Annotated in this window: 52 protein-coding genes (1 of these 52 running past the window's edge); 21 read left to right on the top strand and 31 right to left on the bottom strand. The window is 46.1% G+C overall.

The genetic code is table 11. From position 1 onward, the window contains the following. On the bottom strand, nucleotides 1–408 hold the 5' portion of the coding sequence (locus tag K1Y79_RS24575; RefSeq protein ID WP_220252866.1) for an EamA family transporter. Its footprint begins 537 nt before the window's first position; the window shows 408 of its 945 coding nt (coding positions 1–408); its start codon is at nucleotides 406–408; its stop codon lies beyond the left edge, outside the window. A gap of 116 nt (nucleotides 409–524) precedes the next feature. Between K1Y79_RS24575 and K1Y79_RS24570 the strand changes: the two genes are divergently transcribed. Then, complete coding sequence (locus K1Y79_RS24570; protein ID WP_220252865.1) at nucleotides 525–1,157, top strand: CGNR zinc finger domain-containing protein; 633 nt, start codon at nucleotides 525–527, stop codon at nucleotides 1,155–1,157. Between the two features lie 50 nt (nucleotides 1,158–1,207). Here the strand turns inward: K1Y79_RS24570 and K1Y79_RS24565 are convergent, their stop codons facing one another. The 5 genes from K1Y79_RS24565 to K1Y79_RS24545 form a co-directional block, all read right to left on the bottom strand. Next, nucleotides 1,208–2,074 carry an aldose 1-epimerase family protein gene (locus K1Y79_RS24565; protein WP_220252864.1) on the bottom strand — a complete coding sequence of 289 codons (867 nt, stop codon included), beginning with the start codon at nucleotides 2,072–2,074 and terminating at the stop codon, nucleotides 1,208–1,210. Nucleotides 2,075–2,120: 46 nt separating this feature from the next. Next, a complete protein-coding gene (locus K1Y79_RS24560) occupies nucleotides 2,121–2,330 on the bottom strand; it encodes a hypothetical protein (protein WP_220252863.1) in 210 nt (69 codons plus the stop codon). Between the two features lie 50 nt (nucleotides 2,331–2,380). Beyond that, nucleotides 2,381–3,796 carry an MBL fold metallo-hydrolase gene (locus tag K1Y79_RS24555; protein WP_220252862.1) on the bottom strand — a complete coding sequence of 472 codons (1,416 nt, stop codon included), beginning with the start codon at nucleotides 3,794–3,796 and terminating at the stop codon, nucleotides 2,381–2,383. 99 nt (nucleotides 3,797–3,895) lie between these two features. Next, nucleotides 3,896–4,303: a response regulator gene (locus K1Y79_RS24550; protein WP_220252861.1), complete on the bottom strand. Its 408-nt coding sequence runs from the start codon at nucleotides 4,301–4,303 to the stop codon at nucleotides 3,896–3,898. After that, the gene (locus K1Y79_RS24545) at nucleotides 4,296–5,447 is read right to left on the bottom strand and encodes a PAS domain-containing sensor histidine kinase (RefSeq protein WP_220252860.1); all 1,152 of its coding nucleotides are present in this window, start codon (nucleotides 5,445–5,447) and stop codon (nucleotides 4,296–4,298) included. Before K1Y79_RS24545 ends, K1Y79_RS24550 begins: the two co-directional genes overlap by 8 nt. A gap of 209 nt (nucleotides 5,448–5,656) precedes the next feature. Here K1Y79_RS24545 and K1Y79_RS24540 point away from each other — a divergent pair, with 209 nt between their 5' ends. The 3 genes from K1Y79_RS24540 to K1Y79_RS24530 all read left to right on the top strand — a co-directional run bounded on the left by K1Y79_RS24540 (nucleotide 5,657) and on the right by K1Y79_RS24530 (nucleotide 10,344). Beyond that, complete coding sequence (locus tag K1Y79_RS24540) at nucleotides 5,657–6,715, top strand: sensor histidine kinase (protein ID WP_220252859.1); 1,059 nt, start codon at nucleotides 5,657–5,659, stop codon at nucleotides 6,713–6,715. A gap of 179 nt (nucleotides 6,716–6,894) precedes the next feature. Beyond that, nucleotides 6,895–7,608, top strand: a complete 714-nt coding sequence (locus tag K1Y79_RS24535; protein ID WP_220252858.1) for a LytR/AlgR family response regulator transcription factor — start codon at nucleotides 6,895–6,897, stop codon at nucleotides 7,606–7,608. Between the two features lie 135 nt (nucleotides 7,609–7,743). Beyond that, complete coding sequence (locus K1Y79_RS24530) at nucleotides 7,744–10,344, top strand: TonB-dependent receptor (protein WP_220252857.1); 2,601 nt, start codon at nucleotides 7,744–7,746, stop codon at nucleotides 10,342–10,344. An 82-nt stretch (nucleotides 10,345–10,426) separates the two neighbouring features. On the opposite strand, the gene K1Y79_RS24525 is transcribed toward K1Y79_RS24530, so the two are convergent. After that, a complete protein-coding gene (locus K1Y79_RS24525) occupies nucleotides 10,427–10,828 on the bottom strand; it encodes a hypothetical protein (RefSeq protein ID WP_220252856.1) in 402 nt (133 codons plus the stop codon). 135 nt (nucleotides 10,829–10,963) lie between these two features. Continuing rightward, nucleotides 10,964–11,383 carry a Dabb family protein gene (locus K1Y79_RS24520; protein WP_220252855.1) on the bottom strand — a complete coding sequence of 140 codons (420 nt, stop codon included), beginning with the start codon at nucleotides 11,381–11,383 and terminating at the stop codon, nucleotides 10,964–10,966. A 192-nt stretch (nucleotides 11,384–11,575) separates the two neighbouring features. Between K1Y79_RS24520 and K1Y79_RS24515 the strand changes: the two genes are divergently transcribed. From K1Y79_RS24515 to K1Y79_RS24505, 3 genes are read left to right on the top strand one after another with little or no spacing between them, the layout of a single operon-like run. Continuing rightward, on the top strand, nucleotides 11,576–12,772 hold the full coding sequence (locus K1Y79_RS24515) for a glycosyltransferase (protein WP_220252854.1): 1,197 nt from the start codon (nucleotides 11,576–11,578) through the stop codon (nucleotides 12,770–12,772). 33 nt (nucleotides 12,773–12,805) lie between these two features. Beyond that, nucleotides 12,806–13,900 (top strand): glycosyltransferase, encoded by a 1,095-nt coding sequence (locus K1Y79_RS24510; protein ID WP_220252853.1) that lies wholly within the window; start codon nucleotides 12,806–12,808, stop codon nucleotides 13,898–13,900. Next, complete coding sequence (locus K1Y79_RS24505; protein ID WP_220252852.1) at nucleotides 13,901–14,908, top strand: glycosyltransferase family 4 protein; 1,008 nt, start codon at nucleotides 13,901–13,903, stop codon at nucleotides 14,906–14,908. A gap of 5 nt (nucleotides 14,909–14,913) precedes the next feature. Here the strand turns inward: K1Y79_RS24505 and K1Y79_RS24500 are convergent, their stop codons facing one another. Then, nucleotides 14,914–16,353 (bottom strand): glycoside hydrolase family 130 protein, encoded by a 1,440-nt coding sequence (locus tag K1Y79_RS24500; protein ID WP_220252851.1) that lies wholly within the window; start codon nucleotides 16,351–16,353, stop codon nucleotides 14,914–14,916. 68 nt (nucleotides 16,354–16,421) lie between these two features. Continuing rightward, nucleotides 16,422–16,646 carry a hypothetical protein gene (locus K1Y79_RS24495; RefSeq protein WP_220252850.1) on the bottom strand — a complete coding sequence of 75 codons (225 nt, stop codon included), beginning with the start codon at nucleotides 16,644–16,646 and terminating at the stop codon, nucleotides 16,422–16,424. A gap of 380 nt (nucleotides 16,647–17,026) precedes the next feature. On the opposite strand from K1Y79_RS24495, the gene K1Y79_RS24490 reads away from it, so the two are divergent. Beyond that, the gene (locus K1Y79_RS24490) at nucleotides 17,027–18,400 is read left to right on the top strand and encodes a glycoside hydrolase family 47 protein (protein WP_220252849.1); all 1,374 of its coding nucleotides are present in this window, start codon (nucleotides 17,027–17,029) and stop codon (nucleotides 18,398–18,400) included. Between the two features lie 59 nt (nucleotides 18,401–18,459). On the opposite strand, the gene K1Y79_RS24485 is transcribed toward K1Y79_RS24490, so the two are convergent. Further along, a complete protein-coding gene (locus K1Y79_RS24485; RefSeq protein WP_220252848.1) occupies nucleotides 18,460–20,328 on the bottom strand; it encodes a gliding motility-associated C-terminal domain-containing protein in 1,869 nt (622 codons plus the stop codon). Between the two features lie 287 nt (nucleotides 20,329–20,615). On the opposite strand from K1Y79_RS24485, the gene K1Y79_RS24480 reads away from it, so the two are divergent. Then, the gene (locus K1Y79_RS24480; protein ID WP_220252847.1) at nucleotides 20,616–21,089 is read left to right on the top strand and encodes a hypothetical protein; all 474 of its coding nucleotides are present in this window, start codon (nucleotides 20,616–20,618) and stop codon (nucleotides 21,087–21,089) included. A 103-nt stretch (nucleotides 21,090–21,192) separates the two neighbouring features. Here the strand turns inward: K1Y79_RS24480 and K1Y79_RS24475 are convergent, their stop codons facing one another. Then, nucleotides 21,193–21,987, bottom strand: a complete 795-nt coding sequence (locus K1Y79_RS24475; protein ID WP_220252846.1) for a prohibitin family protein — start codon at nucleotides 21,985–21,987, stop codon at nucleotides 21,193–21,195. A gap of 2 nt (nucleotides 21,988–21,989) precedes the next feature. Beyond that, nucleotides 21,990–22,169, bottom strand: coding sequence for a hypothetical protein (locus K1Y79_RS24470; RefSeq protein ID WP_220252845.1), 180 nt, complete (start codon nucleotides 22,167–22,169; stop codon nucleotides 21,990–21,992). A 134-nt stretch (nucleotides 22,170–22,303) separates the two neighbouring features. On the opposite strand from K1Y79_RS24470, the gene K1Y79_RS24465 reads away from it, so the two are divergent. Continuing rightward, nucleotides 22,304–23,218 (top strand): ADP-ribosylglycohydrolase family protein, encoded by a 915-nt coding sequence (locus K1Y79_RS24465; protein ID WP_220252844.1) that lies wholly within the window; start codon nucleotides 22,304–22,306, stop codon nucleotides 23,216–23,218. Between the two features lie 2 nt (nucleotides 23,219–23,220). Here K1Y79_RS24465 and K1Y79_RS24460 read toward each other — a convergent pair whose 3' ends face one another. Further along, entirely contained in the window at nucleotides 23,221–23,961 is a 741-nt protein-coding gene (locus tag K1Y79_RS24460) for a DUF434 domain-containing protein (RefSeq protein WP_220252843.1), read from the bottom strand. A 126-nt stretch (nucleotides 23,962–24,087) separates the two neighbouring features. Between K1Y79_RS24460 and K1Y79_RS24455 the strand changes: the two genes are divergently transcribed. Beyond that, a complete protein-coding gene (locus tag K1Y79_RS24455) occupies nucleotides 24,088–24,552 on the top strand; it encodes a DUF4268 domain-containing protein (protein ID WP_220252842.1) in 465 nt (154 codons plus the stop codon). Here K1Y79_RS24455 and K1Y79_RS24450 read toward each other — a convergent pair. Genes K1Y79_RS24450 through K1Y79_RS24435 form a run of 4 tightly spaced genes read right to left on the bottom strand, consistent with a single transcriptional unit; the run spans nucleotide 24,524 to nucleotide 28,074 of the window. Next, nucleotides 24,524–25,249: a lycopene cyclase domain-containing protein gene (locus tag K1Y79_RS24450; protein WP_220252841.1), complete on the bottom strand. Its 726-nt coding sequence runs from the start codon at nucleotides 25,247–25,249 to the stop codon at nucleotides 24,524–24,526. The genes K1Y79_RS24455 and K1Y79_RS24450 overlap by 29 nt on opposite strands. Next, nucleotides 25,250–25,726, bottom strand: a complete 477-nt coding sequence (locus K1Y79_RS24445) for a sterol desaturase family protein (RefSeq protein WP_220252840.1) — start codon at nucleotides 25,724–25,726, stop codon at nucleotides 25,250–25,252. Nucleotides 25,727–25,757: 31 nt separating this feature from the next. After that, the gene (locus tag K1Y79_RS24440) at nucleotides 25,758–26,585 is read right to left on the bottom strand and encodes a phytoene/squalene synthase family protein (RefSeq protein WP_220252839.1); all 828 of its coding nucleotides are present in this window, start codon (nucleotides 26,583–26,585) and stop codon (nucleotides 25,758–25,760) included. Further along, nucleotides 26,569–28,074 carry a phytoene desaturase family protein gene (locus tag K1Y79_RS24435; protein ID WP_220252838.1) on the bottom strand — a complete coding sequence of 502 codons (1,506 nt, stop codon included), beginning with the start codon at nucleotides 28,072–28,074 and terminating at the stop codon, nucleotides 26,569–26,571. The genes K1Y79_RS24440 and K1Y79_RS24435 overlap by 17 nt, the downstream gene beginning before the upstream one ends. A gap of 270 nt (nucleotides 28,075–28,344) precedes the next feature. Between K1Y79_RS24435 and K1Y79_RS24430 the strand changes: the two genes are divergently transcribed. Beyond that, nucleotides 28,345–29,232 carry a MerR family transcriptional regulator gene (locus K1Y79_RS24430; RefSeq protein ID WP_220252837.1) on the top strand — a complete coding sequence of 296 codons (888 nt, stop codon included), beginning with the start codon at nucleotides 28,345–28,347 and terminating at the stop codon, nucleotides 29,230–29,232. Nucleotides 29,233–29,488: 256 nt separating this feature from the next. Here K1Y79_RS24430 and K1Y79_RS24425 read toward each other — a convergent pair whose 3' ends face one another. Next, nucleotides 29,489–30,469 (bottom strand): NAD(P)H-quinone oxidoreductase, encoded by a 981-nt coding sequence (locus tag K1Y79_RS24425; RefSeq protein ID WP_220252836.1) that lies wholly within the window; start codon nucleotides 30,467–30,469, stop codon nucleotides 29,489–29,491. A 150-nt stretch (nucleotides 30,470–30,619) separates the two neighbouring features. Here K1Y79_RS24425 and K1Y79_RS24420 point away from each other — a divergent pair, with 150 nt between their 5' ends. Both K1Y79_RS24420 and K1Y79_RS24415 read left to right on the top strand, forming a co-directional pair. Then, nucleotides 30,620–31,630, top strand: coding sequence for an aldo/keto reductase (locus K1Y79_RS24420; RefSeq protein WP_220252835.1), 1,011 nt, complete (start codon nucleotides 30,620–30,622; stop codon nucleotides 31,628–31,630). A 57-nt stretch (nucleotides 31,631–31,687) separates the two neighbouring features. Further along, nucleotides 31,688–32,599 carry a helix-turn-helix domain-containing protein gene (locus K1Y79_RS24415; RefSeq protein WP_220252834.1) on the top strand — a complete coding sequence of 304 codons (912 nt, stop codon included), beginning with the start codon at nucleotides 31,688–31,690 and terminating at the stop codon, nucleotides 32,597–32,599. A 6-nt stretch (nucleotides 32,600–32,605) separates the two neighbouring features. On the opposite strand, the gene K1Y79_RS24410 is transcribed toward K1Y79_RS24415, so the two are convergent. Next, a complete protein-coding gene (locus K1Y79_RS24410; protein ID WP_220252833.1) occupies nucleotides 32,606–32,968 on the bottom strand; it encodes a winged helix-turn-helix transcriptional regulator in 363 nt (120 codons plus the stop codon). Between the two features lie 79 nt (nucleotides 32,969–33,047). On the opposite strand from K1Y79_RS24410, the gene K1Y79_RS24405 reads away from it, so the two are divergent. From K1Y79_RS24405 to K1Y79_RS24395, 3 genes are all read left to right on the top strand, one after another. After that, the gene (locus tag K1Y79_RS24405; protein ID WP_220252832.1) at nucleotides 33,048–33,926 is read left to right on the top strand and encodes an NmrA family NAD(P)-binding protein; all 879 of its coding nucleotides are present in this window, start codon (nucleotides 33,048–33,050) and stop codon (nucleotides 33,924–33,926) included. A gap of 24 nt (nucleotides 33,927–33,950) precedes the next feature. Further along, the gene (locus tag K1Y79_RS24400) at nucleotides 33,951–34,922 is read left to right on the top strand and encodes an AraC family transcriptional regulator (RefSeq protein ID WP_220252831.1); all 972 of its coding nucleotides are present in this window, start codon (nucleotides 33,951–33,953) and stop codon (nucleotides 34,920–34,922) included. A 112-nt stretch (nucleotides 34,923–35,034) separates the two neighbouring features. After that, the gene (locus tag K1Y79_RS24395) at nucleotides 35,035–35,631 is read left to right on the top strand and encodes a short chain dehydrogenase (RefSeq protein WP_220252830.1); all 597 of its coding nucleotides are present in this window, start codon (nucleotides 35,035–35,037) and stop codon (nucleotides 35,629–35,631) included. Nucleotides 35,632–35,947: 316 nt separating this feature from the next. On the opposite strand, the gene K1Y79_RS24390 is transcribed toward K1Y79_RS24395, so the two are convergent. Further along, entirely contained in the window at nucleotides 35,948–36,289 is a 342-nt protein-coding gene (locus K1Y79_RS24390; protein WP_220252829.1) for a hypothetical protein, read from the bottom strand. 464 nt (nucleotides 36,290–36,753) lie between these two features. After that, nucleotides 36,754–37,644 (bottom strand): SDR family oxidoreductase, encoded by an 891-nt coding sequence (locus K1Y79_RS24385; protein ID WP_220252828.1) that lies wholly within the window; start codon nucleotides 37,642–37,644, stop codon nucleotides 36,754–36,756. Nucleotides 37,645–37,791: 147 nt separating this feature from the next. Between K1Y79_RS24385 and K1Y79_RS24380 the strand changes: the two genes are divergently transcribed. Both K1Y79_RS24380 and K1Y79_RS24375 read left to right on the top strand, forming a co-directional pair. Beyond that, nucleotides 37,792–38,376, top strand: a complete 585-nt coding sequence (locus K1Y79_RS24380; RefSeq protein WP_220252827.1) for a Crp/Fnr family transcriptional regulator — start codon at nucleotides 37,792–37,794, stop codon at nucleotides 38,374–38,376. A gap of 152 nt (nucleotides 38,377–38,528) precedes the next feature. Continuing rightward, nucleotides 38,529–40,685 (top strand): GH92 family glycosyl hydrolase, encoded by a 2,157-nt coding sequence (locus K1Y79_RS24375; protein WP_236059827.1) that lies wholly within the window; start codon nucleotides 38,529–38,531, stop codon nucleotides 40,683–40,685. A 61-nt stretch (nucleotides 40,686–40,746) separates the two neighbouring features. Here the strand turns inward: K1Y79_RS24375 and K1Y79_RS24370 are convergent, their stop codons facing one another. Together K1Y79_RS24370 and K1Y79_RS24365 are read right to left on the bottom strand one after the other, a co-directional pair. Next, on the bottom strand, nucleotides 40,747–41,196 hold the full coding sequence (locus tag K1Y79_RS24370) for a YqgE/AlgH family protein (protein ID WP_220252826.1): 450 nt from the start codon (nucleotides 41,194–41,196) through the stop codon (nucleotides 40,747–40,749). Between the two features lie 19 nt (nucleotides 41,197–41,215). After that, complete coding sequence (locus tag K1Y79_RS24365) at nucleotides 41,216–41,575, bottom strand: winged helix-turn-helix transcriptional regulator (RefSeq protein WP_220252825.1); 360 nt, start codon at nucleotides 41,573–41,575, stop codon at nucleotides 41,216–41,218. A gap of 69 nt (nucleotides 41,576–41,644) precedes the next feature. Between K1Y79_RS24365 and K1Y79_RS24360 the strand changes: the two genes are divergently transcribed. Together K1Y79_RS24360 and K1Y79_RS24355 are read left to right on the top strand one after the other, a co-directional pair. Beyond that, entirely contained in the window at nucleotides 41,645–42,691 is a 1,047-nt protein-coding gene (locus tag K1Y79_RS24360; RefSeq protein ID WP_236059826.1) for an MBL fold metallo-hydrolase, read from the top strand. Nucleotides 42,692–42,924: 233 nt separating this feature from the next. Then, the gene (locus K1Y79_RS24355; RefSeq protein ID WP_220252824.1) at nucleotides 42,925–44,130 is read left to right on the top strand and encodes a DUF1624 domain-containing protein; all 1,206 of its coding nucleotides are present in this window, start codon (nucleotides 42,925–42,927) and stop codon (nucleotides 44,128–44,130) included. A gap of 12 nt (nucleotides 44,131–44,142) precedes the next feature. On the opposite strand, the gene K1Y79_RS24350 is transcribed toward K1Y79_RS24355, so the two are convergent. The 7 genes from K1Y79_RS24350 to K1Y79_RS24320 all read right to left on the bottom strand — a co-directional run bounded on the left by K1Y79_RS24350 (nucleotide 44,143) and on the right by K1Y79_RS24320 (nucleotide 57,480). Further along, a complete protein-coding gene (locus K1Y79_RS24350) occupies nucleotides 44,143–46,236 on the bottom strand; it encodes a rhamnogalacturonan lyase family protein (RefSeq protein WP_220252823.1) in 2,094 nt (697 codons plus the stop codon). Nucleotides 46,237–46,692: 456 nt separating this feature from the next. Beyond that, nucleotides 46,693–48,696 (bottom strand): GxGYxYP domain-containing protein, encoded by a 2,004-nt coding sequence (locus K1Y79_RS24345; RefSeq protein WP_220252822.1) that lies wholly within the window; start codon nucleotides 48,694–48,696, stop codon nucleotides 46,693–46,695. A 241-nt stretch (nucleotides 48,697–48,937) separates the two neighbouring features. Further along, the gene (locus K1Y79_RS24340) at nucleotides 48,938–50,557 is read right to left on the bottom strand and encodes an alpha-amylase family protein (RefSeq protein ID WP_220252821.1); all 1,620 of its coding nucleotides are present in this window, start codon (nucleotides 50,555–50,557) and stop codon (nucleotides 48,938–48,940) included. 57 nt (nucleotides 50,558–50,614) lie between these two features. Beyond that, complete coding sequence (locus tag K1Y79_RS24335) at nucleotides 50,615–52,213, bottom strand: solute:sodium symporter family transporter (protein WP_220252820.1); 1,599 nt, start codon at nucleotides 52,211–52,213, stop codon at nucleotides 50,615–50,617. 4 nt (nucleotides 52,214–52,217) lie between these two features. Next, nucleotides 52,218–53,237: a substrate-binding domain-containing protein gene (locus K1Y79_RS24330; protein WP_220252819.1), complete on the bottom strand. Its 1,020-nt coding sequence runs from the start codon at nucleotides 53,235–53,237 to the stop codon at nucleotides 52,218–52,220. A 34-nt stretch (nucleotides 53,238–53,271) separates the two neighbouring features. After that, nucleotides 53,272–55,455 carry an alpha-galactosidase gene (locus K1Y79_RS24325; protein ID WP_220252818.1) on the bottom strand — a complete coding sequence of 728 codons (2,184 nt, stop codon included), beginning with the start codon at nucleotides 55,453–55,455 and terminating at the stop codon, nucleotides 53,272–53,274. Between the two features lie 21 nt (nucleotides 55,456–55,476). Next, a complete protein-coding gene (locus K1Y79_RS24320; RefSeq protein WP_220252817.1) occupies nucleotides 55,477–57,480 on the bottom strand; it encodes an alpha-galactosidase in 2,004 nt (667 codons plus the stop codon). Between the last annotated feature and the right edge of the window lie 191 nt (nucleotides 57,481–57,671).

Here is a 57,671-nt window from a genome sequence, read left to right as displayed (position 1 = left end):
CCCCACCAGCAGGCCTGTAAGAATGAATGCATTACCGAAGTATTCCCGCCAGCGCTTCCTATCTGCCAACAGGAACACAAAAGGCTCTGCCGCAATCACTATGGCAGCTTGTCCGGAAGTCACATACTGTTCTGCCCAGGCTACAATACCACTACCGCCTACCAGCATCAGTATACCACTCACTATACACACCTTTATCACTGACCAGCCGGGCCAGGGCATTCTTTTATACAGGCACCAGGACAGGAGTAAAATAGCAGCCATGAGATAGCGCAGGGCTGACAGCATAAATGGAGGGAAACCCCTAAGACCATATATCACAGCAAGGTAAGTTGTACCCCAAACGATATACACTGCCATAAATGCCAGTATTATAAGCCATTGCGGAGCAGACCGTTCAGTTCCCATATGATTTGTTTTACCTGTTAAACCACTTTTACTGGTATAAATGTAAGGCATTTTTATTACCAGCAAAGCAGCTATTCATAGTAATATCCATAAAAGCCTTATTTTTGAGTAAGCCCATGAGTAAAGAAAGATCAATAGCAACCTTACCCCTGGATGGCGGCGCACTCTGTTTCCATTTTATCAATACGGTAAATGCATGGAGAGGCTATAATGCGCACGAGTATCTTGGTAGTTATACCGAGGTGATAGAATGGTGTGACAAAGTAGATATACTGGATCAGGCGCAACGCAGTGCATTATCGGAATATGCTGCGCAGGATGAAAAAGCTACTGGCATCGCCATGCAGAAGCTGCTAAAGGCCAGGGAGGTTTTGTATTACTTCTTCTCGGGCATAGCTGAAAATGACGGCGCAACCCTTGCCACAGGCGTATTGGAGAAATTCAATAAGGCACTCACTAGTGCTCTTGCACATTTGCAGTTTGAAAGTTCCCCCGCAGGTATGCGCGCTGTATTAAAGCAGGAGTATCATGATTTACTGGCTCCTTTGTGGGCAGTAATGAAATCCGCCTATGATGTATTGACAACAGAAGAACATAGTCGTATCAAGGAGTGTGAAACGTGTGGCTGGATCTTCCTGGATCATACGAAGAACAATAAGAAACGGTGGTGTAGTCCGCGAAGCTGTGGTACTGCTGACAAATCAAAGCGTTATTATCAGCGTAAAAAGCAGCAGACTGACGACATATAAAAACGGGGTACCGGTTACACCGATACCCCGTTCTGATTTATTAATACAGACTAATATAAAGTCACTGACCAGCTTCTTTCAAAGCGTTTGCCGGCATCCAGTATATGAATACCTTCTTTCCCGGTAATATCGCCAGTTGTATTGACACTATCTGCAATACCATTCCACGGTTCTATACAAACAAAGTCTGCATCTTTTGCCGCCCAGATACCCATATAAAGGAATCCATCGTACTGCATTTTAAGTCCGCGGGGAGACTTGTCACTTTTCAGCTCTATTACATTAGACGCGAGCGTTTTAAACACTAATGCATCCTGATAGAAAAGCGAATGTTGCAATGGCAGCTGATGCGTTTTGACCAGGAATGGCTCGGGAGTGAGTTCTATCAGCCCATCAGCAGACAATGGCCATACACCGTCGTTTTCCTCTTCATTGAAGTGCAGATAATAATCTTCGTAAGATGTATCTGCCGTCAGAGGTACTTTAAATGCCGGGTGAGCTCCTACTGAGAAGTAGAGGGTATCCTTGCCGGTATTTTCTACCACATAAGATACAGTCAGTGAAGTATCATGCAGCGTATACACCACATGAAAGCGAAAGTGGAACGGATATACCTTCAGTGTTTCTTCAGAATCGGTGAGCGTAAACATGAGTTTATCTGCCGTCTGTTCAGTCAGGGTAAAAACCTTATCGCGTGCAAAACCATGTCTGCCCAGCGTGTAATTTTTTCCTTTATAAGTGTAGGTATTATTCTTCAGTGTTCCCACTATCGGGAATAAAACGGGGCTTTTCTTCGCCCATTCTGGTCCGGCATGCCACAGATATTCCTGCTGAAGATCCTTGCGGAATATGCTTTGCAATTCTGCTCCTTTCTCTGCAACAACTACCTGTAGCTTATCGTTCATTAATTCAGGCATACGAAACTTTTTGCCTCAAAAATAACTATTCACGCCTTATCAGACCTTATTTTTTCCTTCCGCTGATAACGAGTACCAGTCCTACAACAGCTACAATACCGCCTGCATAAGTAGGCCAGCCGATCCAGCGGTTTTCTGTTTTATTAACTTCTACCGGACCAAGATCCACGACTTTCTTTTCTGTTTTGACAGCGAAGCCACGGATGATGATCATGGCAATACCAGCGATAATAAGAATGAGACCAAATGTTTTCATGTGTTGTAGATTTAATATTGAGGATTAAACAATACACATGCCAGCCCATCTTATAACTTTCCAGCGGGTATATAGTGGTCGGTCAGCTGAAAACGTCCGCTATCCTTCATACCTTTTACCCCTCCCCTTACATCAACCAGATTATGATAACCGCGTGTACGCATAATAGAAATGAAGATAACGGAGCGGTATCCACCGGCGCAGTGTACATAATAAAGTTGCTTTTTATCCAGCGTCGCCATATGCTCATTGATATATTCCAACGGCATACTTGCAGCTCCATATACATGCTCAGACGCATATTCACTTCTTCTGCGTACGTCTAAAAGGTTAACAGGTATCCATGCCTGGCGGTCGGCCAGTTCGTCAGGGCAGATGCTTACAATATCGTCCACAGATCGGCCGCTGCCTTTCCAGGCCGTAACCCCTCCTTTCAGGTAACCGATAGTATGATCAAATCCTATGCGGGCAAGGCGGGTAACTACTTCCTTCTCTCGGCCTTCGTCGGCAATAAAGAGAATAGGTTGTTGTCCGCCTGGTATCAAAGTCCCTGCCCAGGGTGCAAAATTACCATCTAACCCAATGTTGATAGCGCCAGGAACGAATGCCTGTATAAATACTTCAGGGCCACGGGTATCGAGTATGACTGCACCCGTTTTCGCTGCCAGGTCTTCAAAAGCCGCCGGCGATAAAGGACGCATACCACGAGAGATTACATCCTCCACGTTTTCATAGCCTTGTTTATTCATCCGGACATTTAGTGGGAAATAAGCAGGCGGCGGTGTAAGGCCAGCGGTAACAGCTTTGATAAACGCCTGCCTGGTCATATCAGGACGTAGGGCGTAGTTGGTCTGCAACTGACCTTCCAGGGTGTCAGTCCGCTGGTGGCTGATCATCTTCCCGCAGGCGCTTCCCGCACCGTGAGCCGGATAGATGGCAATGTCTAACGGAAGGGGCATAATTTTACTGCGGAGAGAGTCAAAGAGGATACCTGCCAGTTCTTCTTTTGTCTTTCCAGAGGCTTCCTGAGCAAGGTCGGGGCGGCCTACATCACCAATGAAGAGCGTATCGCCGGAGAACAGCGCTATTGCTTTCCCGGCTTCATCCAGTAATAGGTAGCAACAACTTTCCATCGTATGACCCGGAGTATGTAAGACTTTGATCTGTATGTCGCCGAGCGTCAGTAGCTCTCCGTCAGCTGCAATGTATGCAGGGAAAGCAGGTTGTGCCCCGGGACCATATACAATAGTAGCGCCGGTAGCGGCGGCAAGGTCCAGGTGCCCTGATACGAAATCAGCATGAAAATGTGTTTCCAGTACATATTTGATAGTAGCATTATCCTGTAGCGCCCTGTTTACATAAGCAGTTACATCCCTGAGCGGGTCAATAATAGCGGCAACGCCGTTACTTTCAATATAGTAAGCGCCATGTGCCAGGCAATCTGTGTATAGCTGTTCTATTTTCATGATTGACAGTACTTATACACCAAAGGTCAGCCTTAACAGGAAACGGGAGGATGACGGTCATCAGACAGGCTACTGATACTGGTACGGGACTTATTTGTATTAGTGTTGTTCTGCGCCGACGAGGAGCTCGCGAATCATATTTTTTCCAATAGGTTTGACAAGGTAGCCGGACAGAGATGGAAACTCCCTGGCCTTTTGTAAATCGCTTTCATGTGTTGAGCTGGTGAGGATGTATATTCTAATGTGTTTACCCGCAGGTATCGACAATCGTGCATACTCGGTCATAAACTGCCATCCATCCATATAGGGCATGTTTACGTCAAGAAGGATAAGGTCCGGTAATTCTTCCGGGTTTTCCAGGTGGGACTTAATGTGATTAAGCGCCTGCTCTCCATCTGTAAATTTGTGGACGCGTTCAACAAGGTCCAGCCGCTCGAAGTGCTGCCGCATTACAAACTGGAACAATTCATCGTCATCAACAATGCAAACATTCTTTACTTTACTCATCTTGCTGTAAGGTGTATACGCGGTTATTAAAATAAACGTAGAAGCTGCTTCCAATTCCTGCCTCACTCCTGACTTCTATATCCCCTCCTAACGTCCTTACCTGGTTTCTGATCTTAAATAGGCTTATGCCCTTGCTTTCGTAACCGCGGTGAAATTTTTGCTTATAGCGGAACAGTTGATCCTGATGCAATTTCAGGTCAATCCCTATGCCATTATCCTGTACCATCAATACCACCCGCTCATCTTCCTGCCAACTGGATACTGTTATCTCCGGGTCCACCCCCTGCCGGGTGTATGTTATCGCATTATGGATCAAATTAAATAAAATATTTTCTAAATATACTTTTACATAGTTTATAGTGCATACGGAAAGATTCAAGGATAAATGGGCATTTTTTTCAACAACTTGCGGACGTAGGAGATTCCACACTTGCCGGACCATGGTCTCCAGGTCGCATTCAACAACCCCGCTGTGCCTGCTGACCTGCAAATCGATCATTTCCTGCAGGTCATTCAGGGTACTTAATATGGCGGTTGCGCTCGTTTTCATATGATATAGCAGGGCGTCGCGATCTGCATCTTCCCGCACATCCTGCAACAGTTCAGTGGACCCCATCAGGGCGGTTGCCGGTCCTCTTAGATTGTGAGCGATAATCGAGTTAAATTCACGTAACTGCTTAATTTTTTGCTGTAGATCGATAGAGGTAGCATGTAAGATGATATTCTTCCGGTTGACCTCAGCAAGTAAATTTTTTAACTCTTCCGCAGTAATGTTAGGGGTATATGTCCCGGACTTATCTTCCTGGTAAGCTATTTCTGTAAATGTGATGCAGTAGCCCTTCACTAATGAGGTTATGATTGGCTTACCATTTACCCTCAGCCAGGTGTAGGTATCGTCTTCTCTTTCCAGTAATATCTCCTTACCGGAGAAGGCCTCCTTCTGACTGGCTATGGCAGCGAGCGCTTGCATGCCCTGTGAATGCCAGCAGGCAGGATCGTTCAATATAGCCGGTGAGAGATGAAGGATCTGAAGCGCCGGTTGATTGTAAGCAACAATCTTGTCATGCTCATCTATAACAAAGTATCCTTCTTCAATAGCATCGGCTATTGCTGGCCACCAATTATTAGCATGATCGATTTTCATCAACGCATAGTTATTTTGATTTACCGGCCGGATATTGTCGGATTTCTAAATAAGGGGTTCTGCTATAATTTCCTCTGCTAAGTCACTAACTTACAGCAATATAACAAAAACTAGCAGTTTGCCGCCAAAAAACCATTGTTCATCTCAATATTTGTCCTTCTTTCTTAAATTTTGCCTTCTTTTGAGGCGTTTAATTGTAATACACCCGAATGACTACAGTTGTTAACGATACCAGACATGCGTGGTATACCAGAAAATGGGCACAGGTCTTCCTGCATGCCGTGGCCTGGATCACGCTATTTTCATTGCCCTATCTTTTACGTCCCTCCCCCGATCTTCGCAGAGGTCCCGATTCTGACGAACAGCTATGGCACATACATTTTATTGTTAACGCTATTTTCCTGACCCTGTTCTTCTACCTGAATGCAGGCATTCTCATACCTAAACTCTTCTACCGTAAGAAATATCTGCAGTTCACAGGAGTATTACTGCTGTTATTCGCCTCACATGTATATTTCAGGTACCTATTTGTACAGGCATTCATTACACATAAGCAGTTTGAGCTGAAGCCGACTATTCTATTTACCTTCTTTACCGTATTGTTTATGCTGGCTTGTAGTACTGCCTGGACTATGATTAGGGATAAGATGAATGCTGACAAGCTGGCCAGTGCTAAAGAGAATGAGAACCTGAAAACGGAGCTTTCCCTGCTACGTTCTCAGGTTAGTCCTCACTTTATGTTCAATGTACTGAATAACATGGTGGCGCTGGCAAGAAAACATTCCGATCAGCTTGAACCTTCATTGATCAAATTGTCTTCGCTGATGCGATATATGTTATATGAAGCAGATGAGGATAAAGTTGCACTGGAAAAAGAGACAGACTATCTGCAAAGTTATATAGATCTTCAACAGCAACGTTTTGGTGCCAAAGTGCAGGTGAATGTCTTAATGCAACTACCTGAAGAGAGCTATGAAATAGAACCGATGCTGCTGATTCCTTTCGTTGAAAACGCCTTCAAACACGGAACAGGGTTAATACCTGATGCCCGCATCGACATCGAACTTAGAGCTAAACAAGGACTGCTACAATTTTCAGTTATGAACAAGTACAACCCGGAATATAATGAGATCAAAGACAAAACTTCGGGTATTGGACTGACAAATGTAAAACGCAGGCTGAATCTGCTATATAAGGATACCCATAAGCTGCTGATCAATAAGGAAAACGGATGGTTTGTAATGTCCTTGCAGCTGAAATTACACTAGAAAGAGTGCAGGATATAAGAATAAGGATTTAGCTTTACATCGATTAGCCTGTAGAGGCCGAATATTAACTATGAAGAAGACGATATCAGATACACCATTCAATAAGCACCTGCCCCCTTGCGGTTGGCAGTTGGATAATTATGTAGTCCTGATTCCTAATTCCTAATTATTACGTATACATGACCATGCGTTGTATTGCCGTTGACGATGAACCACTTGCACTTGAACTGCTGGAAGACAACATCCGGCAAGTGCCTTTTCTTGAACTGGTAGCTACATGTGCGGACGCATTTGAAGCAATAAAGGTCCTGCAGGAGAACACGGTAGACCTGATCTTTCTTGATATTCAGATGCCTGGATTGACAGGCCTTCAATTTATACAGAGTCTCTCACATAAACCCATGATTATCCTCATCACTGCCTATGAAAAGTATGCATTGGAAGGTTTTGAACTGGATGTGACTGATTATCTGGTCAAACCGGTCAGTTTGCCCCGATTTATCAAAGCATGTAATAAGGCAAGGGAGTTGTATCAATTAAGACACCAGACAGCTGCTGCCGCTCCCGGAATATTACCTGAATTTTTCTTTGTAAATTCCGACTATAGTCTGCTGAAAATCAATATCGCAGAAATTATCTGGATAGAGGCCTTAAAAGACTATATCAGGATACATCTGACTGGTTCAGCAAAACCCGTAGTAACACGTCTGCCACTAAAGCAGGTAGAAGAGCAGTTACCACAGGCCAGATTCATCCGTATTCATAAATCCTATATTATAGCTGTTGCCCACATCACTGCCATTCGTAAAAACAGCGTTTTTATCGGTACAATGGAGTTGCCTGTAGGCGACAATTACCGGGAAACTGTAGCAGCGCTGACTGGCACTAAATAGATCATTCCCAGCTTATCATGTAGCATTACAAATACCTTTTTTCCTGTTTTTTGTCGCGTTATTTCCGATCATTGTCTCATTTGCTATGTATAATGGAATTACGCTATTAGTTTTGTGTTTATAAGAAGAATACTTATGCAAAGAATTTTCTGGCTGTTTGCCATGTTGACCTTATCCATTTACGTATCCGCACAACAAAGACCTGGTGGTATGCCAGGTGTAATGCCAGGCGGTAAAGCACCCAGCATAGGCCGCATCTATGGTAAAGTGCTCGATAACGAGGGCAAACCAATGCCCTACACTTCTGTAATTGTCTTTCAGAACAAAGTTGATTCCGCTACCAATACCAGGAAAGATATCTTGGTAAAAGGAGCCATGACACAGAATAATGGTGAATTTAATCTGGAAGACCTGCCTATTATGGGTCCTTTAGTACTGAAGATATCTGCTACAGGCTTCAAGCAGTACACGCAGACTGTTTCTTTTATGACAAAGAAACCAGCTCCGGGTACAATGCCCTCCTTCGATAAGGATCTTGGCAATATCAGGCTGACCAGCGATATAAGCCAGCTGCAGGGTGTAACTGTAACTGCTACCAAACCACTGATGAAAGTGGATATGGATAAAAAGATATTTAACGTAGAGCAGAATATTTCCAGTGCAGGTGGAACTGCGCAGGATGTAATGAAAAACGTCCCTTCTGTAAATATTGATATTGATGGTAAGATGACCATGCGTAATGCAGCACCCCAATTGCTGATAGACGGCCGTCCTACTACACTTACGCTGGACCAGATCCCAGCTGATGCGATTGAAAGCGTAGAAGTAATGACTGCCCCAAGTGCAAAATATGATGCTTCAGGTGGTGCAGCAGGTATTGTAAACATAGTCCTTAAAAAGAACCGTAAGACTGGTTATAATGGTAATCTTCGCGCAGGTGTTGACAAAAGAGGCGGTTTTAATGGTGGCGCTGACTTCAACGTACGTCAGGGTAAACTGAATATTACTGCCAGCGGTATGATCAACCAGATGCGTGACCGTACAACCGGTTTCACCGACAGACGTGATATTGTATCAGATCCTAATATCAATACCCTGCAGGAAAACACCTCCAAAACCAAGGGTGGTTTCATGTTCGGCCGTTTAGGACTGGACTATTTCATGACGAACCGTACGACGTTATCCATCTCCGGTATTAAGGTCCACGGATCTTTTAAACCATCCAGCATACTGGATATCAATACCGATACATTATATGCCGGCACTCCTTCAACAGCATTCAGCCGCAGAACAACCGAGGGTGAACGTACTTTCAATGGTAATGGCCTTGTACTCGGTATGAAACACCTGTTCCCACATGAGGGAGAGGAACTGACCATTGATGCCAACTACTTTGGAGGCAGTAGCGATAGCCGCTCTGACTATGTAACTGACTTTTACAATATCAAAGGTGGTGCAGTTACCGCTAATCAGAGAGAAAGGATCAATGGTGATGGTAAAATGCGCAATATTACTATTCAGACAGATTATGTGAAGCCACTAGGGGCCAAAAGTAAATTGGAAGCCGGCCTTCGCGCTAACTTCCGCCGCATTGACAATAATAACTATAACTACCTGTTCAATGAAGCCAGCGACAGCTACGATCTGACCTCCGGCAATACCAGCAATTACAAAAACAATGAAAGCGTATATGCTGCTTACGCTACTTTCAGTAGCAGTATCAAGAATTTCAGCTATAAACTGGGTCTGCGTGCTGAAAGTTCTGAATACACAGGTGAGCTGATCCAGACAGGCCAGAAATTCGGTAATAACTACCCGGTTAGCTTGTTCCCAACCATCTTCCTGAGTCAGAAACTAAAGCATGACCAGGAAGTACAGGTAAGCGCAACCCGCCGTATCAATCGTCCGAACTTCTTCCAGCTGATTCCTTTTGCTGACTCTACCGACAGGCTGAATATTACAAAAGGTAACCCGGCTCTGGTACCTGAATTTACACAGTCATTAGAGTTGTCTTACCTTAAAACATTCAAAGGCAATCATACCTTCCTCGGATCTGTTTACTACAAGCATACGGGTAACACCATTACCAGCTTTATAGACCGTCAGACTGATCCTGTTTCCGGCAAAACTGCGCTGATCAATACATATATCAATGCTAACAGCAGCTACACTACTGGTGCTGAGATTACTGTTCAGAACTACTTCACTAAATGGTGGGATATGTCTACCAACATCAACATGTACAATTCAAAGATCAATGCAGGCAGTAATAAGGCCGCTGAGCAGGATGCTTTATGGAGTGTGTTTGGTAAGATCAACAGTAATTTCAAGCTGCCAAAGGCATTTGAACTGCAGCTGACTGGAACCTATCAGTCTAAAACCAACCTCCCTATTAATACTAATACCGGTTTTGGCGGTGGCCCTCCAGGTATGGAAGCTCAAAGCGCCGCACAGGGTTATATCCGTTCTTTCTATGGTATAGACCTGGCATTAAAGAAAAGCTTCCTGAAAACAAAAGCCCTGTCAGCTACATTAGGTGTAAGCGACATCTTCCGCTCTCGTAAAACCAGTCAGTATTCCTACAGTGAGTACTTCATTCAGAACTATGAGCGTCTGAGAAACCCACAGATGATCAGGTTGAATATAGCTTACCGCTTTGGTAAGGTAGATGCTTCCTTGTTCAAACGTAAGAGCTCTGGAGCAGGCAATCAGGGTATGATGGACGGTATGCAGTAAACATATAAGAGATTATCCATAATACTAGAAAGCGAGTGGTTCAGCAGGACCATTCGCTTTTTTAGTATAAGAAGGTAGTAAGTTAAACATTCATAAACTCAAGGTCAAAATAGTATTCCCTGCAATCGACCGGATTGAGGTAAATAGATATCTGCTTATGCCTTTCAAGCAGGAAATTGACCGTCATGCGGTCTTTATAGATATAAGGGCTTAACATCTCCATGTGTGTATGCTGTGCAGTTTGATATACGCAGGATAAATAACAGATCTCTCTTTCCTGGAAATCACCGGTCCTGTAACTGACTAGTCCGTCGAGTATATGGACTTCCAGGCCGTCATTACCGGCAGATTCTTCATAAAAGCTAGACGTGATAATGGTACAGTCCTGTACATCCACTATAATCTTGCTCCCGGTGGCCTTCAGGAAGGCATGCGGTGCCGGCGGGCAAGGGGGAAATAGCAGTCCTATGATTCTTTTCAGCATAATCAGTTGCTTTAACAAATAAGATCAAGGCTGGCATTGGTTGGTTCTATATTACGGCTGTAGGGTAGATCCTGGCTGAGGAACAGGCCCGTCCAAGACGGAGCTGTTCTGTTCAACCAAATATACAAAGTATCATCAAATATCTTCAGAATCGTATACAATCACTTTCTTCCATACTGAAGAACATTCTTCGATGAATTTCAGGTGAGCTGGATCTGTCTGATATATATCCTGTTCTGCCTTATTCTTGAAAAACAGCAGCCAGGATACCTGGTAGGATCGATCAATTACATCCCTGTTTGTAGTTGAAGGCACTCCGATATGATGCTGCTGGATGGTTTTGGCGCTTTTAGCCAATTTCTGCAATCCCGCAATCAACTTTGCTTGGTCTTCCTGGCTATCCGGATTATTTAACCAGAAATACACATGATGTACAAATACTTTCTGAGCAGGCGCAGCAGCCATTGCTACTCCTCCTGTCATGGTCGCTATACCGGTTACGGCAGCTGTTTTACCGGCTGAAAATAGAAATTGTCGTCTTGATTGTTTCGACATAGGGTGAGTTTTTACATAGGAAAATAATAAAAATATCAGAAACGGTGCTAAATCTGACTGGTTCACTTTTTGTAATCCTAAAATGCAGATCACATAGCAACACTAAAAAACCACCCTGATTCCCTATTTACCCCTGACCCTTGTTAGTTCTGTTCTGAGTTTTTTTCTGATACCACGTTTAAAAATTTACACATGGATACATTTGACATGAAGCCGGAGATACTCTTTGTGAGTACATATTCCCCCCGTAAATGCGGCATTGCCACCTTTGCGGAAGATTTGACTACCGAACTCACGCACCTTATGAAGCATGAGTTTGACGTCAGTATATGTGCGTTGGACAAGCGGGTCAATACGGATCAATATGCAGCTCCGGTCACCATGGTCATGGACGGATGCAGACTGAACTCTTGCATTGCAGGCGCTGAGGCCATTAATCAAAACCCAGCCATAAAAATGGTCTGCATTGAACATGAATTTGGGTTATTTGGTGGGAATATGGGTGAATACGTGCTTGCTTTCCTGTCTTTATTGACAAAACCATTCATTATCCGTTTTCATACTGTGTTGCCTGACCCTGACGTAGAGCGCCTGAAACTGGTAAGAAGCATCTGTCTGCTGGCAGATAAAGTGATCATTATGACGCAGCATTCCAGACGTCTGCTAATGGATGATTACAACATTACGCCAGAGAAATTGCTGATTATTCCTCATGGTACACACTTTACACCAGCGGCTAACCGAGCAGAACTACGCAACAGGCTCAACCTGCAAAACCGTAAAATTCTGACTACGTTTGGCCTGCTCAGTCCGAATAAAGGTATTGAGACTGGTATCAAAGCAATGGTGAAAATTGCTGCGGAGTGTCCCGAAGCGATGTACGTCATATTGGGGAATACCCACCCCAACTTAGTTGCAACTGAGGGCGAAACATATAGGGAAAGTCTGGAAAAACTGATTCGTGAAAATAATCTTACTAATCATGTAAAACTTGTCAACGAGTTCATTCCAACTTATCAATTGCTGAACTACCTCTCTCTGACAGATATTTATCTTTTCACTTCACGGGATCGTAACCAGGCTATGAGTGGTACATTTATGTACGCCATGAGCGCAGGGTGTCCTATCATTTCAAATGCTTTCGTATTAGCTGAAGAAATGCTGGATGAAGATACCGGAATCATTATTGAATCTGGCGACGAAGAGGCCTTAGCAGAAAATGCCATCTACCTGTTACATAACGAGTCTATCAGACGTGAGATGGGCAAAAAGGCATTTATGAAAACCAGGAACACGATGTGGGGTACAGTTGCCCGCAAACATGCGATGCTGTTTTATGAATTGATGAAAAAACAACTACCTACATACGATAACATAGCAGCATTGTAAACGCGTTGCGTATTGTTCACCAAAAAACATAGCATGGATTCGCATTTACAGCCAGTAATTACGTTAACCAATAATGTACACATACCGGATCTGCCGGTGTTACCTTCTTTTAATCCGGAACATCTCCTGAATCTGACAGACAGCACAGGCATGATACAACATGCATTGCGCACAATGCCTAACAGGAAAGAAGGTTATTGTACCGATGACAACTCCAGAGCTCTTATGCTAACTGCCCTTGCCTGGCATCAGGGCAGATACCCCGAGGCGCTGAAGTTGATGTCCGTCTACCTGAGTTTCGTTCATTATATGCAGACAGACGACGGTTATTTCCATAACTTCATGCGGTATGATAAACAGATAATATTTGATGGCAGCTCGGAAGATGCCTACGGACGTACAATCATGGCGCTTGGATACCTTGTAGCATTTGGTCCCGCGCCCCAGATGATGAAAACGGCTGAAGACATCTTCTTGAAAGCTGCTCCTCATATGGACAACCTTGTATCTCTACGGGGTATTGCCAATAGCCTGGTCGGACTTTGTGTCTTTGCCAAGTCTCAAGACAATAACTCGCAACAACTTGAACTGATAAACCTGCTGGCAGATAAGCTCATTGCTGAGTATCATAGGTATAGCGAAGACAGCTGGTGCTGGTTTGAAGAAGTACTTACATATGATAATGGTATTCTCCCGCTTGCGCTGGTACATGCTTACGAAATCACCCGAAATGATAGCTATCTCCAAACCGCACTCGAAGCTATTCACTTCTTAGAGACCAAGGTATTCCATGACGATATTCTGTACCCAGTGGGAAATGACGGCTGGGCAAGTAAAGGTGGCGACACAGCTCTCTTTGATCAGCAACCACTGGATGCGATGGCTATGGTTTTGTTTTATCAGCAGGCTTACCAGGTGACGGGAGATAAACATCACCTCGACAGATTAATGCAATCCTGGCAATGGTTCCTGGGGAGCAATGCCCTTGGTTTACCACTGTATGATGAAATAACCGGCGGCTGTGCCGACGGCCTGCAGCCTGACCGTGTCAACGAAAATCAGGGGGCTGAAAGTACTATTGCCTTCTGGATTTCCTATTTTGCTGTCGCCCAAACGTTAAATCAATAGATGAAAATAGCTGTTCTGTCGCCAATTATATGGCGTACTCCTCCCCGGCAATATGGCCCCTGGGAGCAGGTTACCTCTGTACTTACGGAAGGACTCGTTCAACAAGGCCTGGATGTTACACTTTTCGCCTCCGGCGACTCCATTACTAAAGCTGAGCTGTCTGCCATCAGAGAACGTCCTCTGGGCGATGACCCAGGTGATTTTAAGGTATGGGAGTGTCTCCACATATCCTCACTGATGGAACGTGCCGGGGATTTTGATCTCATTCATAATCACTTTGACTTCCTGCCGCTTACGTGGTCAAGGGTTATATCAACCCCGATGGTCACTACCATCCATGGGTTCTCCTCTCCCGACATCATACCGGTATACAAAAAATATGATGAAACAACACATTATGTTTCTATCAGCAACAGTGATCGACATCCTTCACTGACATACATTGATACGGTATACAACGGCCTGGATGATACCTTGTTTTCTTTCACGCCTTCGCCAGATGAATACCTGCTTAGCTTCGGTAGAATACATCCTGAGAAGGGCACTCACCTGGCTATTGAGATCGCTGCCGCTGCCGGCAGGCGGCTGGTCATCTGCGGTCTTATACAGGATGAAGGCTACTTCCGGGAGAAGGTTGCACCTTTCATAGACGATGACAAAGTTGTGTATAAAGGTAATGTAGGTCCGGAGGATAGGAACAATATTCTCGGACGCGCTACTGCCCTACTGCACCCTGTACTATTCAATGAGCCATTCGGTTTAAGTATAGCAGAGGCGATGATGTGTGGAACTCCTGTTATCGCCTTTAACAGAGGATCTATGCCAGAACTGATAGTGGAAGGTAAAACCGGGTTCCTGGTGAATACTACTGAGGAGGCTGTAACTGCTGTAGGAAAAGCAATTAACATTGACAGAAATGACTGCCGGGAGCATTCCCTGGCCAGATTTAGCCAGGGAAAAATGGTATCACATTATATAGAGGTGTACAAGCGAATACTTGCACACTAATAAAGCTACTTGAGCAATGCCTTCAGCAATTTGTTCAGCGGAATGCTGGCAAAAGAGGAGGCATAGTCTGACACGGCATATGGAATGAATACCTGTCCTTCGTGGATCATAGCACCACAGGAATAGACTACATTCGGCACATATCCATCCCGCTCGTCCTCTTTCGGCATTAACAGGGGATATTGCAGACGCCCAAGTTCTTTTGTAGGATCTTCCAGGTCAAACAGTGAAGCGCCAAGGCAATATTTACGCATAGGCCCAACGCCATGTGAAATTATCAGCCAGCCCTTCTCTGTTTCCAGTGGAGAACCTGCATTACCTATCTGCACAAATTCCCACGGATACTTTGGTTTTTGTAACAACTGAGGCTCTTCCCAGTCATACAGATCTTCAGAAAACATGATATAGTTATTTACGCCATCAATTCTGGAGAGCATAGCGTATTTTCCATTGATCTTTTTAGGGAATAAGGCAAGGTTCTTATTAACCGCTCCCTTGCCGTACAAAGGATGTACCTCGAAGTGTTTAAAATCACACGTCTTGATCAGTTTAGGTACAATGAACGAACCATCATATGCGGTATAGGTAGCGTAGTAAGTACAGGAACCTTCCTCATCCAGAAACTTCACAAAACGTGCATCTTCCACCCCATTCTTTTCCGTGTATGTCACCGGAAATATCACTCTTTCGCCTAATCTGGTATGATCAGGAAAATGTAGTTCATAACTGGCATCAACCAGCTCTAGTACGTGCTGCTTCAGCGCCTGCTGATCTGTAGGATCTTTTACACTGTTTCTGAGCGAGTTACGTAGAATAATGTCTATCTCGGAATAAGTAAATTCGTCGGTAAGCTGATGTAGTATACCTACATGCAGATCTTCGGGCAAACGCAGTTGTGACAGCTGACGGGCAAAATGATCTTTGTCGTTCCGCTTCTCCCCTGCAAGTTTGCCCTCCCGCAGGAATGTAGCTGGTTCATCCAGAGTAATATTACACTCAGGATCCAGCACCCCTTCGCGGAAAACAATAGAAGATATATGACTTTCACCCGTAGCCCTGAAACTAACTACTACCCGCTTATGACCAGGTTCCACTCCTGACTGATCGGGCGCTTCCACCACTGACGGATTGAATAAAGCGGCTGCCTCAAGCGAATATTCCATAGTAAAATATGCACCTAAGAGATGTTGCCTGTTTCGGGATACAATAATACCTGGTGGTACCAAATGACTGATCCTTGAATAATGGCTCTCAAACACTTCATGAATATCCTTATACCTGCACGAAAATTCTTTCAATACGCCCTCCAGGACTTCACTGACTTCACCTTCCGGCATATCTACAACCTTATGGATGAGCTGTAGCGACCGGTCATTGCCGGAATTGAAAAAGCGAGGAATGACTCTTTTGAAATCAGGACTTATTCTGATGTTTTTTCTCGTCATGCTTATCATACGCAACTTTCTATAGGGTTAATAAAAGATCTGTACTTATAAAGGTAACTCTTTTAATCTTAAGAGCTTACGAAGTACCACGTAGCAGCGTCACCGTTCGGTTTTCCCAAGATGATCACTGCCATGCGGATTACAGTCAACAATATCTGCGCCATTGAAAAACTGTTAATGATTATCATACCTATCGCTCCCAATAAGCTACCATTCTTACTCAACATTACGGCCTCATTGCAGTCAGCAGACCCATCTGCCTGAATATTCACCGCCTTTAGGATATCTTGCATCTTTATGAAGGTGACGTGGTGCTTCTTAGGTCACTTTAGTACCGGCCTTAAAACATCTTTACTACCGCGGGTAAGAATTTGCTCAGATGGAGACATATCGCTGCACAATTATTATAATTAAGAAAGATTCACTTATTATTCAGTAGCAGATTCCACCTCCCTACACTTCTGCCCACCATCAACAGAAAACTTACCCTTAATTTAAGATACTCTTCATCAAAGCAGTTCCTATAGGCTACTTCGGCACCTATACCGATGATAATCACCATAACACAAGCCACATTCGTGCATAGCACACACTATTATATCAAAATAAATACATTTGTTAGCGAAATAGTATGAATGGTTTATTACTTTAGCATCCTATAATTCACCACCCTATGAGAATATGTATTATGGCTGCCGCAGCCATGATCAGCTACCTACCTATGAAAGCCCAGTATGCAGACCTGTCCAATAGTGTAAAACAGGACTTTGTCAGGACCTGGGATACCTACAAGCGGTATGCATGGGGACATGACGTACTACTGCCGGAAACAAAGTCATATACCGACTGGTACGAGCAACCTATACGTATCTCACAGATTGATGCATACAGTTCCATGAAGGTCATGGGATTACAGAAACAAGCCAGAGATATAGAAAAGTTTGTTACAGACAGCTGCAATTTTAATATAGATGTTTATGTCAAAACAGCTGATGTAAATAATCGTGTACTGGGTGGACTGCTCTACATGTATTCCACTACCCGCAACGGCAAAATTCTTGAACGTGCCAGGGACTTTGGAAACCGCCTTTTACCGGCATTCAGATCGCCTACAGGGATCCCTTATTACTGGGTCAACCTGAAAACAGGTAAAGTGAAAGGAGACAAGGTTAATACAGCCGAAGCAGCCGCATATACTCTCGAAATGGGTATCCTGAGCTACTACACTAAAGACCCTAAATATTACCAGGCTGCCAGGAAAGCATTGGAAGCTGTATATGGCAGACGTTCTGCCCTGAACCTTACTGGCAATATCATCAACAATGAAACCGGTGAATGGGTAGAAACAATCAGTTGTATAGGAGCTGGCAGCAGTACTTATTACGAAAGTATACTGAAAACATGGCTACTATTCAAAGACCCGGAGTTAAAGGATATGTGGGAAAAAACAATCACCGCCATCAATCGCTATGACGCAGAAGAAAATGGCAATACTGTCTGGTACCGCCGTACAGATATGTACTCCGGTGAAGTAAAGAATACCACCATCACCGCCTACGATGCTTACCTGCCGGCGCTGTTATGCCTGGACAATGATGCAGAACAGGCTGCCAAAGTACAGCATACCTGGCACCAGCTCTGGACGCAATATGGTATGTTGCCAATGATCTATGATTTTCGCAGACAGCACATCACCGCAGCTTCCTATGAACTCAATGCGGAGATCATCGAATCTGCCTGGTATATGTACGATTATACCAAAGACACTACTTACCTGGAAATGGGCAAACAGTATTACAATGATCTGTCAAAGTATTGCAAAACCGGCGCTGCATTTACAGGTATCATGGACGTAAGAAGCAAACAACAGCAGAACAAAATGCCGGTATCCTTCTTCGCCACAACAATGAAATATCTATACCTGCTCTTCACGCCTGATACCGGCATCAATACACTGGATTATATATTTAATGCAGCAGGTAATCCTTTCAGAACGGCAGACTTCAAAGAAAGCGAATCCGCCGCAAGACTAGGCTTTCAGCAATAAACGAAGCACCACTATATATAGTAAGAGGTTATCTCCACCAGGAGATAACCTCTTATTATTTAACGGGCCAGCATCACTGTACCTTTACGTAATACGTCGCCACAGATGGTCTTTGCCTTTATCATATAGATATACATTCCTGCTGGTTGCTCCATACCTTTAAATGTTCCGTCCCAGCAATCCCCGGGATACCGCGTGCTGAATATCATATTGCCCGTTCTATTGAATATACTGAACTCAAAGGTATTAGTCTGCCCCCAGTACTTTAGTCCAAAGCAATCATTACGGCCATCGCCATTGGGTGTAAATGCAGTTGGTATAGGATAACGCGTAAATGCCAGTGCGACATCCACATTCACAGTGACTGCCTCCACCTGTGTACAGCCATTTTCATCCATTACTGTTACTTCATAGGTGGCGGTTTTCAGTGGCGATACTACAGGATTAGCGACCAGATTATCAGATATAGCTATGGCAGGTTGCCAGTTATAATATTTACCTCCTGTTGCTGCCAGCATTACTTCGGGATGTGCACAGTCTATATCGCTTGACTTGGATATGCCTGTTACGGGCAATTCATGCACCTTCACAGGCACCAGGATTGTATCTGACACTGCACATCTGTGATGCGCCATATATACTTTAAATACTGAGTCACGTACAGGTGCAAGTGTAATCAGCGCCTTAGTAGTGATCAATGAATCTGTATCGGTATACCATTCTGCCACATCGCCGCCCTTTGCAAGCACGTCTACCGTCTGTCCCAGGCATACTACTGGCATATCCGGAATGACTGTAAATTCCGGAGATGGGTGTACCTGCACATTAATCACCGCCTTACTGCTGCAACCGTACCTGGTTGTCGCGGTGGCTGTATAGGAGGTACTAACACCAGGCGTAGCAACAGGATTATCAATTATACTATTGCTAAGTGAACTATCGGGCGACCAATGATAAGTAACCGGTATATCTGCTATAGCATATAACTGCAGCGAGTTACCCGAACAAATGGCGGTATCGCTTCTTTTATTAAATACAGGTGCAGGGTTCACGTGAATGGTCAGGCTAGCCGTACCAGGGCAACCATTAGCATCCACTCCGTTTACTGTATATGTTGTTGTGACTGCCGGCGTTGCTACCGGATTAGCGATACTATCTGCTGAGAGTCCCACGGCAGGCGACCATTGATATGACACTCCCCCGCTGGCATTCAACTGTGCTGGTCTGCCGGCACATACTACCATATTAGCCAGCGTATTAATATTCGCTGCACAAGGTGCATGTAGACTTACCAGGTAGTCTTCCACTTCTCCGTCGGGTGCAGCTCCTGCCGGACGTCTCGTTACCTGCCGGTCAGTAGTAAGGCGGAAACGGAATGCATATTGCGATACACTGCCTGTGATAAACCCTGGCGGTAGCGATGTCCAGTTCAACAAGGCGGAAGTATCTCCCGGCTGCACGATAGTAGTAGCTGATTCTGTCAGGTCAAAAACGCCATTACGGTTGTAGTCAAACCATCCGGTAAGAAAGGCAAGACTGTCCGTTATATTATGCAGCGGAACCGTCAGTATATAGGTTCCGTTGCCATTATAATCAGGGAATGAAGTAATTGCATCCTCATCATGGCCATAGTGGTTATCATCAGTAGCGCCTAATGTATCAGCATCCCCGGGTATACTTCCAAGGTATAAACGGGCTTCCCTGATGGTATCTCCTGCAGCAGGCATTTCACCTGAATTATCTGAGGCATCATATACAAGCTGATGAAAGGCATATCCATAACTGGCGGGAAGATCTCCTGCATCTATCGGGTGTACAGATTCAGTGCGCAGACTGTCTTCTCTATCTGCGGATTGCGCAAAAGACTGGCCATGAAGGAATAATAGCGACGAGGGTAGCAATAAAAATAGCGGTATTCGGTTTATCATTATAGGGACGTTCTTCCAGGTATAGATATGTCTCTGCGGCTAACTGTCTCATTCTCACCAATTAAGCCAAAACGTGCTACTACAAAGGCTTTCAGGGAGGCTTTTGTGTAAAATACATTAAAATAGTAAATAAAATAATAATTTAAACAGCGGCTGATAACAGGTACTCACAGCCTAATTATGTAAATTTGTCCTTCATCTGGTACAAGTCGTTGATACCCGTCAGCTTATCAATAATATTGTAACAGGGTCAGCAAACCTATACCAACATCTCTATCCCGCTGTTTATGAAACCAAAAGTTTACTGGGGCCTGGCATTCCTACTCATATTCGTAACGTTCTACATCCTGATGCCTGCAGATATATACCTGCACATACGCGTCTTGACCGCAATTACCGGCAGCCTGCTCTGCTTCATCTGCCTGACACAGCTCTTGCCAAAGTTGCGTTTTATCAGTATACCGCTATCTGTCCTGATGGCCGCATGGTTTTACGTCCGTTACAGTGCACTTGAAGATGCTGAATTAAAGGAATATGGAGAGATTGTTCCTGCTACAGTATTGGATGTCTACTCTCATCATAATGCTAAAAGTGGTGCGTCATACAAATTATTCCTCGCCTATTACAGAAAGAATGGCGAAATAATACGGGAAGAAATGTATGTATCGCCGGAAGAATTTGCCGCTACAGGCAAAGGCCAGCAAATCAGGCTGATTTATTCTACTAAACACCCTGAGTTAAAGCGGCTTATACTGAAATAATAAACAAGCATCAGCGCTTGCCCATATTCCCCAATAAGAAACGGGGTATACCACCCCTGGTATACCCCGTTTCTTATTAAATTAAAGCAGTAATTGCGCCCTTTTACTGCACGTTCTTGAAGAAGGTAGGAGAACTGCCATATAAAGGCGTTTTTCCGTCCCATTTTTCGATGAACTGCTGTTGGATGAGCAATGGTGTCAAAGATTGTTGGCGCAGCTGATTTGCCCTTGATTCTGCCTCTGCCTGAATAATCAGTTTCTTAGCGTTTGCTTCTGTCACACGTAACTCGTTTTCTACCTGCATCGCCTGCTGTACCGCCCTGTTCTTTGCATCAATCGCCTGGGTGATCGTCTGCGGATATTCAATACCGCTGGTCAGCTGTTCCAGGTCAAAGCCTTCTTTCTTCATAGCCTCAGACAGCTGGCGCTGCACCGCATTCTCAAACCCCTCCCTGCTGCTGATCATACTATCAGTAGTATATTTATTGAACTGAATACGGAACGCGTCTCTTACATAGTTGTACAGCGTCGTTCTTGTGATCTCGTCGATACCTTTACGGTACTTCTTGAAGATCTCCGGACTTTTACCCGGTAATACACGGAAAGTGATCGTAGGATCTACGGTAAATACTGATCCGTCTTTTGCATTCACCGTAAAGGGATTATAATCAGCCGTCTGTACGAAAATAGGAAACTCGTACACCGACTCGGTCAGCGGATTATACCATACCCTTCCCGTTACCAGTGAAATATCCTGCACCCCCTTATCGGTCCCATATTGCTTCACGCGGATACCTTCGTGTCCGGCATCAATTCTTGTGCAGCAAAACATACAGAATACAGGGATAATAACAACTACAATGACCATCAGTATCAGCGGTCTTAGTCGATTGTTCATACTTAAAATTTAGATTTAAATAACTTAAAAAATGCGTAGTGTAGTATAACGATTACAAAAATGCTGAGAATACCTGCGAATACTGTAAGGTCACTTGGTGCGGTTAGCAAACCCGAAATCCATGTCCAGAGGTAAATATCCAGCAGGATAATAGCAGGAACGGACAAGTAAATGATTTTCATGATTGTATAGGATTAATGCAAAAATACATTTTAAAACAGAAATTAGGAATCAGGCAATCTTTATTATTACTTTTACGGCCTGAAACGGCTCCCTATACCATTTTGCCGTTCCTGCAACTGACACGAATCTGAAAATGAACAGCACACCGCAACTCCATTTAGCAAAGACATCCCTGACCGGATTATCCGTTGGCGACGCATTTGGAGAAACTTTCTTCGGAAAAGAAGACATCATACTCGAAAGACTCGCCCGCAGGAAACTGCAGGAAGGTATATGGCCTTTCACTGATGATACCGTAATGAGCATCGGCATCTACAAGATCCTGGCTACATATGGTGAGATCAACCAGGACGCTCTTGCAAAGGAATTTGCAGCTAATTACCTACTGGATGATTACCGGGGCTATGGCGGCACCGCTCACTCCATCCTGAAAGATATTGCTGCAGGACACCGCTGGAAAGACGTCAGCAAGCAGGTATTTGATGGCATGGGCTCAATGGGCAATGGCGCGGCCATGCGTGCAGGACTAATAGGCGCTTTTTTTCATGAGAATGAAACAAAGCTGATCGAGCAGGCCATACTGTCTGCAGAGATCACACACTTCAACCAGGAAGCAATTGCAGGCGCTATCGCTATAGCATTGGCTGCGGGTATCTGCGTACGCTTCAACAAAATGGGCAAGATACTAACGCCTGCTGCATTCTTTGAACATATCACCGCGTACACGCCGGATAGTGACGTAAAACATAAGATCAGAAAAGCAGCTACATTACCTCCCCACTACGATATCAGAACTGTAACTTTCATTCTGGGCAATGGCTCCAGGCTTACCGCACAGGATACAGTACCTTTCGCCTTGTGGTGTATTGCCTATCACCTGTACGATTATGAAACTGCCATCTGGACGGCCGTATCCGGACTGGGTGACAGAGATACTATTGCCGCTATCACCGGTAGTGTAGTGGTCTTATCTGCCGGCATCCCGGCTATACCTGATCAATGGTTGCAGCAAAGGGAAAATATCGAACTTTCTCCTTTCCTCAGGTAATACTATCCTACTGCAGAAACGATGTGCAGCGCTTTGTCCTGTAACATATGCTGTACAATGTAAGCTCCTAGATTAAACCACGCGGTACATTCATCCAGTATCCACGCATCTGAAGTGCATACTAGAAAGCGGCTACCGATCAGGTACTTGTCAGGCGAGTTTTCCAATACAGCATCCCAGTTGAAGCGGTGCTGTGCTGCTATCTCATAACAAAGCCCCTTCATCTTTCCGCTATTAGATACCGGCGCATCGAATACCCAGGTTACTTTTCCTGCTCCCAGCCTTCCCAGCATCTCTCCTGCCAGTACTAATGCTTCCTCTGTCTGCGCAACTTTACGGTATGCCCCGTGTACAGATGAGATATCTCTATAGCAACCATCCAGGCCTTTAAAGATGTATCCGCCAGACAATGCTGTTTCCAGCAGTATCAGCACATTGAATGCATCCAGCAATATCTCTTTACCCTGCAGATCAGCAGGCGTTGCTTCTTTACACTTCCTGGCCTGAAGCTGCTGCGCCGAACATGCCATTCCCTGCAGTGCAAACTGCTGCCGTTTTATCAGGTCATACCTGTTACCTACAAGTGCCAGTGAGGCTTTAAATGGATAATCCCTGCTCAGCAGGAAGTGCAAGTCTTCTAGTGCATGCTGCAGATGTAACTGTTGCTCCGGACTCCCAAACAGAATACTGTCGTCCTGATGCTGATTCCGCTCCTTTCCTGTTGCTGATATTTCCTGATTCATAAATCGCCTTGCAGTATTAGCTGCCGGCAACAAAGTAAATGATTCCCCGACTGATTTCACAAAAAGAGTACGAAGGCATACCATAGAATTAGCTACTTTTATTGCAAGAAACAGCAACAGAGATACATGTATTCCAAACAGGAAGTTTCAAAACTTAAGCAGGCATTCTGGACAACATTCGGTAAATATATGAAGCCGATACTTTCAGCGGATGGTGAGATCATCAGCTGGTCTAACTACAAAACCGGTATTCCCGGCATCAGCTTCAAAATGGATGCAGGTAACAATCAGGCAGGTATTTCAATTGTTATATCCAATACAGATATAACACAGCAGACAGCCTACTACGACCTGTTCCGGTCACATAAAACCATGCTTGCTACTACGCTGGAAGAAGATGACTGGCAATGGCAACCAGGCACTACTGATGAATATGGCAGGACCGTTAGCGTCATCAGCAAACAACTGGATAATGTGAATGTATTACGGTCAGAGGACTGGCCTACTATTATTTCCTTTTTTAAACCGCGCATCATTGCGCTGGATCAGTTCTGGAGTATGGCTAAGTATGCGTTTGAAGGGACGATGTAGCCTTTACTTCCTGTGAATTTCCCAGCAGGTATTCATACATCGCCACTTCCACCCCTATCATCAGCAGGCCATAAGCAATATCCTCTAGTGGTATAGTCATCAGTCGCGGACCTGCAATTTCCATAGGATTGTACCACACCACCGGATTGTCAATCCAGGAACCAGTCAGCAAACCATTTACTACCAGGAATGGCAACAACATCAGGCCGTAGCAGATGTAAAACCGTCCTATCCAGTCTTTCTTCAGCACTACCGCACTCCAGCATACAAACACGGCGGTGAGCAACAGTGTTACAAACGTGTAGATACGGTCAGAGAAGGCAATCATGCCAGCTACCGCTATTAATAATAACAACCAGGTGATGACGTTAATAGCACCCTGGGATAACTTCATACGGGGCCATAGCGTAAATAAGCAATGATAGGAGAACAGACAGGCATATGGTATACAGATGAAGAAGAGTATCTCTTCTATAGGCAGATTAAACAGGTACAGGCCCGTTACATAATCAGGATTGAATCCCCATACACCTCTTGCTGTAAAGAAACAGTCCCAGCATACGAATAACAGCCCCGGAAACAGCAATGCAGGCCAAAGGTATGCCCATTGCCTGTAAAACTTCAGTTTCGGGTGAAATGAAGCGATAAAAGGTACTGCGACCGACGCCAGATCTATAGTCAGATAAGTATAATGCATTCAGGATCTCTTTTTTTCTTGTGCTATTGCATCTTTAAGATAACGTACCGGAAAAAACAGCATACCAAAACACTCTCCATGTTCTTTACCAATATGCTTATGGTGCATCTTATGCGCCCTTCTCAAAGCCTTGAGATACAGGTTGTCAGAGTAGCGCAGCCAACGGAAACGCTGATGTACAAACACATCATGCACCAGGAAGTAAGTAGCGCCATATAAGGTGATACCGCTCGCTATTGCAATCAGATAAGGCTGTTGCTGCAGGGTGCCAAATAGGAACAGCAGCATGCCCGGCAGGGCGAATATCAGGAAGAAGAAATCATTCTTCTCGAAAAACTGGCCTTCATCCTTCCTGTGATGATCTTTATGCAAGGTCCATAATAAGCCGTGCATCACATATTTGTGAGTAAACCAGGCCACCATCTCCATAAATATAAATGCCGCCAGGCCTGTAAGTATATAATAAAACAGGTTCATCTTTCTAATTATTATTGGGTCAGCAATAGGTTCATCTGGCCTGTAACAGCATCGTTTGCAACATAATGCCGATCTTATGACTGTTGGCAACGCGTATCCTTTCTGTCATGATCTTCTGCGGAGGAAGATTTCGTATTTTATCAAACAATACGCGATAATAGGCATAAGCAAGATAAACACCTTTGCGGGAAGATGAAGGTAACGCTTTGATACCGATCATCGCCTCATTAAAATCTGCCGCAATCTCTGACTCAATCATTGACTTCTCTGCACAGGAAAAGTTATTGAGATTGACCTGCGGAAAGTAATGTCTGCCGAGCTCCTCACTATCTGTACGCACATCCCGCAGGAAGTTCACCTTCTGGAAAGCAGCACCCAGTTTCATCGCCGGGTATTTGAGCTTTTCATATAACTCATTATTACCTTCCGTAAATACCCGCAGGCACATCAAACCTACCACTTCTGCGGATCCCAGGATATACTTTTCATAAATACTCCGGGTATAAAAATGCTGGTGGAGGTCCATTTCCATACTGTCCAGAAATGTATCCACCAGCTCCTGTTCTATATTATATTGATGTACTACCTGCTGAAAACTATTCAGGATAGGGTTCAGGCTGATCTTTTCGTGAATCGCCCGGTAGGTCTGTTCTCTGAAGTCTTTCAGCAATTGCTCTTTCGGATACTCATGAAATGAATCCACTATTTCATCAGCAAACCGTACAAACCCATAGATACCATAGATAGGTGCATGGAATCTTCTGGCCAGTAATTGTATACCGAGCGAAAAGGAGGTGCTATAGGCCTTCGTGGTCAGCTTGCTGCAGGCTGCGCTGACTTGATCAAATAACGCTTTCATGAATAAAGGCTTTTTGTTTTGAAATATAATCGGCTACCACCTGTCCTGAAATGATTGCAGGAGGTACTCCTGGTCCGGGAACAGTAAGCTGACCTGTAAAGAATAGATTGCTGATTGTTTTATGCCTGATGGAAGGTTTGAGAAAAGCGGTCTGTCCCAGCGTATTGGCCAGTCCATAAGCATTCCCTTTAAATGCGCTGTAATCAGCGATAAAGTCACTGCACGCATAGCTGCGGGAGTAAACAATATCCTTTCTGAAATCATCTCCGCAATATTCCGCTGTCTTTTCAAGTACCATATCCAGGTAATGTTGCCGGATAGCGGGTGTATCCTGCAGGCCGGGGGCTGTCGGGATAAGTACAAACAGATTTTCCATACCCTGCGGAGCTACGCTGTCATCCGTCTTTGACGGGCAACACAGGTAGAATAATGGCTTTTCAGGCCATTCAGGCTTTGTATAGATAGCTGCAGCATGTGCGCGCAGATCATTCTCGAAGAAAAGGTTATGATGCTGTAATCCGGGTATTTTGCGGCTCACACCCATATAATAAATCAGGCAGGATGGGGCCATCACTCTTTTATCCCAGTACGCGGTTTTATAATTACCCCTACCCTCTGGCAGCAGTTCCTGGTCTGTGTGATGGTAGTCTGCTCCTGATACAACTACGTCCGCAGTAAGTAATCCCTTGTCAGTCCGTACGCCGGTGATCTCATTGCCGGATACTTCCAATTTCTCTACAGTAGTGTTTAGCATTATATTCACACCCGATTCCACTGCCAGTTCCGTAAATGCCTTCACCAGCATAGACATACCACCTGTCGGGTACCAGGTACCCAGTTTTATATCAGCATAGTTCATCATGCTGTACATAGCCGGAATATGATCCGCAGTAGCGCCCAGGAACAGTACCGGAAACTCTATGATGCGTAATAGTCGCTCATCTTTAAAGAACTTACGGGCATGTGCACTGAATGACTGCAACATGTCCATTTTCATGAAAGAGCCCAGTACCTCGCGGCTACATAACTCACTGAAATGCAGCCCCGGTTTATTCACATAGGTGGACATCGCGGTCCTGTACTTATATCCGGCTTCCTGCATGAAGCGGTCCAGCCGCTCTCCTGCTCCTGGCTCTATACTATCGAATACCTGCTTAAGTTTATCATAAGAGGCAGGCAACGCTACTGTGTCCTGCCTGCCGAAGATTACCTGGTAAGATGGGTCCAGCCGCACAAGGTCCAAATAGTTATCTATTGATCTTCCATGTTTGCTGAAAAAATCTGCAGCTACCTCTGGCATCCAATACCAGCTGGGACCCATGTCGAAAGTGAACCCCTGTTCTTTCAACACACGTGCCCGGCCTCCTGTCTGGTCATGCCTTTCTACCAATGTTACGGCAAAGCCTTTGTCAGCCAGACTAATAGCAGCTGATAGCCCCGAAAAACCGGCACCTATCACAATGGCAGACCTGACAGTGTTTTGTTTCATGTTTTAGACAAATTGTTAAACAAATGTAGTGTTTAACTTTTTAAATAAAAAGATAAACAAAATTATTCTCGTTGATTATCCTAAAAGAGGTGGACTACTCAGCATTATTCGCAGTAAAAAGAACTGATTAACAGGTAACTAACAAAAACAAAGCCGGACTTTCGCTCAATATAACACTGCAAAACTTAAACAAATAAGCCACCTATTATGTTCATATTGTTTAATCAGTTGGCGAAAAATATTAACTTGCAGCTCGTAAAACTTGTGGTTATGGCATCTGAAAAGTACTCCATTAAGGATCTTGAAAGACTGTCCGGCATTAAAGCGCATACACTCAGGATCTGGGAAAAAAGGTATGGCATCATACAACCCGGAAGAACGGATACCAATATCCGCTATTATGGCAATGAAGAGCTGAAGAAGATTCTGAACATCAGTCTGCTGAATCAGCATGGCTATAAAATTTCCACTATCAGCGAAATGACGCTTGAGGAGCTGTCAGAAAAAGCTGCGGACGTTGCATTGTTTGGTAAAAAGGAAACGACAGACGAGAACCTCTTACTCAGCCTCATTGAAATGGATGAAATCCTGTTTAATAATACATTTTCTGCCCTGGTGTTAAAAGCGGGGTTTGAAGACACCATTATCCGCCACATCTTTCCTTTTTTCCACAGAATCGGCATTATGTGGCAGGCAGGTACCATCAATCCTGCACAAGAGCATTTCATGTCCAATCTTATCCGGAACAAGATTATCATGGCAACAGAAACACTCAACAGGCCAGCCGGCAAAAATGCTGTGACCGCACTGTTATTTCTGCCTGAAGGGGAACTGCACGAAATAGGTCTTTTATTCTATAACTACGGTCTGCGTGCCCGTGGCTTCCGCACCGTTTACCTGGGCCAATCTGTACCCAAGGATAGCCTGCCGCGCGTCTTCAGCATCTGCAGTCCGGATATCATCATCACCGGCATGACCAACCCTATTGTCTCACAGGACTTCCTGACATTCGCCAGCCAGCTCTGTACCACTTCCCCCGACCTGAAGATCTACTTTACCGGACCTATACCTGCAGCCATCCGGCACCAATTACCCAATAATGCCTGCACTACAGAAGATCTGTTGACGCTGATGCGTTTTTCTCATAAAACCGCCTGATCATAACTTCCTGATAATTATTGCATTGCCTGAATATCTATTGATTAGATATCGGTTAGATATTCATGTCATATCATCACCATAAGGTCATCTGAAGGGCACTTCAATATCCCGGGGATATTGAGGTGCCCTTCAGATGACCTTATGACGAACCGATAGTACAAAACAATAAGGCCAGTCAGACCTATATCGAAGGCTTTCTTCGACTATCAGATTGTCATTGCGGAGGCCGGTCAGTTGCCGGCCATACACTGTATTATTGAGCAGACTCACTCACCAGCATAATTTTGCCGATATGTTCGCTGCTTTCCATGAGCTGGTGTGCGGCAGCTGCTGCTGCGAAAGGGAAGGTTTTGTAGATAACAGGCTTGAATTTCCCATCCTGTAATAATGGCCAGACACGCTCCAGAATGTCAGCAGTCAGCGCTTTCTTAAAGGCATATTCCCTGGCCCGCAGGGTACTACCGGTGATAGTGAGACGTTTACGCATAACGAGGCTGAGATCCATCTCCACCCGGTTACCGCCCATGGTGTTGATATAGACCAGCCGTCCTTCTTCCCGTAGTATGCGCAGATTCTTAGGCAGATAATCCCCGCCGACCATATCCAGGATGACGTCAACTTTCTCAGCCGACAACTCCTGCTCAAAGTCGCTTTGCTTGTAATTGATAAAGCGGTCGGCCCCCAATGCGATGCAGGCAGCTCCTTTCTCATCACTGCCAACAGTAACCATTACCTTACTTCCCAGGGCATGTGCCAGCTGGATGGCAGTAACCCCAATACCACTGGAGCCACCGTGTACAAGCAGCGTTTCACCTGGTTGCAGGCTGCCGCGTTGGAAGATGTTGGACCATACGGTGAAAATGGCTTCCGGCAGACTGGCAGCTTCGGCAAAACTATACCCTTCCGGTACCGGCAGGCATTGGCCTTCCTTTACCACTACCTGTTCTGCATAGCCACCTCCGGCCAGTAGCGCACATACCTTGTCACCCGGTTGCCACATAGTAACGCCTTCTCCGCAACTGATGACCACACCTGCAGCCTCCAATCCCGGCACATCAGCAGGCACACCTGCCGGCGCAGGGTACTTTCCCTGGCGTTGCGCCACATCTGCACGGTTAACACCTGCGGCTTTCACCTCAATAAGTATTTCTTCTTTTCCTGGCTGCGGAGTAGCATACTCTTTCCATTGCAGAACCTCCGGCGCACCCGGCTGTGTAATAACTGCTGCTTTCATATCCTGACATTTGATTTCTGATGCAATACCGATAAAGTTATGCCAGATTACCTTGCCCTGTATATTCCTGTTTTACGGATACACACTTCCGCGTTACGGATACATTTTCTGCCTGAACTCAGGCCACCTTTGCAGGATAAAATATTCCTTATGAGCAATAACAAACAGATAAAACTGGGCAACCAGGGACTAACAGTACCTGTAATGGGATTAGGCTGCATGGGCATGACCACCTGGTCTGGTATGGATATATACGGGAAGGCCGATGAAGCAGCCGCCATCAAAACCATTCAGCGTTCGCAGGAACTGGGGTATAACTTCCTGGATACAGCCGACGTTTACGGGCCTTACCTGAATGAACAGCTGGTGGCAAAAGCTGTGAAAGGAAACCGGGAGAAATACATTATCGCAACGAAATTTGGCTATGAGATAGATGATAACGGGCAACCTACCTGGGGTATTAATGGTAAAAAAGCGTATGTAAGAAAGGCGGTAGAACGCTCACTGAAAAATCTGGATACCGACTACATTGATCTGTATTACCTGCATCGCCTGGACCCGCATACGCCAGTGGAAGAAACCGTAGGCGCAATGGCAGATCTCGTAAAAGAAGGGAAAGTAGGGTATATTGGTTTGTCGGAAGTATCAGCTGCTACGATCGAAAGAGCGCATAAGGTACATCCGCTGACAGCCGTACAGTCAGAGTATTCTATCTTTGAACGTAATATTGAAGCAGCAGGTATAATTGATACGTTGAACGAACTGGGAATTGCACTGGTCGCATACGCTCCGCTGGGAAGAGGCTTCCTGACAGGCGACATTAAAACGCCGGAAGATTTCCCGGAAGGAGATCTGAGAAGAACAATGCCACGCTTCCAGGGAGAGCAGTTCTACAAAAACATTGAACTGATAAACGCCATTCAGCAGATGGCTGCGCGTAAAGGCATTACATCATCACAGCTGGCTATTGCCTGGGTGCTGGCGAAAGGACATACGCCTATTCCCGGCACAAAGCGGATCAAATACCTGGAGCAGAATATCGGCGCAGCAGACATTGCGTTAACAGTCGCAGATATAGCCCAACTGGAAGCAATCATTCCGCTGGGTACAATTACCGGCGACCGGTATGATGCAATGTCTATGACCATCATTGACAAGTAAATCATGCATGATCAGGCAAGCAGAGTAAACGTCTTACCTGATCTTCAAAACAGCCATATGCAACACGGTCAACACCTGTACATACGTTCTATCTCCGCGCAGCATCAGCTGTTGTCATTACCGGGGCCACATCATCCACTGGTGAGTGTATTTAATTTTGAGGATATTCATTTCCCGGAAGAAGTCGCAGCAAGTGATCTTGAGTTGGATCTGTATTGTATCTCTATCAAGAGAAACATGCCACGCAAGGTAAAGTATGGGCAAAAGTATTATGACTTTGACGAGGGAGTGATGACCTTTACAGCTCCCGGACAGATTATATCTAACGTAGGAACAGATCATCAGCCGGTAGGTTGTTGCCTGATATTTCACCCGGATTTTATACGACGGTATCCGTTGGGTAAGAAGATAAAGGAGTATGGCTTTTTCAGCTATGCAGTCAACGAGGCATTACATCTTTCGGAAAAGGAAGAGGCGACGATACTTTCCATTCTGCAGATGCTGGAGCAGGAGATTGCCTCGCCGATAGATAACTTCAGTCAGGACGTGGTAATTGCCCACATCAATCTGTTATTGAGTTATGCCAACCGTTTTTACAACAGGCAGTTCATTACCAGGAAAGATGCCGGCAGCGATATGCTGACGAGGTTTGAAGCTTTGTTAGCCGATTACTTTGAAAATAAGTTGCAGCAGGAGATGAAGCTTCCCGACGTTCATTACTTTGCAGAGCGGTTATATCTTTCGCCTAATTACCTGAGCGATCTGCTCAGGGGACTTACCGGCAGAAGCACGCAGCAGCATATTCAGGATATGCTTATAGAGAAAGCAAAGGAATTGCTGACCACTACGAATATGTCTGTTGCAGAAATTGCCTACCTGTTTGGATTTGAATATCCACAGTCTTTCAATAAACTATTCAAGAACAAAACCAACAGTACACCGTTGGGATACAGGCAGTCGTTCAATTAGTAACGTCTATTGAAATGCTCCGTCCATATCTTTGAATGACCAGTCAGCCATAGCCTGGATGACCGGCAGCAGACCATAACCTGCTTTACTAAGCCGGTAAGTAACGAAGGGAGGCACTACAGGTTTGGATTCCCGGATCAGTAGATGATCAGCTTCCAGCTGTTTCAGGTGCTGGATCAGCATCTTTTCAGTGATGGCCGGGATGGCTCTTTTCAGTTCACTATACCTTTTATCGCCCGTTGAAAGGTGATATAAGATGATTGGTTTCCAGTAACTGCCGATCTTTTCCATCAGGTGAGTAACCGGACATTGAGCCAGAGCGAACTGTTTGTTCATCTGGATTGTTGAAGATTCTTTCGCTATTCCCATGATACATACTTTGGAGTAAGTACTTGTCAAAAAGTAAGTACGAAGATACCTTTGTTCACGGAAATAAAAAACTAATCAGATGAACATAACAATCGCTGGTTCCCTTGGGAACATTGGCAAACATCTTACGCAGCACCTGGTTGCCGCTGGCCATCAGGTAACAGTGATCACCAGCAATACAGAAAGAATAGGAGCAATTGAAGCGTTAGGCGCTAAGGCAGCAGTAGGATCGGTGAATGATGCCGGCTTCCTGCAAGAGGCACTGACAGGAGCAGATGCGTTATTTGCGATGACCCCTCCGAATATGGGCGGCAGCAACATTATCCGCAATACCGTTGCTGCAGGGAAAGCCTTTGCAACAGCTATTAAAGAGACAGGTGTGGCCCGTGTGGTGATGTTGAGCAGCATCGGTGCAGACCTGGCTACAGGGAATGGTCCGATAGCAGGCCTGCATCATATTGAGGCTTTGTACCGTGAATTGGAGGGAGTGTCTGTTACCTTCCTGCGCGCCGGATACTTTTATACTAACTACTACAACGATGCAGCCCTGATTAAAGGTATGGGTATCATCGGCGCTAATTACCCGTCTAACGTACAAATACCACTGGTACATCCGGAAGATATTGCCACAGCTGCAGCAGCAGCGCTCCAGCAGCAGCCTGCAGGTAAGGACGTTCGGTATATTGTCAGCGACTTACGTACCGCAGGAGATATTGCGAAAGCGCTGGGTACAGCAGTAGGTAAGCCGGAATTGCCTTGGGTTGAATTTACAGATGAACAGGCACTGGATGGTATGACACAAGCCGGACTGCCTGGTGAGATGGCCGGTTTATATGTTGAAATGGGCGAGGGTATGCGCAGTGGCAAGCTCCAGGCAGATTTCATAGCTGGTGGCGCTCAGGCAGATGGCGCTACTAAACTGGAGACTTTTGCGCAGGAATTTGCAGCACGATTCTGATAATAGCAGCGTCATAACAGGTGTATGTCCGGCAATGAGCTGCGGGACATACACCTGTTTAGCCGTAAACTGATTTCTGAAGGTGTGAAAAAGTCTTTACTTTTGAGGGCGCATCTCGCATACAAAGCCAGCACCATTCAGTCATATTCCATGAGTACCATACCTATCAGACAGCTACAGACAGCCCCGCAACCGCCTCATTTTAACATCAGGGACCTGCGCTATCTGCTGGATGGACAGGATATGACGCAGACATTACACCGGCATGACTTCTTTTATGTGCTGGCATTAAAAGAAGCAGAGGGCCAGCATGATATTGACTTTGTCTCCTACCCTGTCAGCAACTACAACGTTTTTATCGTACGTCCCGGACAAGTACATAGCCTTTTACTGAAAGCAGGTAGCAACGGTTACCTTATGCAGTTCAATGATGTATTCTACGCAGGAAACGACTATGGCTCCCGGCAGATACTGCGCAAAGCGGGTAGCATCAACAGGTATCAGTTGGAGGCAGCACAGTTTGAGAAACTGGCTGGTATACTGAAAGCCATCACCAATGAGTACATCCTCCGGCAAAAAAAATACCTGGAGGTGATGCAGGCAAATATGGCCATCTTCTTCATTGAACTGATACGCGCCAGTACCAGCGCAGACATCACCATTGAGCAGTACCATATTCAGGAAAAGCTGGAAACACTGCTCGACCTGATCGGAACAAATATCTCTACCTGTAAGCAGGTTTCTCAATATGCGGAGATGATGCATCTCTCCACTTATCAGCTGAATGCGATTACTAAACAAACCTTGCAGAAGACCTGCTCAGAACTGATCAGCGATCATATCATCCTGGAAGCAAAACGTTACCTGCTTGCTACCCCGGATCAGATCAGTACTATTGCCGCCCACCTGGGATATGAAGACGTGTCTTACTTCATACGCTTATTCAGGAAGCACACCGGTCATACGCCAGAGGCTTTCCGGCAGAACTTCAGATAAGTCCTGTAGAACTGCATTTTTGTCCTACTCTAGCACCGGTTCACCCACCTACTTTTGCATAGTAACAGCAACGGGATATGTTGCTTATTTCCTATCATCAGATATTATAAATATGAAGATTATTATTGTAGGTGCATCAGGTACTATCGGAAAACACATTGCGGCTTCCCTGGAAAAGGAACATGAAATAATCCGTGTCGGCTCAAAAAGTGGCGACTTCCAGGCTGATATCACCTCAGCAGCGGCTATCCGGCAACTCTTTGAAAAGACCGGTCCGTTTGATGCATTGGTAAGTACAGCAGGAGATGCGCACTTCGGTCCGCTAAAAACGATGACAGAAAAAGAATTTAGTGTTGGTATCAGCAGCAAAATGATGGGGCAGATTAATCTGGTACTCATCGGCCAACACTATATCAAACCCAAAGGTTCTTTCACACTGATATCCGGTGTATTATCAGAGCACCCGGTATTAAGCGGCGCTAATCCGGCAGCCGCCAATGGAGCAATAGAGGCTTTTGTTCGCGCGGCTGCAATAGAACTGGAAAATGGTGTGAGGATTAATGTGGTTAGTCCGACGGTAGTGGAGGAATCACCTGCTTATTTCTCCTACTTTCCGGGGCATATACCAGCTACAATGAGAGAGGTGGTATATGCGTATCACAGGAGTATACTGGGTGCAGGCACGGGGCAGGTGATAAAGGTGTATTAGTGGGTGGAGCAAAGGCTTGTCTGCAGGATGGAAACTTGCAGACAGTCTCTCTTTGTGACAGGTATTAACATTACAATTTGTTAAGAACCTTGGAAATTATCGGTCTATGATTTATATCTGCAAAATGAGGATTTCGGATAATAGTTCGCCTTGTATTATCAGGTATATCAGGACAATTAAGAAGGCCTTAAATAAATGAGCAAATTAAGTCAGAAACTCGTTGTACAAACATTGTTTCCGGAAATTGTGAAACAGCCTAATGTGTATAAAAACCACATTCGGATAACATTTCAATTACATCTGCATGTGGAACAACTTACTTAGTTTTCTCAACAGGGGAATCAGACCAGCAATGCAGTACATCTTTAGCATCTAAAATCTGAATAGTAAACACTTTTCTTCTGATCTCCTCTGTAGTTGTTTCCCAAAGAATTTCAAACAAAAAATCAATAGCATCTGAGCAATTGGATCCATCTACCCAGTCAGCTTTGATTTGTACAATAAATGAAGTGGAAGAGTCACCAGGGAATGCTTCTTCAATACAGATATCAGTCAACGGTCTTCCCTTATCTGTACACTTAGCAAGAAATGGTTCTAGCGATGTTTTTAATTCGTTTCTATCCATGGCTAATTGTTTTATTTCCTTTGGATCTTTCATCTTTTCTCAATTTCCTCCAATGGTTAAATACTCATTTTAACGTGTTAATAAAACAAAAAATAAAGCACGCAAGATAAACGAACAGGAAAGCGAATTAGTTAATCCAAAGTTAATAACTGAAACAGTTTCCACAGAAGATGCAGTTTTTTACAGTGCGATCTTCCAAGCTATGTCGCCAAAAGGATTTGTGTGTTCTTAGTAGTAATAGACTATCTTTCGTATAGATACAGACATTGTATTTGATGTGAGTTGTGATTGTTCGCTGGTAGTATTACATAGAAAATTGGAAATTAAACATTCTTTGATGCCGGAAGTTTACGTTTTTACAGATTGATCATCTGCATGCATACTTCCGGCATTCAAATCGGTCTGTCAGATAATACGCTCTTTTCTTCAGTAGATATCATAACCTGATGAATTATCAGCCAGGAATACACGATACCCTCACTGGCATATCCACCTCCCTAAAAATAACGCCCCTTCTCCAGATCTTCTATCAAACCTACATGCTCAGGCTTCCATCCCAGCCATGTCTTGGTCTTTGCTGCACTCCCCCTGAGATCCAAGCCTGCGAAGATACCCAGCCATCCAAAATGGGCGGCTGCTTCCGCAGGTGAAATACTCCCTACAGGTAATCCCAGGCCTTTACCGATTGCTGTGGCAATATCTTTCACCGGTACGCCTTCATCTCCGATTGCATGAAATACAGGCTGCCCCTCTCCTTTTTCAATAATCAGCCTATATACCCTGGCTGCATCCAGCCGATGAACAGCGGGCCAGCGGTTATTACCATCACCTATATAGGCGGATATACCTTTTTCCCGCGCGATGTTAATCAGTGCTGGTACAAAGCCATGGTCACCATCTCCGTGTACAGAGGGCGGTAACCGTAGCACGGATGCATTTACGCCCCGTGCGGCAATGGCGGCTGCTGCTTCCTCTGAAGCTACCCGAGGAATAGCGGAAGCTGTTGCTGTAGCCAGATCATCTTCCGTTATTGCGCGTTCTGCTGATACTACTGCAGTGCCAGATGTGATGATGAATGGACGACGGCTGCCTTCCAGGACGGCTCCTATTGCTTCAATAACGTGCCTGTCTGTCTCACAGTTCTCCTCATATTTCGAGAAATCATGGATAAAAGCGGTGTGAATCACTGCTTCCGAGGCGGCGGCTCCCTGTCGCAGACTTTCCAGATCTTCCAGGGATCCGTGGTGAACTGCCGCTCCTGCAGCCATTAATGCCTCTGCGGAAGCAGCTGAGCGGGCCAGTCCCAGTACTTCATGTCCTGCTCCGATTAATTCTTTTACAACGGCTGAGCCTACAAAGCCAGTAGCGCCAGTTACAAATACACGCATAAGTCTTATGTGTTTTAAATGAATGGTTTCATTCCAGTCACAAAATTGCTCCGGGACCGGCCCTCCAACCAAGGTCATTTGACACAATTTCCTGCGGTCATTTGACCTAACTTTGCTAATTTCAGGTATAGGAAAAGTAGTCTGGTAATGTTTGACAAGTTTGAATCCTTTATTACTGCGCAAGCAACGCTCACCCGTGAAGAATTAGGTCTCATCCGCTCGCTGGCGGTGCAGAAGAAAGTGCGTAAACGACAACTGCTGCTGCAGGAAGGCGACGTATGCCAGCATAAGATATTTATCGCAGAAGGACTGCTGAAGACCTATACCCTCAAAGACGATGGTACCGAACATATTCTGCGCTTCTCCCCGGAAAACACCTGGACGACAGATGCAGTAAGTATGGAATCACAGCAACCTTCCAGGTTCAATATTGAAGCCCTCGAAGATACCGTAGTGCTGCAATGGACAAAGACTGATATACAGCAGCTTATTGCCGGCATCCCCTCATTTAAAGCCTACGTGGAAAAACTCATCAGTAGCATGCTGTATTTAAGCTATGACCGCATCCTGATGAATATCAGCTATACATCCGAGGAGAAATACCAGGACTTCATCACCGCCTTCCCCGATGTATTCCGACGCGTACCCCTTCATATGGTCGCCTCCTACCTTGGCGTGTCCAGGGAGACGCTGAGCAGAATCAGGCATGCCCAGCTCAGACAGCAGCGATAAATGCCCCCTGTTGTTATTACATCCCCTCAGCCTACCGCTTATACCGCTTTCTCCTGATTTCTAAAAAAAGACTAGGATATATCTATACTAGCTGCTATTTTTCGGGTACAGGTCCATATTAGTAAATATTTCCACAAACAACTTTCATTGTCATGAGAAAAAGCATGAAGCGTCTCAGCGTATTTCTATTTCTTTCCTCGCTGGCAAGTACTGATGGCTGGAGCCAATCTACGCCTTCTTACACCAGTTACGTCAACACATTCGTTGGTACCGCTCCATTGACCGATCCGAAGATACTAGGCTACACATTGCCTGATGGATGGCGCTCCTGGGCCGGACTTACCTTCCCCGGCAGCTCCTTGCCCAATGCCATGGTGCAGTTAAGCCCCATGACCGAGTATGGCTCCGGCGCAGGCTACGAATATGAAGATGACATCATCTACAGCTTTACCCATACTAATAAAGGGCACTGGAACCTTTGCAACATCCCGGTACTGCCTTTGTCCAATCCGGGTACAAAATATCAGTCCAGGTTCTCACATGCCAAAGAAAGCGCCTCCCCAGGTTACTACCAGGTGTATCTCGAAGACTATAAGATCAATGTCAGCCTGACGTCAACGCTGCGCTGCGGCTTTCACAGGTACGAATACACCTCACAGAACGACCGGCAGCTATTATTTGACCTGGCGAAATCCAACAATAGAATCTCTGAATGGAAGATAGAACAGGTCGGCGATTCCGCTGTTAAAGGCTACCAGCGTGCTGGTGGTAATATTTATTTCTATGCAGTACTGAATAACAAGATCAGCCGGGTAGAGAAACAGGCGGAAAGCGATCCGAAAGGATATGCCATCGTACACCTGGCGGATGGCAATAATGGTCCGGTAGAGATGAAGATCGGATTGTCATTTGTAAGCGAGGAAAACGCTAAGCAGAACCTCGAACAGGAAATCGGCGCCCGCTCTTTTGAAGATATCCGCCAGGCGGCCAACAATACCTGGGAGCAACTGCTTTCCAAGGTAGAGGTGAAAGGCGGTACCGATAAACAGCGTACCATGTTCTATTCCTGCCTGTACCGTTCCTTCCTCTGGCCTGCCCTGCGCAGTGATGTCAATGGCCAGTTCCGCGACGCTAAAGGCAATACAGCAAAAGCCGATTTCAACTACTATACCGAGCCCTCCCTCTGGGATACCTACCGCAACAAAGATGTGCTGCTCGGCCTGATCTCTCCGCAGGTAACACTGGATGTGATTAAGTCAATGAAAGACGTAGGTGATAAAACCGGCTTTATTCCCACTTTCTTCCATGGCGACCACGGACAATCATCCATCGCCGGCGCATACCTCCGCGGTATCGACAATTTTGACATCAAAGGCACTTATAACATACTGCTTAAGAACGCTAACCAGGATCATGGTGCAAGGCCTCATGTGAAAGAATACATCGAGAAAGGATACATCTCTGACCCGGATGTACAGCATCCGCATGTTGAAACTAAAGCAAAAGCTGGTGTGTCTAAAACACTGGAATACGCATACGACGACTACTCGCTGGCGCAGATTGCGAAGAAACTGGGAGATACTGCCAACTACCGGATACTGATGGCCCGCTCAAAGAACTACCGTAATATGTTCGACCCAGCTACCCGGTTCATGAGAGGCCGGTTAGAGAACGGCGATTGGATCCAGCCTTTCAATCCACAGTACCCCTACTATGAATACATGTACCGGGAAGCGAACGCCTGGCAGGTGTCATTCTTTGCGCCACACGACATGCCCGGACTAATCAAGCTATATGGCGGTCCGAAGCAATTTGAATCTAAACTGGATTCTCTTTTCACAGTGCCCTGGAACCCTCAGCATATTGCCCGGAATGTGGAAACAATGATCGGACAGTACTGCCATGGCAACCAGCCGGATCACGAGGCACCCTTTGCTTACTACTTCATCAACAAACCAGAGAAGTCTCAGCAGATTATTGACACGATACTCAACACCCTGTACGGTATCGGAGATGATGGTCTTGCGCTATGCGGTATGGATGATGCTGGTGAAATGTCTGCATGGTACGTATTTGCGGCGGCCGGACTCTATACTTTCTCAGCAACAGATCCGGAATACCTGGTAACAGTACCCCTGTTTGATGAAGTTAGATGGAAAACAAGCACCAATAAGACGCTGACTATTACCAGGAAAGGTAACAGCCGTAAACTTAGCGGTATTAAAGTGAACGGGAAAGCACAGAAAGGATACTTTGTGCCGCATGACCTGTTTAAGAACGGCGGTAAGATCGAAGTGGTAACAAAATAGTTGATTGATCATATAGTTCAGGAGTCCATCTGCTAAGCGTTGTCCGGCAGATGGACTTCTTTTATTTCCAGACATCTCCTGCTCCAGGTGAGGTTAACTGCCAGCTGCCTTCTGCTATTTCTGCCTCCAGTTCGCCACTATCCCAGCCACAATACCCGATAAACACCCTGACCTCATCTTCCTCCAGCACACCCATGTTGATGTACCTGACTGTTGCCTGGAAATCACCACCGAAGTAAAACCGCTCATTGATGGGGGTACCTCCTTCTACCAGATCAGGACGCTGGTGCACGAAGAAAAGATGTTCCTGATCTACAGGACCGCCCTCATAGATCGGGAAAGGTATCCCCTGCTTAAATTCCTCCAGTTCATTCAGTTTGCGCGGAAACACCCTATTGACGATAAAACCCATTGCGCCTTTCTCATTCAACTCGGTGATGAGTATGACTACATTCTCAAAAATGGTTCCGTCCAGCAATGCTGTGCTCCTGATTAAGTTACCTGCCTTCATCCGATGAAGGTAATACAAGTTACTTATACTCCGCCTCCTCAGCGGCAACGGCATGCTCCTGGCGGTAGTTAGCTCCCCATGCTTCCATCGCATGCAGCACAGGGATCAGTGATTTGCCCGTCTCTGTCAAGAAATACTCAACTTTAGGTGGCAGTTCAGGATACACCACCCGCAGAATGATTCCATGTTCCTCCAGCTCACGAAGCTGCTGATTCAAAACCTGCCTGGACGCTTTCGGATTATACAACTGTAGCTGTCCGGGACGGTTAATACCGTTGTAAATATTGTACAGTAAACACGGCTTCCATTTACTGCCTATAATCTCCATCGTCATTGCCATACCGCAGGTAAGATCCTTGGGTATCTTGTGTGTGTACATGCCTTTTCCCATTTGAAGGTAAAGATAAGTCCTATCCCCCAATGAGGGCATACGCATAATTTTCTGCGTATGTCATTATGGACTGCGTACTTGTATCTGCACACCTACGTCCGCAATTTTGCTGAAAATTATATCATGCACATCACCAACAAACGGGCGTCCTTCCCGACAACGATTGCCCTCGGCATACTCTTCCTGTCAGCTCTGACTACGCTGGATGTCAGCGCACAACACACCATGCTGGATCAACCCGGCTACTACCGCATGAAGGTAGGCGACTACGAGGTAACTGCTTTATCTGACGGCACGGTACCTATTCAGCTGCATGAGCTGCTGACGAATACCGACCATGCTACCATTGACCGGCTGTCGGCGCTGAACTTTCAGACAGCCGTTGAAGAAGCGTCTGTCAACGCGTACCTCGTAAAAACAGGGGGTAAACTGGTACTCATCGACGCCGGCGCTGCGGAACTGTACGGCCCTACCCTGGGACATCTGCCAGAGAGCCTGCAAAAGATCGGTGTAAGCCCTGAGCAGATAGATGCAGTACTCATCACACACATACATACGGATCATACCGGTGGACTGATGCAGGGAAATAAGATGGTCTTCCCTAACGCCACCATCTATATCAGTAAACCAGAAACTGATTTCTGGCTCACCGCCGAAAGCCGTGCCAAAGCTCCGGAGAAGTTGCAGCGCTGGTTCCAGGAGGCTGCAGATAAAGTAGGCCCCTACCTGGCTGCCGGTAAAGTAAAACACTTTGATTACGGAAAAGAGCTCTTCCCAGGTATTACACCTATTGCCACTCCCGGCCATACGCCTGGCCATACATTCTATGCACTGGAAAGCAAAGGTCAGCGGATGTTGTTTGTAGGAGATATCATCCATGCTGCGGCTGTTCAGTTCCCCCAGCCCGCTGTTACTATCGTCTTCGACATTGACTCAAAAGCCGCTGCTGCCCAACGCATCAAAGCCTTCAAAGAGGCGGCTGCAAAAGGCTACTGGCTGGCTGCTGATCACGTATCCTTTCCCGGCATTGGCCATCTGCGCGCGCAGGGCAATGGTTACATATGGATTCCTGTGAAATACAGCACCTCCGGCCTTGGCCAATAACTAATGCATGCAATTGATAAAAGCAGGGAAGATAAACCACCCCGGCACTGATTGAAAATAAAAGCCTCAGCTTACTGGAAGCACTGGAGTGCTGTCCTGTAGCTGAGGCGCTTGTAATTAACAAGCCATTGTTGACTGTTCGGTCAGCGTGTGAATATTGACTGCGCGCTGAAACACAGCTGAGATTTATTTACTTTTACCGATATATCTCATTAAAATCAATCTTTTCTCAGATGGCCACAACGCTTACGGCTGTGAAAAGCCGCCGTATAGAATCTATAGATCTGTTACGGGGCTTCATTATCATTATCATGTCGCTGGATCATGTACGCGATTACTTTCATGCTTATTCTTACCTGCACGATCCTACTGACCTGCAGCACACCACTGCTCCTATATTCTTTACCCGTTGGATCACTCATTACTGCGCACCCACCTTCATGCTGCTGGCAGGTATCTCTGCCTGTCTGTACGGTGCCAAGAACGGACGGAAGGCGCTCTCCTGGTTCCTCTTTACAAGAGGCCTGTGGCTGGTAGCACTGGAACTGTTCTTCGTTACGCTTGCTTGGACCTTCAACCCGCATTACCCAATGTTCATCTTACAGGTCATCTGGGCCTTCGGTATCAGTATGATGCTGCTTTCCCTGCTGATACATCTGCCGCGTACAATATTGCTCGCGCTAGGTATACTACTGGTAGCAGGACACAACCTGCTCGATAATATACACGTCAGCGGCAATGATGCCGGCGCATTCCTATGGTCTGTTTTACATGAGCCTAACTTCTCCGGATTTCACTTCGGCCCGTTCCGCCCTGTTATAGGTTACCCTGTATTGCCCTGGTTGGGAATTATTATCCTGGGATACTTCATCGGCAACCTGTATACTTCGGCCACGAGTTATGAAACACGTCACCGCTCACTGCGCACACTGGGCATTGGCAGCATCCTGCTGTTTATATTATTACGCTGGATCAATGTGTATGGTGATGACGATCATTGGGCCGTACAACAGCATTGGTTGCACACACTCTTCTCTTTCCTAAATACAACCAAATATCCGCCGTCATTACTGTTCACACTAATGACGCTCGGTCCTTCTCTACTATTCCTGGCCTATGCAGAAAAACCACTGAACAGGTTTACAGAAGGTGTGATCGTATTTGGCAGGGTGCCCATGTTCTTCTACCTGTTACACATTCCGGTCATCCACGGCCTGGGTGTTGCCGCAGCAGCGCTTACCGGGTTTCCGGCTGCGAATATGGTCAATCTCACTACATGGGTCACCTCCAATGAACAACTCCGCGGCTACGGCTTCCAGCTCGCCATCGTCTACCTGATCTGGATCGGCGTCGTATTGCTGCTGTATCCATTATGCCTCCGTTTCAGCAGGTATAAACAAGCTAATCAGGGCACTAAAAAGTGGCTGAGCTACTTCTGATATGCCTTTACGCTACTGCTTGATTATCTTGGTATGGAATGTCTCCTGACCGGCCTGTATCCGCAGAATAAATGTTCCTGCTTCCAGGGCAGCGGATGAAATATCTACCTGCTGACTAAACATCCCCGGACCTGCCGTTCCGAGATCACGCATGAATCTCCGTTGTCCGCTCATATCCTCTATCATCATCCTGACAAGTGACTGAGTAGTCAGTTTTACCTGTACATTGACGAAAGACTGGTGTACCGGATTAGGATAGATGCGCAGCGATGGGGATGTAACCGGCTTACTTTCCTGTATAGCCGCTACTGTTGTCGCAGGTAATGTATTAGAGGCATAAGTGATTGCTGGCACAGGCGGTGTCTGCATGCCATTGCCCAGGTAGAAATCAGTCAGGTGCGATTGCATGTAGCCTTTCAGCGTCATACCATTACGGTAAGCAGGATTATGTGCCAGGGTATAGATGCGGCTATTGGTAGCTACCGGTGATGTGAAGATCACCAGTTTGGAATAATCACTGCTGGTCATTACCACTTCCTCTCTCCAGTCACCAAAGATGTCTCCGTACAACATAGGCGCGCCACGGTAACTGCCTCTGGCTGTCTGGTAATTAGCTGTAGTGAGTAACCTTGATACTGTACTACTGGTATAATTCCATTTCTCCAGTTTACCCTCATTAAAAGTTTCACTCAGCAGATCTCCATCCCACCATATCCTGAAATTAGGCCATGGACGGTTAGGTTCATCTGTGATTTTAGTGTTGGATGGTCCGTTGTATATACCAGAAAATGACCACACTTCATAACCCGGATACCGGGGATCAATATCTGCGGCTACTCCTCTTCCTACATCTGCCACTCCGCCGATATGCTTCCACAAAACATTACCTGTGCCTGCGTCATAGTAATATTCTAACAGCCCGCTGGGGTTATCCTGCTGTACTGCATATCCCTGCAATCCTGGCCTTGCCGGGTCCAGCTTCCCGATCTGGGTACGATCTCCATGTATGATACCTTGCCCTGCCAGTGAGTAACGCAGTGAACCATCTCCGTTCAGACAAAAACCAATATCACAGATCTCATCTCTGCCATCTCCGTCTACATCCACAATCCGGATCTGATGACCATCAGGACGATCATCACTACCCCGCAACCACTTCCATTGTTGTGTAAGGCCTGATGCTGTGTAGCGGAAAGCACAGATCATCATGTTAAATGAACGATCCGAATTCCTGTTCTTGAACTTAGCGACAATAGAAGGTGTGGTTCCATCCAGATAGCCGATGCCGAGATTACAATTTAAAGGCCCTGCGGCAAGATAGTCAGCCGGAATAGCAGCATAACGTTTTAATGCGCCGGTAGCTCCATCCAGCACGGCCAGCCATTGCCGGGTATCACTACTGTTAGTCCATACATTACCGTCACCGAACGTAACGCCGTTGGCGATCTTAGTGATGACCTCTGCTTTCCCGTCGCCATCAAGATCATATACGGTTACTCCATCCCAGTTGCCAACATCTATAGTAGCTGAACCTGGTGTGATATTATCCATATTCAGACTATTAGGCCCATAATCCACTTCCCATAGAAAGGTACCGTCACGTTTATACGCCTCAATCTTACAGCCTCCGGTTGTCCAGTTCAGCCTGTCTACTATATAATCATATTCTCCATCACCATCAAGGTCGCCTACCCATGCAAAATGGACATAGTTGCCACTCCGCAAAGGCACCACCACACAGGGCTGGTCAGGCGCGTTAGCCGGTAATGTAAATGCGGCGCTTGCCGCTTGTTCAGAACCGTTAATAACCGGCCTGACATAATAAGTGTTACTGTTACTCAGCGAGGCTGTATTATCTGTGAAATTGGTACCTGCTGTCAGCACTGCTGCATTCAGTTTTATAGCAGTACCGCCACCGGCAGTACGATAAATGTTGAAACCGATGCCGGCCGGATCACGGCCTAACAATCGCCAGCTGACAAATATCTGCTGACCAGATCTGACGGCTACAACACCGCGTCCGAGGTTCTCCATTCTGCGCTGTGCGCAAAGATTACTGTATAGCCATACTATGCAGAAGGTCATCAAGGGTAGTATTTTTTTCATAACGGAATTTATTTGCCCGGTGAATTTAACCCCTCCTAACAGCAATGAAAACGCGGTATGCTGACAGGTCAGAATTTTTAGTGTATTGCTGACACCTTTGGACAAAAAAAGGGAATGATACGGCCTGCTGAACACTCATCTTTACCAGAAAAAGGACACAACAATGAAATATAACTATGAGAGAGATTACTACCATGTGAGATAGCATACAGATAAGAACCCGTACAGTATAATGAGCGGGTGAAGATAGAATGGATAATGGATGGACTCAGGGGCCGGTCGGTTCGAATTTGTTACGGAGATGAGGTGGACTTGATGTGGACTTGATGTATGCTAATGATTGACTATCAGTGAGTAGGAAACATGATTATAAAATCATTACTATACTATAAAAATACGACAAAAAGCATGTAATTCCTTATCGAATCACATGCTTTTTGCTATTTTAATTAAATTTTATTGCGGATTGACAGGCAACCCGTTAGCTTCACGGAGCAGCTGGAAAAGATGATCAGGACGCACCACCACATAGTTCGCATTCAGCGAGTTAGCTACGTTCTTAAAACTGGTTGGCGTAACATTCGTCCAGGGTTGTGCCTGGATAATAATAAAGCGTGGCGAAGCATTATTCCATCCGGCAGAAGCCGTAGCAATATGATCCTTCATCGCCTGCTCATTCGTACAATAGTTGCAGGATAAAGCCATTCCCGGTAAACTGTTATTATAGATTGTCAGTCCGCCGCCGGTATTCTGCGCTGTAAGTCCCAGTGTGGACGGTGCATTTACTGCGAATGACTGTCCGACGTTCTGATTAATACCGCCTGTGATAGTATTCCATATCGTTATTACCCGCAAACCGGCACGGCGGTTATAATCTTCTGTTCTGGTGACGAACTGATTCAGGGACGTCTGATTAGGGAAGCTGTTAGGATATGCATACCCATATCCTGACGGACCCGATATCAGGTTATCATTGTTAGTGCTACTTTGCCAGTAATAGTTCAATGCGCCTGGCATAGCGTCCAGCATTGCAGGCGACACCGTCCAGCCAATAGGCACAGTGCCACGGTCCGGATTATTCCAGAGTTTACGCATCAGGTGTTCTACATACTGCAGGTTGTCGCCATCACTCAGTATAAAGGCTACATATAGCTTATTCTGTAAGGCAGGCTTTGCAGGAATCGGCTTGGGCGTAACCGTCCGGGGCATACCGCTATGTACAGTCAGATTGGTAGCCCAGTCGCTGGCAATAGTGGCAATACCATACTGGGATGCCCGCTGTACGCCAGGTGCCTCCTCGGGCCACCAGCCCATATAGTTAGCGCCGGCAGGCATTGAACTTAAGAAGTTGTTAAGCAGTTCACTTTCTCCGGCTACATTAGGGTCCAGCCAGATAGTCGCCAATCCTGTAGCTACTGCATATTCCCGCAGGGCTGCCTTATGGGCATCGGGATTTAAGCCAATCAGCACCCGTTTGTCCAGGGTAGGCCAATAAGTGTTGTACAACGTCTGATAGACCTGTAATTTGCTGCTGAACTGCCCCCGCAGATCGACCAGGATAGGAAGATTATAAGGCGCTGCTGTTAACCGGGACAGCAACAGCGGCGAGGCAATCAGGGCCTTCTTGTCTTTTGCCAGTACAGTAGCCAGGTTGACGGTATGTATCTGCGCAGGATCATATACGATCAGGCCAGAGATCTCGCTACGGTATTTGGAGACAAGGTCCCATTTATTTGAGGCTTCCGTCCAGCTGAGTCCGAGAGACTGCAGCCAGGTGTAAGGCCCTTCTGCGAAGGCATCCCCTTCGTAAGAAAAGAGCCGGGGCTGGGTGCGGTTCACGATACCTTTCAGAGAGGCGAACAGATACATTTCGGCAGAAGAGCCATTCTGCTGTACTGCCACATAGTCTACCTTGGTGTAAGACGTACCCCGCCAGTATACCCGCAGCTCAATCGACTGATTATTAGCCGGCATCGTAAAGGGAAGGGTAATCGTTGTGTAGTCTCCGGCAATAGGGAACTGCCTGCGGGTTACAGCCCTGGACGCCAGGATCTGGCCTGTGGTAGCATTCCTGACATCGATATCTACAACAGGATCGTCGTTGGCTGTGTTATTATCAACCTTCATCCTGAACTCTGCCACATTGGGTCCGGCAGGAATACTCATGTCGTAAGGGCCATAAATCATGTGTTCATCTGCCTTGTCAATACCTGTCTGACAAAGCCAGCCGTCTGTTTCCAGTCTGCCGGTCTTATGACTGAGGGATGATCCCTCACCTTCCCAGCGGGTAGAACTTTCGCGTAAGATGAACAAGTCCTGCGTTTGTGCGGTTGCAGGAAAAGAAGGTAGTAGTTGTCCTGATGGCCATGACACCTGGGCCATTACCGGTGCAGTGAGCAGCCGGAGTACGACAAATAGTGCTGTTATCAGGCGAACAGGCACATAAAGTGGTTTGTACATAGGTTAACGCTTTAACAGTTAATAATTTAAATGGACACATAGACAACTGTGTCAGCATTGCTGAGGAAGTACCATGCACGTGGAAGCATCATACTTACTTTTCAGTCGGATGGTGAGTTTGGTTATTTTGAATAAATACTATCGGAATAAATATACAAAAAAAGAGAGCGGGTGCAAAGCTTTAATAAGCCCTGCACCCGGTGCCCTCTGTATGTCATTGACCAGTAACCTGATATCAGGATCATCCTCCACGGAACCACCTGTACCCATAGGCCTCCAGGGTAATGGTATGCCGGCCTTTATCGTCTTCAATACTTTCAATATTATTCATCAGATCCACCAGTCTTCCCTTGCCGGTAACTTTGGAGGTAACAACCAGTTCCTGCGGATGATCGCTGAAGTTGTGCCAGATAAACAGCTGCCGTTCTCTCCAGTGGTAGCGCATACCCAGGATATGATGGTAGCCCGTATCCAGTATCTCCCAGTCGCCGTTACCAATCTCGGGACATTCCCTTCTTAGACGGATCATGGCAGTCATCCAGTTCAGCATCGAATCCGGATCCCTGCGCTGACTTTCTACATTGATATGCATATAGGAATAGTAGCCGTCGTCTATCACCGGATGAACGAGTTTATCCGCCTTGGAGAAACCTGCCTGATGATCGGCAGACCATTGCATAGGTGTTCTTACACTGTCCCTGTCTTCCAATTCCATATTATCACCCATGCCCAATTCGTCACCATACCGCAATACGGGCGTACCCGGAAGTGAGAACATAATGCTATAAGCCAGTTCGTTTTGCTGCCGGCTACCCAGCATAGGCCCTAACCTGCGGCGGATACCCCGGAAATACAACTGCATGTTTTTATCAGGTGCATACTTGGCAAACACCTGGTTTCTTTCTTCTTCTGTCAGCCTGCCAAGATCCAGTTCGTCGTGGTTACGCAGGAAATGCGCCCACTGTGAAGTAGATGCTTCCAGCTTTGTCTGTTGAAGCGCTTTTACCAATGGCCGTACATCAGTGGTAGCCAGTGCATAAAAAAGATACTGGTTAACGAAGAAATTGAACATCAGATGGATACCATCGCTATTCTCACCAAAGTAATGCTTCGTTTCTTTAGGCAATACATTCGCTTCTCCTAATAATACGGCATCGCCCTTGCGCCATTGCAGGAAGCGGCGCATCTGTCGCAGATAGTCATAGTTCATTTTGGACTTCTTGCTGCCCGGAGCCGGCGATTCCAGTATGAACGGAACCGCATCCACGCGGAAGCCGGCAACACCAAGCTGTAGCCAGTATCCCATTATACGGGAGATCTCTTCCCTTACAGCAGGATTATCCGTATTGAGATCGGGTTCATACTCATGGAACCGGTGAAAGTAGTAAGTACCGGTCTCTTTATCCAGCGTCCAGGTAGAGCGCTGAACCCCGGGAAATACCATGCCTTCATTCCAGTCAGAAGGTCGCTTATCTGACCATACATACCAGTCCCTCTTGGGGTTATCTTTAGATGAGCGGGCCTCCTTAAACCAGGGATGCTTGTCGGACGTATGATTAACAACAAGGTCAATAATCACTTTGATGCCCAGCTGCTTCGCTCTGTGCATAAATTCCACAAAGTCCCCGCTTGATCCATGCCTCGGATCTACGCCGTAATAGTCCTGTACATCGTAACCATTATCTTTATTAGGAGTAGGTTGAAACGGAGCGAGCCATACCGTGTCAATGCCCATGGCATTCAGGTAATCAAGGCGATCGCAAAGACCTGCGAAGTCGCCAATCCCGTCATTGTTGGCGTCCATAAATGTTTCCAGGTCCAGACTATAAATAACTGAGTTCTTATACCAGAGATCTTCCATGCTTTTCAGGGTTTGGGCATAAGAAAACAAAAGCGATGCCTGAAGCGATATGCTTTGTTAAGCAGCCAGGCCCCAGGGAGAGAAAATGACGAACAACGCTACCATTGCCAGTAATAATAAAGCAGTATACCAATGCCTTCTTTTCCATGGCTGCAGATCAACTACATTGTTCCACTTTTGTATAAAAGGCTCTTTACGGGGAAATATTGCGCCGGTAACCAGCATAAGTATGACTGTCAGTACAAACAGGATGGCCAGTACATGCAGGAAATGCAGGCCGGTATCGATCAATAGCTGTGAGGATGCATAGGTGATAATGAAGAATGTAAGCCCGATCTTGGCAGCAATTGCAGGCATCCGTTTGTGTAGCAGCCCTACAACGAGTATGGTAAATATTGGTACACTGAAAAGACCACTGACGGTCTGGATATAGGTATATAAGCCCTGTTGCGCGAAAACGATGAATGGTGCAATCAGCATTGCCAGCAGACAAACCAGCAATTCAAACCGCCTGCTTACCCTTACCAGTTGCCGCTCGCTGACCGTTTCAGTACGCCAGGCTTTGTAAGGCTTATACAGGTTCAATACAAAGAGCGTACTGGCGCTGTTCAGACCTGCATTGAAAGTAGTCAACGCTGCGCCAAAAGTGATAGCGGCAATGAAGCCAGTGAGTACTGGCGGGGATACATCACTCACAATTTTGGGAAATACCTCCGCGGTATTGGTAAGATGCGGATAGAGCAATACCGCAATAAGGCCTGGAATATTCAGCAATAGCGGAGAAATAATCTTACCTGCACAGGCCACAGCTATCCCCTTCTGACTTTCAGCAAGACTACGCGAGGCAAGCGCCTGCTGCACAATATACTGCTCCGTACCCCAGTAATAGAGATTGACCAGGAACATGCCGGTGAAGATAGTAGGGAAAGGTACGGCGTCCTGCGGCCCCCCAATCGCATTAAAGTGCTCTCTTTTTGACGCCAGCAATAGTTCTATTCCTGTCGCTGCCGAGCCATTGCCCAGGTATTTCAGGGCCGCATAAGGCAATAAAATGCCACCTGCAAACATCCCGATACCCAGCACAGTATCTGAGATAGCTACCGCCTTCAGGCCCCCCAATACCGTATACAGACATCCTATCAGTCCGATGCCCCATACCAGTATCCAGATGGTCAGCCAATAATCGATATGCAGCGTCTCCGATACACGGAAAAGGCCATTGAAGGAGATAGCGCCACTGTATAATACAGAAGGCAGAAGATTAACAATATAACTGATCAGGAAGATGACCGACACAAAGCGTTTAGTGCCGGTATCATATCTTTCTTCCAGAAAATCAGGGGTTGTGGAGATACCGCTGCGCAGGTATACCGGCATAATAAACTCGGATACCAGCAACATGGCCAGCACGGAAGACAGGCCCCATGCCATTACGCTCATGTTGTTGGTATACACAAGTTCATTCTCGCCGATAAACTGTACAGCGCTGATATTGGTGAAAAACAGGGCCCCTCCTACTACAAGGAAGCCCAGGTTACGGTTGGCGAAGAACAAGCCGGAGGAAGTCTGCAGGTTTTCACGCCTGGTTTTATACCAGGAAATCAACGCTACCAGCCCCGTTATCAGCAGAAAACTCAGTAATGCACCAACATTCATATCATCAAAGCGAATTACGTCTGATCAGGGTAGTTGGCAGTACCTCATGCACAGGCTCGCGGCTTAATACTGCCTGTGCCGCACGTTTGCCCATCTCGCTGAAACTGACAGAATAAGTGGTAATACCATTACCAACCAGCTCTTTTACAGGCTCGTCATTATGGGAAAGGATGCCAATATCTTTACCTGGTTCTATTTTCATGGCGTTACAGTCCCTTAACAGGTTCCAGAGCTCTGCATTCTCGTTCACATAATATACTACTCCCTTCTCGACAGAGCCTGGCTCATATTCCCGCAACACGGTGCCTTTGATATTATAATCAGCTGTAAACCGCTGAAATGACTCGACTATCTCTGGCGGGAACAGGGAGTCAGGATTGTGGAAGAATACCATCCTGTCGTACTTTTTGATCACATCTGCCAGCTGTTCAAACACCGCGTAGGATGATCTGGCAAATTCCTGTACGACATAGTGAAAGTCTCCATCCAGCGGCTCATAGCGGTCAAACATGATCAGTTTCTGCCTGGGGATTGTATTCAGCAGCTCCCTTGTACGCGGATGATGGATGGGTGAGATAGCATACATCCCATAATGCCGGTTCTTTACCAGGGCAAACACCGTTTCAAACACTTCGATATTACCATGGTGAAAGAATACGTCCAGGCGTACATCCTGACCAAGTTCATTGCGGAAGCTACGGTAAAATTGCTCCTGGAAAGTATCGATAGTATACATGAGGAGTGCCACATTCAGTGACTGCCTGGTATTATCATCCGTTACAAAGTAGCCCAGCCTGTTCTTGGATTCTATGAGACCGCGGCGTTGCAGTTCACGGTAACCTTTGATGACCGTTTCTCTCGCATAGCCCAGTCCTGAGATCATAGTATTTACAGATGGCAGCGCATCGCCTACACCGATAAGTTTCTCATTAATGGCATTCACAATGCCCTCTACAAACCGCTCATGTTTGGAGTAGGATGGTACGCCATCCAGCTCCTGAATCTTGTCCAATATCGTCTTCATGACTGCAAATATTTGTGCTTTACCCGGCTATTGCCTATTCTGCTACCTCTATTTCAAGAACACGGCTATGCAATTTAGTGGAAGTAAACAAATCCAAGCCTACTTTCATCAGGTAATCTCCCGAATATACTTTTCCGTTCACTGCTTCATCCGGGTTCTTACCAGGCATCAGGTTTACTTCTTTCACCCGGTAGCTGGCGGTGGGGTTCAGTCCCTGGCACTTTACGGGTAATACTACCTCTGAGTAACGGGGATGAATGTCGTAGGTATACAATACCGCCTGTTTACCAGACTCACTGACGTACATCGTTGCTGTATGGTTACCTTCATAAGGAGATACCAGGCGGTACTGCTCCCCGTTGAAAATAGTGTTTTTGAGCTTGTTATACGTAGCTACGGCAGACTGACAGAAGGTTTGTTCTTCCTCGCGCAGCCCTTTAACGTTGATGTCAAATCCCAGCTTGCACTGCATGGCTACATCTACTTTAAACTTAATGCCCGCATCATGGTTCCAGCTGGTAACGTGTGCCGCCATGGACTTGGCAGGGAAGAACTGCGAATAGCCCCACTGAATATACAGCCTTTCAATAGGATCGGTATTGTCGCTGCACCAGAACTCTGTGAAATAACGCAGACCTTCATAGTCTGTACGTCCGCCACCACCAGAGCAGAGCATCATCGGCAGATTAGGATATTTGGCCTTTATACGGTCCAATACCTTGTACAGGCCACGTACATAGTCCACATACAGGTTACCCTGCCGATCTTTCAGATATGGAGAGTAGATATTGGTGATAGGGCTGTTACAGTCCCACTTCATATAAGCCAGCGTTGGATTCTCTGTCATCAGGTGATCTACCACGTTAAACACATGGTCTTGCACCGCAGGATTGCTTAGGTCCAGCACCAGCTGATTCCGGAAGTAGTAGTGCTCACGGTTGGGCAACAAGATGACCCAGTCAGGATGTTTTTCAAACAACTCACTCTTCGGATTTACCATTTCAGGCTCTATCCAGATACCGAACTTTACACCTGCATCCGTAGCACCCTTTACCAGAGCAGGGATACCGTTAGGCAGCTTGCTGGTTGTTGGCTGCCAGTCTCCCAGCCCCTGGGTATCGCTCTGACGGGGGTATTTATTGGCAAACCAGCCATCGTCCAACAGGAACATGTCTACACCCAGGAACTTAGCTTCTGCAAACAGTCCGTTGAGCTTTTGTTCGTTAAAGTCAAAATAAGTGGCCTCCCAGTTGTTCAATAACGTCAGCCGGTCGCCTTTCCCGTCTTTCAGCTGATAGTTGCGCGCCCATCTGTGAAGGTCGCGGCTACCTTTGCCCGTACCCTTATTGCTATAGGTGAAGATGAAGGCAGGCGTTGTAAAGACTTTACCAGGGTCCAAGGTATAGTCAGACGCATCAGGGTTAATACCTGAGACCACCCGCAGATTATTTTCATTATCTACTTCAAAAGTGAAGCGGAAGTTGCCTGTCCAGCCGAGAGTACCCATCAGCACTTCGCCATCATGCTCACGCGGTGTTTCACCCAGGCCTACGGTAAAGAATGGGGACACCAGCATATTGGCACGGGCACCCAGTTTGGAGTCTACTACCTTTTTACCGAAGTTGAGCGGCACAGTGCTCATGTTTACTTCCTTCGCCCAGTCGCCGCTGAACTCCGTCAGGAAGTACCGGTTTCTTTTCCAGTACAGCATGGAAGAGGCATACCGGTTGATGTTAACCGGCTTCTTTTCATTGTGACTGATCTCTGACCAGGACTCGATAATATTATCTTTTGCGAACGTCCGGTAGTACAATTTCACCTGAACAGGGTATACAACGTCTTTCAGTGAAATGACTGTTTCCGTTACATCAGGAGATACCTGCTTTACAGTATGAGACACGTAGGTCAGTACAGTAGCCTGATTACCATCATTATGACGGATGCCGAAGGCAGGTTCAAAGTAGGTTTCAGTACCAGAGACAGGGTAAGCTTCCCATGCCTGTCCGTCACTTTTGGATTTCAGTTTGGGTAACAGATGGTTATAGTCGGCTGCGGCAGACAAACGGGGGCCCAGGTATAGCTGATACAGCCGGCCATTCTGGGCAGTCTGAAGTACAATTTCTGTTTCATTCGTGGCAATGTGGATAGTTTCTGACCTGACTGTGGCATGGGCAATGGCAACCAGGAATAACAAAATAGACACTAGCTTTTTGGTCATGGGTACAATTAATTTAGCAGCTTATTTGCTGTTGATTTTCAAAAAAAGAACATCTTTAGCGGGAATTTGCAGATACTGGTCAACCGCTACCTCCGTATGCGACCAGAGATCACGCACAGTATAATGAGCAGCCGGATTCAGTCCGAGTCTTTCTAATGGTAACTTCATTCTACGTGGATTCTCTGTATAATTGAAAACGGCATAGTAAGTATTGCCTTGGTCGTCTTTTAGTGTAAACTGATCTTCAGACTGCACGCCAGTACCTTCTACAGGCCGGAAACTACGGCCTTTTGCCACAGCATTCACCTCTGCATTGGTCAGGAACTGCCTGGCTCTGGCTTTACCTTCCTCACTACCGCCTTGACTGAAGTCATCACCAGCGATAAAGAGTCCGGTTACCACTGCCGAAGTAACACGCGCCCGGTTCTCTCCTTCAGATGCCTGTTGTAATACCACGTGATCAGCATCGTTATACTGGTATATCTTATTTATCCACCAGCCATAGGAGACCGCATTCAGCGTGTATTCCGTATCCTTGATCTTATTCCAGGCATCGCAGGCTATTCTGCGGGACTGGGCATATTGTGCAGGGAAGATCGGCGCAATTGACAGGTTAATATACATATCGCCGAAGTATTTGTCAAGTAGTTGCATGCCGTAATTATAGGCAGCGATGCCTGACCTGATTTCCGGGTTATACCACTTATCGGCATTGATAGCGCCATGTGCCATGAAATCCACCTTGACGTACTCGAACCCGCAACGGTGAAAGAGCGCAGCTACTTCTTTCATTCGCTGGGCTATTGCCGGATGCGTAGGATCTATCGCATATGCACCGTCAATATCCTGTGGTTGCCCATTGGCATAGAGGTATACATCTTTGAAGGTATATCCCGGCGCTTCTTTAATTGTCGCTTCCGGACGTTTGCCCCAGTCAGTGAAGGGCGTCCAGTAGATACCTGCCGTCTGTCCGTTGGCCTTACAATGCTTTACAAAATCTTTTAGCTGCTCCTCAGTAAATTTGTCCCATCCGGAGTCCAGCCCTATTACTACTTCTCCATCCTTATTGACAAAGTGATGTGGCTGCAGGTGCTGGTGAAAGAAGTCAGATACCTCAAGGGCTTTTTCGTAGGTAAGGTTAAATTGTAATACACCCCAGCTGTTCCATCCCACAGGCATTGCCTTCTTCCAGGGCCTGGGGGGCGCGATGGTTGCGTTAGCAGTACCATAAGTCTCCATACCCGTACGCCAGTCGGAGAACACACCAATCATCACTTTCGGCGACCGGATCACCTTACCTTCCTTTGCACCATGCGGTACCAGGTCGCGGGTTGTGGCATCTGCCACTCCGCCATAACACGTGAGAGTATACCGGGTATCGCTACCTGCTTTATTCATCATTACGGCAGATTTCCAGAAGTCGTGCTCTACTGACCCCACGACAAGACCCTGGCGGGTGTCGCCGTTAAAGACAGCCGTAGCCTCATAACTGGTAAGTGAATCAAATGTGACCGGGTGTGACCGGAAACGTATCCACTTATCATTATCAAAGGGAATGAATAAAGCGCGCTTTTCACCGGCCCCCAGTACAGTAGTCATATCTGTAAGGTTTACCGGCGACATATAATTTGACGCGATGGTACCGGAACGGGCCTGTAGTGTAAAGTCAGTCAGCAGATAGTCCTTACCCGGATACTGGTAAAAGGACTGTACCAGCGTAGGCAGCTGCGCATCGCGGTAAGTCACCTTCAGTACGACGCCTTTGCCGAATGCGTCCTGTACCTGCTTAACAGTAATAGCATGACGGGCATAGTCTTTTGTGGTGATCAACCGCCCATTCCACCTGCATGAGGCAAACAACTGGAGGTCAATATTACCTTCCACCCTCTTCAGGTGCAACGTCTTATTATCCTGATTGTATTCAATAGTCCAGTCGGAAGGCGCTGCGGCATGCGCTACGCCAGACAGGAAAAGCATGAGTGCCGCTATCATTATCTGCGGCAGTACCTGTAACATCTTTCTCATAGTAATGATAAAAGCAGGCCGGCTACACCGTGCAGCCGCCTGCTCTTTTAAAGATAAATATTAATAGTAAGTAAACCCAGGCATCTCAGCCTGAGATTCTGTAAGAACCGTACGTGAAGATCTCCCTTCATACGGCTCCGGTTATCTAAACCGTTGGTTTACTACCTAGGAGTTCCCAATGAACAAATAAC

Origin of the sequence: Chitinophaga rhizophila, assembly GCF_019492185.1 — a bacterium.
GTDB lineage: Bacteria > Bacteroidota > Bacteroidia > Chitinophagales > Chitinophagaceae > Chitinophaga > Chitinophaga rhizophila.
Note: the sequence above shows the minus strand (reverse complement) of the source record. Positions and strands in the feature narration are given on the sequence as shown.

Excerpts from the sequence above, each read along its gene's own strand:
- K1Y79_RS24460 (WP_220252843.1), bottom strand. The coding sequence starts at position 23,961 with ATGAATCAGGAAATATCAGCAACAGGAAAGGAGCGGAATCAGCATCAG.
- K1Y79_RS24495 (WP_220252850.1), bottom strand. The coding sequence starts at position 16,646 with ATGCAAGATATCCTAAAGGCGGTGAATATTCAGGCAGATGGGTCTGCT.
- K1Y79_RS24520 (WP_220252855.1), bottom strand. The coding sequence starts at position 11,383 with ATGTCGAAACAATCAAGACGACAATTTCTATTTTCAGCCGGTAAAACA.
- K1Y79_RS24535 (WP_220252858.1), top strand. The coding sequence starts at position 6,895 with ATGACCATGCGTTGTATTGCCGTTGACGATGAACCACTTGCACTTGAA.
- K1Y79_RS24365 (WP_220252825.1), bottom strand. The coding sequence starts at position 41,575 with ATGTACACACACAAGATACCCAAGGATCTTACCTGCGGTATGGCAATG.
- K1Y79_RS24340 (WP_220252821.1), bottom strand. The coding sequence starts at position 50,557 with ATGGAAGATCTCTGGTATAAGAACTCAGTTATTTATAGTCTGGACCTG.
- K1Y79_RS24490 (WP_220252849.1), top strand. The coding sequence starts at position 17,027 with ATGAGAATATGTATTATGGCTGCCGCAGCCATGATCAGCTACCTACCT.
- K1Y79_RS24435 (WP_220252838.1), bottom strand. The coding sequence starts at position 28,074 with ATGAAACAAAACACTGTCAGGTCTGCCATTGTGATAGGTGCCGGTTTT.
- K1Y79_RS24370 (WP_220252826.1), bottom strand. The coding sequence starts at position 41,196 with ATGAAGGCAGGTAACTTAATCAGGAGCACAGCATTGCTGGACGGAACC.
- K1Y79_RS24530 (WP_220252857.1), top strand. The coding sequence starts at position 7,744 with ATGCAAAGAATTTTCTGGCTGTTTGCCATGTTGACCTTATCCATTTAC.
- K1Y79_RS24470 (WP_220252845.1), bottom strand. The coding sequence starts at position 22,169 with ATGAAAATCATTTACTTGTCCGTTCCTGCTATTATCCTGCTGGATATT.
- K1Y79_RS24450 (WP_220252841.1), bottom strand. The coding sequence starts at position 25,249 with ATGCATTATACTTATCTGACTATAGATCTGGCGTCGGTCGCAGTACCT.
- K1Y79_RS24380 (WP_220252827.1), top strand. The coding sequence starts at position 37,792 with ATGTTTGACAAGTTTGAATCCTTTATTACTGCGCAAGCAACGCTCACC.
- K1Y79_RS24555 (WP_220252862.1), bottom strand. The coding sequence starts at position 3,796 with ATGAAAATAGAACAGCTATACACAGATTGCCTGGCACATGGCGCTTAC.
- K1Y79_RS24505 (WP_220252852.1), top strand. The coding sequence starts at position 13,901 with ATGAAAATAGCTGTTCTGTCGCCAATTATATGGCGTACTCCTCCCCGG.
- K1Y79_RS24480 (WP_220252847.1), top strand. The coding sequence starts at position 20,616 with ATGAAACCAAAAGTTTACTGGGGCCTGGCATTCCTACTCATATTCGTA.
- K1Y79_RS24510 (WP_220252853.1), top strand. The coding sequence starts at position 12,806 with ATGGATTCGCATTTACAGCCAGTAATTACGTTAACCAATAATGTACAC.
- K1Y79_RS24420 (WP_220252835.1), top strand. The coding sequence starts at position 30,620 with ATGAGCAATAACAAACAGATAAAACTGGGCAACCAGGGACTAACAGTA.
- K1Y79_RS24320 (WP_220252817.1), bottom strand. The coding sequence starts at position 57,480 with ATGAGAAAGATGTTACAGGTACTGCCGCAGATAATGATAGCGGCACTC.
- K1Y79_RS24445 (WP_220252840.1), bottom strand. The coding sequence starts at position 25,726 with ATGAACCTGTTTTATTATATACTTACAGGCCTGGCGGCATTTATATTT.
- K1Y79_RS24390 (WP_220252829.1), bottom strand. The coding sequence starts at position 36,289 with ATGAAAGATCCAAAGGAAATAAAACAATTAGCCATGGATAGAAACGAA.
- K1Y79_RS24400 (WP_220252831.1), top strand. The coding sequence starts at position 33,951 with ATGTCCGGCAATGAGCTGCGGGACATACACCTGTTTAGCCGTAAACTG.
- K1Y79_RS24465 (WP_220252844.1), top strand. The coding sequence starts at position 22,304 with ATGAACAGCACACCGCAACTCCATTTAGCAAAGACATCCCTGACCGGA.
- K1Y79_RS24455 (WP_220252842.1), top strand. The coding sequence starts at position 24,088 with ATGTATTCCAAACAGGAAGTTTCAAAACTTAAGCAGGCATTCTGGACA.
- K1Y79_RS24330 (WP_220252819.1), bottom strand. The coding sequence starts at position 53,237 with ATGAAGACGATATTGGACAAGATTCAGGAGCTGGATGGCGTACCATCC.
- K1Y79_RS24550 (WP_220252861.1), bottom strand. The coding sequence starts at position 4,303 with ATGAGTAAAGTAAAGAATGTTTGCATTGTTGATGACGATGAATTGTTC.
- K1Y79_RS24385 (WP_220252828.1), bottom strand. The coding sequence starts at position 37,644 with ATGCGTGTATTTGTAACTGGCGCTACTGGCTTTGTAGGCTCAGCCGTT.
- K1Y79_RS24355 (WP_220252824.1), top strand. The coding sequence starts at position 42,925 with ATGGCCACAACGCTTACGGCTGTGAAAAGCCGCCGTATAGAATCTATA.
- K1Y79_RS24430 (WP_220252837.1), top strand. The coding sequence starts at position 28,345 with ATGGCATCTGAAAAGTACTCCATTAAGGATCTTGAAAGACTGTCCGGC.
- K1Y79_RS24375 (WP_236059827.1), top strand. The coding sequence starts at position 38,529 with ATGAGAAAAAGCATGAAGCGTCTCAGCGTATTTCTATTTCTTTCCTCG.
- K1Y79_RS24565 (WP_220252864.1), bottom strand. The coding sequence starts at position 2,074 with ATGCCTGAATTAATGAACGATAAGCTACAGGTAGTTGTTGCAGAGAAA.
- K1Y79_RS24325 (WP_220252818.1), bottom strand. The coding sequence starts at position 55,455 with ATGACCAAAAAGCTAGTGTCTATTTTGTTATTCCTGGTTGCCATTGCC.
- K1Y79_RS24395 (WP_220252830.1), top strand. The coding sequence starts at position 35,035 with ATGAAGATTATTATTGTAGGTGCATCAGGTACTATCGGAAAACACATT.
- K1Y79_RS24405 (WP_220252832.1), top strand. The coding sequence starts at position 33,048 with ATGAACATAACAATCGCTGGTTCCCTTGGGAACATTGGCAAACATCTT.
- K1Y79_RS24440 (WP_220252839.1), bottom strand. The coding sequence starts at position 26,585 with ATGAAAGCGTTATTTGATCAAGTCAGCGCAGCCTGCAGCAAGCTGACC.
- K1Y79_RS24560 (WP_220252863.1), bottom strand. The coding sequence starts at position 2,330 with ATGAAAACATTTGGTCTCATTCTTATTATCGCTGGTATTGCCATGATC.
- K1Y79_RS24410 (WP_220252833.1), bottom strand. The coding sequence starts at position 32,968 with ATGGGAATAGCGAAAGAATCTTCAACAATCCAGATGAACAAACAGTTC.
- K1Y79_RS24570 (WP_220252865.1), top strand. The coding sequence starts at position 525 with ATGAGTAAAGAAAGATCAATAGCAACCTTACCCCTGGATGGCGGCGCA.
- K1Y79_RS24525 (WP_220252856.1), bottom strand. The coding sequence starts at position 10,828 with ATGCTGAAAAGAATCATAGGACTGCTATTTCCCCCTTGCCCGCCGGCA.
- K1Y79_RS24360 (WP_236059826.1), top strand. The coding sequence starts at position 41,645 with ATGTCATTATGGACTGCGTACTTGTATCTGCACACCTACGTCCGCAAT.
- K1Y79_RS24475 (WP_220252846.1), bottom strand. The coding sequence starts at position 21,987 with ATGAACAATCGACTAAGACCGCTGATACTGATGGTCATTGTAGTTGTT.
- K1Y79_RS24350 (WP_220252823.1), bottom strand. The coding sequence starts at position 46,236 with ATGAAAAAAATACTACCCTTGATGACCTTCTGCATAGTATGGCTATAC.
- K1Y79_RS24415 (WP_220252834.1), top strand. The coding sequence starts at position 31,688 with ATGCAACACGGTCAACACCTGTACATACGTTCTATCTCCGCGCAGCAT.
- K1Y79_RS24545 (WP_220252860.1), bottom strand. The coding sequence starts at position 5,447 with ATGAAAATCGATCATGCTAATAATTGGTGGCCAGCAATAGCCGATGCT.
- K1Y79_RS24335 (WP_220252820.1), bottom strand. The coding sequence starts at position 52,213 with ATGAATGTTGGTGCATTACTGAGTTTTCTGCTGATAACGGGGCTGGTA.
- K1Y79_RS24345 (WP_220252822.1), bottom strand. The coding sequence starts at position 48,696 with ATGTACAAACCACTTTATGTGCCTGTTCGCCTGATAACAGCACTATTT.
- K1Y79_RS24540 (WP_220252859.1), top strand. The coding sequence starts at position 5,657 with ATGACTACAGTTGTTAACGATACCAGACATGCGTGGTATACCAGAAAA.
- K1Y79_RS24485 (WP_220252848.1), bottom strand. The coding sequence starts at position 20,328 with ATGATAAACCGAATACCGCTATTTTTATTGCTACCCTCGTCGCTATTA.
- K1Y79_RS24425 (WP_220252836.1), bottom strand. The coding sequence starts at position 30,469 with ATGAAAGCAGCAGTTATTACACAGCCGGGTGCGCCGGAGGTTCTGCAA.
- K1Y79_RS24515 (WP_220252854.1), top strand. The coding sequence starts at position 11,576 with ATGGATACATTTGACATGAAGCCGGAGATACTCTTTGTGAGTACATAT.
- K1Y79_RS24500 (WP_220252851.1), bottom strand. The coding sequence starts at position 16,353 with ATGACGAGAAAAAACATCAGAATAAGTCCTGATTTCAAAAGAGTCATT.